The organism is Devosia sp. MC1541, from assembly GCF_012847305.1.
Taxonomy (GTDB): Bacteria; Pseudomonadota; Alphaproteobacteria; order Rhizobiales; family Devosiaceae; genus Devosia.
Genome location: NZ_JABBDZ010000003.1, coordinates 228,601 through 285,667, shown reverse-complemented (window position 1 = coordinate 285,667; position 57,067 = coordinate 228,601). Strand labels below are relative to the sequence as shown.

Here is a 57,067-nt window from a genome sequence, read left to right as displayed (position 1 = left end):
AGCGACGTAGGCGCTGAGTTCAAGAAGATGGCTGAAGACCAGCTGGGCATTCACATCATCGGCCCAACCTATTTCGGCGCACGTCACGTGGGTCTGATCAGCGAAAAGAAGATCAACACTCCTGCCGACCTCGCTGGCGTCAAGCTGCGCATGCCGGGTGGTGACGCTTGGCAGTTCCTCGGTTCGTCCATCGGTGCCAATCCAACGCCAATGGCTTATGCCGAGGTGTACACCGGACTTCAGACCGGCGCGATTGACGGGCAGGACAACCCGCTTCCGAACGTCGAGAACATGAAGTTCTACGAAGTGATGAAGCAGATCGCCCTCACTTCGCATCTGGTCGGCTTTGACCTTCTCGTCATCTCCAAGTCGTCTTGGGATGCGATGAGCCCCGAGCAGCAGGCCAAGTTTGAACAAGCAGCCAAGGCAGCCATCGACTTCAGCCAGAATGAGCACGTTGCCCGCGAGGCCGAACTGGCCGAGCGCTTCCGCAGCGCAGGTCTTGATGTCTATGAGCCTGATCTTGCTGCCTTCCGCAGCTTTGCGCAGCAGAAGTACCTTGAGTCTGATCTTGCCAAGGATTGGCCAGAAGGCGTGGTTGAGCGCATCAACGCCCTCTAATTTGCTCCAAATTTGAGGCGGCGCAATCGCGTCGCCTCTTCCGTCTTGCCGCTGGCCTCGTGCTAGCTCCCGAGGAGAGTGGACGGATGTCTCCCAAGATTTCCGCAATTGGCCGCTGGCTGCATGCCCGGGCAGAGAACCTGCTTGCCGCTATGCTGGCAATCATGTTCATCGTTTTCATCCTGCAGATCGTGTTCCGCTATGTGCTGAACCTGCCGATTGGCTGGACACATGAAATTAGCGTCATCATGTGGCTCTGGATGGTGCTGTTCGGCACGGCCTTTGTCGTGCGCGACAACGAAGAAATTCGTTTTGATCTGTTTTATGGCGCGGCTAGGCCCGGGGTGAAGCGTGTGATGGTGTTGATCACCTCGCTCACGTTGGTGGTGCTCTTTACCTTCTCGCTGCCAGCGGTGATCGACTACATCTTGTTTATGAAGGTGGAAAAGACCGCCTATCTCAAGATCCGCTTTGACTATCTCTATTCCATCTACGGGATTTTTGCCGTCGCGATGATCGTACGCCAGCTCTATGTAGCGTGGCAGGCTGCCTTTGGGCGCCTCGCGGGTGACGCTGATCCAACCAAGGTGAGCTCGGGCATATGACCACGATTTCTCTGGCCTTTGGCATTGCGCTGGGCCTGATCACGCTCCTCGCCTTTCTCGGCCTGCCGATGGGTGTGTCGATGATCTGCGGCTCACTGGTCTATCTCTTCATGCGCGGCCAGGATCCCGGCATTGTCGCTGAGCAATTCCTCAACGGCATGTACTCCAACTACATCATGTTGGCGGTGCCGCTGTTCATTCTTGCCGCCGAGATTATGAATTCAGGCACGCTGTCTGACCGCTTGCTCAAGTGGTGTGACGCGCTCGTCGGTCGCTTCCGAGGCGGTCTGGCGCAGGTGAACGTGCTGCAATCGATTGTCTTTGCGGGCATGTCAGGCTCGGCCGTGGCCGATGCTGCAGGCTCTGGCAAGATGATGCAGCACATGATGACCAAGGACAATAAATACACCCCGTCCTATGCTGCAGCGCTGACCGCTGTCACTGCGGTTATTGGACCGATCATTCCCCCGTCCATTCCTATGGTTCTCTATGCCTTGGTGGCAGATACCTCCATTGGCTATCTGTTCCTGGGCGGCGTGGTGCCGGGCCTGATCATGGCTGGCTTTATGATGGTGCTTATCGCCATCACCGCGCGGATGAAGAACTTCCCTGTTGAGCCGCCAGTGCCCTTGCGCCAACTGCCGAAGATGACATGGGAAGCACTGCCGGTGCTGATGATGCCCGTAGTTCTGATGTACGGCATTTATGGTGGCGTAACGACGCCAACCGAGGCTGCAGCAGTGGCCGCGGCCTATGCGCTGCTTGTCTCCGTGGTCTTTTATCGCGCCGTCAAAATGCCGGAGCTTTACCAATCGCTGCTGACGAGCGCCAAAACCACAGCCTCCATAGGCATGCTGATCGCTGGGGCGCTGGTGTTCAATTATGTTGTTACCATCGAGAATATCCCCCGCACCATCAGCGCCATTTTGCTGTCTTGGGATATGGACCCGATCACCTTCCTGATCGTCGTCAACATCCTCCTGCTGCTGTTGGGCTGTGTTCTTGAAGGCACGACCATTCTTCTGGTGATCGTTCCAGTTCTGATCCCCGCAGCGCAGGCACTGGGCATCGACATGGTCCACTTTGGCGTCGTTGCCGTGGTCAATATCATGCTCGGACTAATCACCCCGCCCTACGGCCTTTTACTGTTCATCATGACGCGAATAGCCAAAACCCCGATGCGGGCTTTGATCAGCGATGTCATGCCCTTCCTTTGGGTTTTGATTGGCGCGCTGATCCTCTTCACATTCGTGCCGGATACGGTGCTGTGGTTGCCGAAGATGTTCGGATACCAAGGGGTCTCGCTATGAAGCCGCTCTATATTCTGAACGGTCCCAACCTTAATCGCCTCGGGAAGCGCGAGCCGCATATTTATGGCACGACGACGCTCGCCGAAGTCGAGGAGATGTGTCGGCAGGCGGCAGGTCAGCGCCCTGTTGTCTTTCACCAGACCAATAGTGAAGAACAGCTGATCAACTGGGTGCATGAGGCCATCGACGAAGGGGCCGGGATTCTTATCAATCCCGCCGCCTTCACCTTCACCTCACTGGCGCTGCTTGATGCGCTCAAGATGTTTGAAGGCCCGGTGATCGAACTCCATATCTCCAACATTCACAAGCGCGAACCGATCTACCACCGCTCCTATGTTTCCATGCGGGCCGACGCGGTGATCGCCGGACTTGGAGCACGGGGCTACGCCGTGGCGACAGCAGCCATCCTCGACATTTTGGATGAGCGCGCGAGCTAGGACTAATCCTATATCAGGGCCTTGAGGGAAAATTCTCTCTGGCCAAAGTCGTCAGTGTGGCACCTTCTTTGGGGGCGGGGATAAGTCCTCGCCCCTGCCCTATTTTGCGTCAGCCCAAGTCTGCCGAATGAAGCTGGCGCTTTCGGCAAAGAGTGTTTCGTGATCAGGGAAGAGCGGGCGCCAGACGCGGGTGGCGGCGGCTATGCCAGGCAGACCGGCACCAAAGGCTTCAAGGGTGAGCCAGCCGTCATAGCCCGATGCGCGTATCGTGTTGAAAATATGAGCAAAGTCGATGTGACCGCGACCGGGAATGCCACGATCATTTTCTGAAACATGGACGATGCCGACATGGGGCGCGACGGTTTGAAAGGCAGCAACTTGGTTGCCGTCTTCGATATTGGCGTGGAAGGTGTCGTACATGATCCTGAAGGCGGGATGGTCCACACGAAGCGCGTAATCGCGGCACTGGGTGGTGGTGTTGAGGAAATAGGTCTCGAAGCGATTAAGCGGCTCAAGACTTATGAAAAGACCATTATTTTCAGCGCGTTGCGCGAGATCGCGATGCGCTTCAACGCCGTAGTTGAGTTCGCTTTCGGTGGGACCGGAGCCGGTGAAGTGACCGATGGGCGCGTGCATGGGCCCACCTAGGCTTTGCGCGCCCAGAGCAATGGCGCAATCGAGCGCCCAATTGAGGTGAGCGCGGCCTTTGGCGCGGGTTTCTGGGTCTGCCGCAATGGGGCTGACATCGGGCGTTGGCACGATAGCTGTGGCGCAACGCTCTAAGCCAATGGCGTCAAGCTGGCGACCGAGCCACGCGTAATGGTCGGGCTCGCCGGAGAGGATGGGGATTTCGACGCCGTCATAACCCAGAGCCTTCAGGCGGCGCAGAATGGGCAGGTGATCCTCTGTCACGAAATCGGTTAGACAGAGCAGGTTAATGCCGAGCTTCATAAGTCCTCCAAAACCGTCCTCCAACGGTTTGGGCACTATGCGACCAAGAAATTGGTTCGGCTAGTCGCCTGTGATGGATATGGGGATTTTGCCATGGACGCCTGGGGCGGGCATGAACAACGGAAAAGGGACTGTGACGTAAGGGCTTAGCGCGTTTGTGCTGGCGCATTTCGAGGGGAAATGCGGGAGACTACAGGCGTGAAATTGCTGGGGCGTTTGAGTGGCCTCAATGGGCCAATTATTGGCTTTTGGCCAGCCTTTATGGGCTCCCGGCGCGGCATGGTCACCGCGCCGAGGGGTTTTTGGCAGAAATGTGCCTCTTAGCGTGCGTCGAGAATATTGCCTTCGGCTTTGCCGAGGGTTTCCATCATCTTTTCGGCAAAGCTGGCGTCGTAAACGTCGCTGGCCGGGATTTCCTTCACTTCGGCAAAATCAGCGGTCGAGTAGGCATAGGCGACGGTCTTGTCGAGGCTCTCTGGGTTCATACAGCCATTGACGCACCAACGGCGGACGTTGATCTCGGCAGTCGACTTGATCGCTTCTGGGGTCAGGTCTTCGCGGGCTGCGGAGATCGCATCGATCCAGATTTGCGGATCCTGCTGCATGGTGCGCGATGCATCGGCGAGAGCATTGGTGAAGCGCTGAAGGGCTTCACGCTTGCCTTCAAGGGTCGGCTCCAGAGCGGCGACGAATTTGGACTGGCCAGGCGAGCGCTTGGCGAACTCGTCGGCATCGACCAGAACGTGGACGCCTTCAGTGCCAGCGATGGACTGATAGGTGCCGAAGGAGACGGTGGTCGCATCGACACGGCCGACGGCCAGGGCCTGAACGCGAATGTCTGGCGCGCCAATGGCGACGAAATCTGGACCGTCAATGTCGACGCCGAAGCTGTCGATCACAGCACGCGAGAGGTTGTAGTCCAAGCTGCCGTTATCGGCGACGGCGTAGCTACGGCCAACGAGCTGTTCAACGGAGGTGATGTCGGTCTTGGTGGCGATGAGGAAGGGGTTGCCGAGGGCAACGGAGGTGAAGCCCTTGATGGCGACATCATTTTCCGCGCGGAGGCGAACCGCTGCGTCGATGGAGATGTCGGCGATGTCGACTGCGCCCGAGTTCAGTGCTGCAACCGCCTGTGGCGTGCCATCAAGCGCGACGATCTCAACCTTTACGCCGTGCTTTTCGTAAAAGCCCAGAGTGTCGGCAAGACGATAGACCGATGCCGTGGTGGGGTTGAAGTTGACGTCGGCAGTGCCGAGCGCCAGCTTGAGCTCGAGCATGTCGGCAGGCTGGGCGAAGGCACCAGTCATGGCAGTGGCACTGGCAAGGGTGAAGGCAGCAGCGGCTAGAATAGAACGGCGGGTAAGAGACATCGGATTTTCTCTGCTTCTCGTTGGTTCAATGATTTCGGGCAAACAAGTCGATTGGGGCGAAGTCGGATTTCAGGATTTCTGAGGTGTTTTCGTAGCCCATCCACCCATTGATCAGGGTCGAGTAGATGCGCCGGAAGTCGGTGGTGTATTTGAGGTTGCCGTCGTCGAGATCGGTCAGGCTCGGCATGGCGCCGTATTGACCGCCCTTAACACCCTTGCCGATGACGAAGGCAGGACCGGCGGTGCCATGATCGGTGCCGAGGCTGGTGTTTTCACCGACGCGACGGCCGAATTCAGAAAAGACCATGACGACAACATCGTCGCCGCGGCCAATGCGCTCCATGTCTTCAACGAAACCGGCAATGTGATCTGAGGTGTAGGACCACAGACGCGCATGCAGATCGGACTGATAGACGTGGGTATCAAAGGCGTTGTTCCGATAGGGAACGTAGTAGACCTTGGTCGGGAAATCGGCAGCGATGAGAGCGGCAACGCGCTCTAGGCCGAAGGGGATGAGGCCGTAATCCACCGGGGTCTCATAAGACGAGCAAGCGTCGCGGACCAATTGCTCGGATGAGTTGGCGCTGGCAGCAATGTCGAGCAGGAATTGCTCGGAGGCATTGGTCGAGCCATTGCCATAGTTGCGGTCGAGCGCGGCAATGGCAGCGTGTTCTTCGTCGAGCAGGCGACGAGTGAAATTGTCCGGATTGTTGAAGACCAGCGGCACGTGATGCATGGAGCGCACGGCGAGCGACTGGCTGTCGTCGATGTTGACGAGGAAATTGGTCGAGTGACCCTGCGGGTCGATGGCATCTGCCATGCGGCCAAGCCAGCCATAAGCTTCGCCAGAGTTCGGTGCGCCGGTCTGCCAGAAGGCCATGGACGAGAAGTGCGAGAACGAGGGCTGGTCATAACCAACGCCGTTCACAATGCTCATATTGCCGTCTTTGTAGAGACGCTCAAAGCCGGTCATGGTGCGCTGGAAGCCGATGTGATCGTCGATCTTGAGCAACTTTTCTTTGCGAATGCCGAGATTGGGGCGCGCGCGATAATAGGCGTCGTCGGCATAGGGCACGACGGTGTTGAGACCGTCATTTCCGCCGGAGAGTTCGACGATCACCAGAATACGATCATTGGCCTGAGCGTCGGCGACTTTGGAGAACACGGGCGAGGTGGTGATGCCCCCTGCCCCGTTCATGACCATAGAGGAATAGCCCTGCTCGATCAGGTTGAGCTTTTCGGTATTGGAGAGTTTTGGAGTTTTGGCCATGGTCAAAAATTCCTCACGCCAGCTGATATTGGGGCGCGCTCATAATCATGTGCGCGACAAGGCGGAGGCCGTATTCCATATAGGTCTGGGCTTCGAGAAGAGAGGTGGTGCCAAGCTCGGCGTCGAGCGTGTCGATAAGGGCTTGGCGGGCCGGCGGGGCGATCGGCACACGCAGGAGGCGCACAAGCAGATGATCGACTGCCGCTTCGGTGGTTTCAGCGCCGGCTGCGAGAACCAGCTGCGACAGCGAGAAGTTTGCGGCAAAGCGGGGCGTTGGTTTTAAGCGGCGGAGCGCTTCGTTATAGCCCTGAAGGCTGGCGTAACGCGTGTTGAAGGCTTCCTGAATGCCAGCGGTCGCGCTGGGGGATGCCCCCTCTTCCAAAGTGGCTTTGGTGATTTCCATGCCAGCATTGATATTGGCGTTGACGCGGCGCACTTCAGCGCCGGGATTGTAGAGCGGATCACGGAATTCGATGATGTTGGGGAACATCACTTCCTTGGCAAAATTACCGCGCTCGAAGAGCAGGCCCGGGGTCATCCAAGAGCGACCGGAACCCCAACCCGCAACGGTGGGCGGATAGAGCGGCACCTGGCCCAAGGACTTGGTGACGGACACAGGATCGGGAATGGTGGGCAGTTCAGCCAGACCGAGCTTGCGATAAGTCGAGACAAGAAGCTCGACGGGCGATTTGATGTGGGTGCCAACGGAAGGCTGGCTATAAAAATCTTCGGAGAGGAACAGCTCTTCGAGGAAGGCCGAGATGTCGTAATTGAGCGCTTGCATCAGTGCGCCAAGCTCTTCGGCAAAGGCGGGGCTGAGGTCTTCGCGCACGAAGAAGCGGTAGAGCTTGGAGGCGATATAGATGCCGGTTTGGCGCTGGGTGAGAATGATGCGCAGGATATCGTCGCCGTTGAAAGCGCCGGTGTAGCCAAGGAAGTTCTTTTCGCCACCGTCATGCTTGGCGCGATCGAAGACGAATTTCAGATCGTCATTGCCCCAGCCAGTGAAGGCACGGGCGGCTTCGCGGATATCGTCTTCCGAGTAATGGCCGACGCCCATGGTGAAGAGCTCCATGACCTCACGGCCAAAGTTCTCATTGGGGGCGCCTTTGACGTTTTGCGCAGCATCGAGAAACACCAGCATGGCTGGATCTTTGGAGATGGCGTTGAGCAGATCGCCGAAATTGCCAGCGGCATGGGTGCGCAGGGTTTCGAGATAGAGCGCGATTTTGCGGACGTCGCGGAGCTTTTCCTCGGAGACGGCGAAATGGCCGTGCCAGAACAGGGTGAGCTTTTCTTCGAGCGGCGCGGAAGTGCGCACCATGCGATCAAGCCACCACATGGAGAGACGGCGCGTTTCGAGCGTCGTGGCGCGGAGCCAATAGAAGAACCGGTTGGTGACGGGTTGAAGCGGACGGGACCCTGCGGGCTTGACCTTAACGCCCATAGCCTCGCCGGTGCGCTCAGCCCCTTCGGTGGCGGCAGGACGGCTGACCGGGAACTGGACGAGACTATCGTCCCAGATGTCGGAGGCTTCGAAAGTGGGCAGAGCCACATTCACCGAATAGGAGTGGTAACCCACCAGACTACGGACGGCACAGACAGGGTCTAAGGCGGCGAGGCGATCGATTTCTGCCGGAGTGCCACCGAAACCCGCGCGTTCAAGCAGATGGGCTGCAGTTTCCCGCGTCCAATGCGCTGGACTAATGGGGGCAAGGCGTTCCGTACAAGGCGTAGTCATGGCAGTTCCTAAGCCGCCGGAACACGCTTTCGCGCAAAGAAATCTCCGACGTGGAAATTACTCACCATCAATCGCCGCCCGCTTCACTCTATGCGTGCTATTGGAAAAGCTTATGCCGCTAAGCTATGGCAGTTCCTTGGGAAAAGCGCCGGACAATTCCTCAAGCTTTGTGCCCTCTTTGGCCATGTCCTGAATGCGCTGCCAAATGCTGGAGCGATAGGCGGCGAACTGGGGATAAGTGCGAGGGTCTTGCGCGAAACGCGGCTCGGGCAGATCGACATTAATGACGCTATCGACGCGACCGGGGCGCGGCTTCAGCAGCACAATGCGCTGGGAGAGCAGAATGGCTTCTTCGATGTCGTGGGTGACAAAGACGATGGTCGTCTTGCGACGGGCCCACATTTCGTAAAGCTCGCGGCGGAGAACTTCACGGGTGATGGCATCGAGCGCGGCGAAGGGTTCGTCCATAAGAAGAACTTTTGGCTCAACCGCCAAAGCGCGGGCGAGACCAACGCGCTGCTGCATGCCGCCGGAGAGTTCGTGAGCAAAGGCCTGAGCGAAATCGCGGAGGCCGACGGCCCCGAGCAAGGCATCGGCGCGCTGGCGACGTTCGGTTTTGCCCATGCCCCGCAGCTCGAGCACGAACTCGATATTGCCGCTGACAGTGAGCCACGGCAGGAGGCGCGCGGATTGGAACACCATGGCCAGATCGGGACCGGGCTCTGGCGCTTGGCCAAGCGAGATGACCTCGCCATGGTCAACATCAATCAGGCCATTGATGACGCGCAGAAGCGTGGTCTTGCCGCAACCGGAGGGGCCGACAAGGGACAGAAACTCGCCCTCAGCAACGTCGAAGGAGACGTCCTGCAGCGCGGTCACTTCGCCGTTTTTGAATGTCTTGGTGATTTTTTTGACGGAAATAATCGGGGCGCGGCTCATGAGGCTTCTCCCTGCGCAACGCGCCAGCGGCCAAGGCGGCGCTCGATATAGCGCAAGAGCGCAGTCAGCGCTGTGCCCAGCGCCATGAGCACCAGAACAACAGCAAAATAACGATCCATCTGGAAGCGATTGCCGGCTTGCGCCAAGAGACCGCCGAGGCCGGACTGGGCCATGGTCAGCTCGGCGATGACCGTGCCGACCGTGGAGATAGCCGCGCCAATGCGCAGGCCGCTGAGAATAGAGGGCAGCGCATCGGGGACCATGACGCGCCAGAACAGGGTCGCCTTTTTGGCACCGAAGGCGCGGCCCATTTCCACCAGATCCTTGTTGGCATTGGAAATGCCAGCGGCGGTGTTGATGAGAATGGGGAAGAGCGCAGCGTTCCACACCACCACAATCTTGGCTTCGGTGTAGAGGCCGAACCAAACGATGATCAGCGGGATGAAGGCTGCGCCGGGGGTGGAGTTCAGCGCGTTGACGAAAGGATCGAAAACGCGGGCCAGAATCCGGTTACCACCCAGCAGCACGCCGAGCAGAATGCCGCTGACCGCAGAGAGCAGAAAGCCCAAACCAATCACCGTGACCGACTCGCCCAGAGCCTTGAGCATGGTGCCATCGGACCACAGGCGAATGCTCTGATTGAGCACATCGGTGGGCTTGGGCATGACCAGTTTGCCAGCGACAGCATTGAGGGCGAACATGCCCAGAATAATCGCCAAACCCACCAGAATCTGGAGGCCGAAGACGGCCGAACCGGAGAGCTGGCCCGGCTTTCGCGGGGTGGTTTTGGAGGGTGTAGTAGGCCTAAGGCTCATCCGACTAGTGCCGATCAGACTGAAAGTTTGCGCATCTGTCGCATGAGAGCTATCGACGCGGGGACCCTTTGCGCTTTAACGGAAAGCCAGCAAAGATGCTACACGCTGCTTCGGCGCTGTCCGAAGTCAATTCGAGGAGAGTGACCCTGAGCACGCGCGATCTAACGCTACACCAGCTAAAAATATTCTGGGCTGTCGCGCAATCGAAGACGCTGACGAAGGCGGCAAAACAGCTTGGCCTGACCCAGCCCTCGCTCTCCCAGCAGCTGGCAAAGCTCGAAACAAATACAGGCACTTTGCTGTTTGAACGGCGCGCTAGCGAAATGGCGCTGACGGAGGCTGGTGGCTATCTATTGCCTAAGGTGGAGCATCTGTTGCGCACCCTAGGCGAGGTCGAAGACGGGCTGCAGCAGTTTCAAGACGGCAAGCGCATGACCGTCGGCATTGCCGGGGTGAACTCGCTGTTGCGGGTGTTGCTGCCGCAGGCCTTAGCCGACATGCAGGACAGCGGCCATGCGCTGGATTTTGATATTTTGGAAGCCGCGCCCAATGAAGTGCTCGAATATCTTTATGCGCGCCGGGTGAAAATCGGGCTGTTGGCGGCGAACTCGGTGGCGGAAGCCGGGGTGGGCTTTGTGCAGGTGCCGCTTCTGGAAGACCCCTATGTGCTGGCGGTGCCGAGCAGCCTCAAGCTGGAGGCAACGCGGTCCATCGATGACCTCAGCGCTGAGCAGCAGGCACAGCTCAACCGGGCCATTCAATTTTCCTTTGGCACGCAGCACACCAACCAAAGCATTGATTGGTATGATCGGGTTTTGCCGGACCACCACATCACTGCTCGGTGCCGGAGCTTTGAGACAGCCATGGCGCTGGTGAGCGCGGGCAATGGCGTGTGCCTGACCCCGCTGATGGTGGCGCATGGATTGGATCGAAGCGGGGTGACGTTCTATCGGTTCCCCAACCAGATCCGCCGCATCGTAGCGCTGGTGCCGACGCAATATATGCGCGCCGAACCCTATGCGAGCCTAATTGGGGCGCTGGAAACAACGGCGAAGGGGTATCAGGCACCTGAGACAGTGGGCGCGCCGGAATGGCTGGTGGCGCGGGCGCTGGGATGAGATGGGGGGGCAATGCCCCCTCTCCCCATTCCCGCCGTTCCCTGCTAAACGGCCTCGAAGCAAAACTCTCTTCTTCTACGAGGCACTGATGATTGAACCTGGCGCGGATTTTAAAGAGAATTTGGGCCTGCTCCCGGCTATCGACGGGGTGACGCGGATTGAGTTGGTGGATGGTGCGGGCGCAGTTGTGGCGACCATTGAAAATGCGCCGGGTAAGCAAGGCTCGCTCAAGGTTTATCAGTATCTGCAGCAGGAATTTGGTGCGCTGAACGTGGCTGCCGCCGAGCATGGCTTGCTGGTTTTTGGTGAACACACCGAAGACGCCTGCAACAATCCGGGCGCGCACCCCAATATCGACCGCCTGATCGACGTAGTCTCTTCGGGCGACGCGCTCACAATCAATGTGATTGCTGCCTGAGTTTTAACGGCAAAAGCAATTGGGACGCCCCGAGTTATGCTTGGGGCGTTTTTGTTTGAGCCGGATTGCGCAAGCCATTCACAATGCTCAGATTTAGCATTGAACCCGGGTGTTGCAGGAGCAGTTGTCACCAAAAACTGCGCAGCTGCGTTACAGCTTGGCTTTGACCTCGCTGCGGAAACGTGGCAACGCCCGGACAAGTAACAAAGAGATAAGGCCCATTTCCATGACGGCCAATGCTGTGACTGTGGACCATGTCGTTGCCCGCTATGGCGACCACACAGTGCTCAAAGACGTCAGCCTGACCATTCCGCGCGGCGCCAGCTATGCGTTGCTCGGGCCCAATGGCGCGGGCAAGACCACGCTGGTGAGCATTTTGTGCACGCTGCGCCGCCCCGAGGCGGGCTCGGCGAGCATTGCCGGGTTCGACGTGGTCAAGCAATCGGCCAAGGCGAGACGCTCGCTGGGCGTGGTGTTTCAGGATTCGAGCCTCGACGACCGGTTGAGCGCTTGGGAGAACCTTGATTTCCACGGACGCGTGTATGGGCTCTCGCCCAAGGAGCGCAAGCAACGCAGCGCTGAAGTGCTGGCGCTGGTCGAACTGACCGAATGGGAAGACGACATTGTGCGCAATTTCTCGGGCGGGATGCGGCGGCGGCTCGAGATCGCGCGGGCGCTGATGCACAATCCGGAAATTCTGTTTTTGGATGAGCCGACGGTTGGGCTCGACGCGCAGACGCGCAATCGAATTTGGCTCTATTTGGACAAGCTGCGCGCCGAGCGCGGGCTGACCGTGCTGACCACGACCCACTATATCGAGGAAGTGGAAAGCGCTGACCTCGTGTGTGTCATCGACCATGGCGAGATTATCGCCAAGGGCACACCGGGCGAATTGAAGGCCCAATATGGCCGGCGCTGGTTGCAGGTGATGCCCAAGAGCGAGGCCGTTGGGCAAGCGATTTTGGGCAGCTATGCCGGTGGGCAGACCATGGCCGATGGGCGGATAATGCTGCCGGCCGACGACAAGGGCGCGGTTGACGCGTTCCTGGCGCAGTATCAGGGCGATCTCGCCAGCATCCACTTCCAGGACCCATCGCTGGAAAGCGTGTTCCTGTCGCTGACCGGGCGCGCGTTGCGCGACACAGCCGAGGGCAAGCGTGACGCAGAAAAGGCCGCTGGCCGCCGAGGGGGCAGACGATGAGTTCAACGGCAATGATCTGGCTGCGCGGCGTGCATGGCGTGTGGCTGCGCGAAATTTTGCGGGCAACGCGTGACCGGGGGCAGATGATCGGGGGCGTGAGCCGACCCCTCATTTGGCTGCTTATTCTTGGCGTGGGGCTGAACCCCTATTTCCGCGGCGAGGTCTATGGGGAGGTGCGCTATGTCATCCCCTATACCTATCTGCAGTTCCTGTTCCCGGCCGTGATCGTGCTGAACATCATGTACACCTCGATCCAGTTCGCGGTGTCGGTGATCTGGGATCGAGAGTTTGGGTTTCTGCGCGAGGTGCTGGTCTCGCCCCTGCCCCGGCCGCTGATCCTCTTGGGCAAGGTTTTGGGCGGGGCGACGATTGCCACCCTGCATGGCGCGATCGTGCTTATTCTGGCGCGATTTGCCGATGTGACGCTGGGCGTCGATCAGGTGCTGCTGGCGCTGTTTTTGATGTTCTCGCTATCGTTCGGGCTGACGTGCTTTGGCGTGGTGCTTGCGGGCAAGGTGCGCAGCTTTGAAGGCTTTGGGGTGTTCTCCAACACCATCATCCTGCCGCTCTACTTCACCTCATCCTCGGTGTTCCCGCTTGATCCGGCGCTGACGCGCACGCAGACGGCGGTGATGTATCCGGAATGGCTGGTGTTTCTGGTGCAGATCAACCCCGTGACCTATGCGGTTGATATGTTGCGCGGCGTGTTGATCAACTTCAATCAGTTCCCCGCCTATATCGGGCCGACGATGACGGCATGTATGGCCGTGGGCTTCTTCCTGCTCGCGCTTTGGGACTTTGGCCGCAAATGAGGCGCAAGGGCCGAAACCGCTGGCTGAGCACGGCCATCAATATTGGCATTATCGTTGTCGGGCTGACGGCGGTGAGCTTTCTGCCAGCGGACACCTCGCTCAAGGAGCGGCGCGACGCGGGCTTTATCAAGCTGTGCGTGCCACCAGCCTTCCCGCCGCTGGTGACGGGCAATCCGGAAGCGCCGGGCTATGACATCGAGCTGATGCAGATGATCGCCGACCGCATGGGATTGCGGCTGGTGGTGAATACGCTCGCCTCGATCGGCGCGGATTTTAACCCACGCAATTGGCTGCTGACCCGCGCGCAATGCGACGTGATCGCAGGAGGCGTTGCCGATAGCGAACACACCCGCGGCTATTTGCAGACGATTCCAACCGACGCTGTGACGGGCTGGGTGCTGGTCGCGCGCGATGGAACCACACCTGTCGCAGGCGACTCGGTTGCGGTTTTGCCGGGCACATCTGGGCTAAATCGCCTCGCCGTCTCGGGTTGGCTGCGTGAGAGTGGATTTAAGGCAAAACCCGCGCGAAATAGTGAACAGTTTAAGGCGGAACTCCTTTCAGGTGCTGTCAGTTTTGGTGTCACGGAGCGGTTTATAGCCGCATCCGCAAACCTCGAAGATGCTGACTTCTCACTGTTCTGGCTTCCCGAACAGTCCGTTCAACTCACCGTGACAGCCATTGGCATGTGGAAAGGCGACCAAACCCTAAAGTCCGAAATTATTCACTCATTATCGGAAGTTAAGGCCTCAAAAGCCTACGAACTCCTAAGGGAAAGATATCAGATTGATGGGGAAATCGGTCGACTTGGATCATAAGTTTCTATTGATCTTACCGATAGGAGAAACCTATACCTCCTTAGGCCTTTAAACGTTCAAACGACCGGATGTTTGCTGGCTTCACGCTCCCACGGCTGTACGACGCTCTGCCGCACGACCGTATCAAATAACCAAAGCAACTTTGGTTGCTCCACCTCACCTTGTTGGGAGGGTAATCGTGACTCGAACCTCTAAGCGGCTCACTGCCGCTATGGTGGCATTCACCGCCTTTGCAGGCGTAGCGAATGCTGCTGGCTTCACCGCAGAACAAGCAGCCGCTGGTAAGATCGTTTATGACCAGCAGTGCGCTGCATGTCATGGCCGTCAGCTTGAAGGCCCGGACGCTCCAGGCCTTTTCGGCATGGACGTTATGCAGAACTGGGATTCTGCAGGCGGTCTTTATGACTTCATCGCTGTTGCTATGCCGCCATCTGGCGCTGGCACCCTCGGCGACGAAGCCTATCTGAACATCGTTGCATACATCATGGAATTCAACGGCGCAGAGCCGGGCGATGAACCGATGGTTGCCGACGAAGATCTGCTCTACGCGATCTCGCTTCAGGCAGAAGTTGAAGCTGGCTTGGCTAACCGCCCTGCAGCAGCAGCTAGCGAAGTTGCCGCGCCGGCAACGGGTCCAGCCGTTCCGCAGGCTTACACTTGGGGCAAGCAGCTCCCGGGTGGTGCTGAACCAGCTGCACCGGCCGCTCCAGCAGCGCCGTCCGTGCCGCAGGCATTCACTTTCGGCAAAACCCTGCCGGTTGCTAACTGATCTAAGAATTCCGGGCACACAGACTATGTGCCACGTGAAGGAGCATCTTATGAAATCGAACGTCCTCAAGAGCATGCTGATCGCCTCGACGGCTTTCGTTGCTGTTGCTAGCCCGAGCTTTGCTCAGAACGTGATCGAAGGCTACGAGCCGGTCACTGCTGAAATGCTGCTCAACCCACCAGCTGAAGAATGGCTGATGTGGCGCGGTAACTACGAAAACCACGGTCACTCCAAGCTCGACAAGATCAACAAGGACACCGTTGGTGATCTGGAACTCGCTTGGGCATGGCCAATGGCTGTTGCTGGCATCCAGGAAACTGCACCGTTGATCCACGACGGCATCATGTTCCTCCAGACCAACAACGCTATCGTTGAAGCGCTCGACGCGAAGACCGGCGAACTGATCTGGAAGTACACCCACGCTGCTGCGGAAATCCCAGCAACTTGGTCGTACCAGGCCAACCAAGCACGTCGTCAGAAGAACTCGATCGCCCTCTACGGCGACAAGGTTATCCTGACCACTCCAGACGCGAAGATCGTTGTGCTGAACGCAGCAGACGGTAAGGTCGCATGGGAAAAGCAGGTTCTCGATTACAACCTCGGCTATTCCTACACCATCGGTCCAGTCATCGCTGACGGCAAGATCATCTCGGCTATCTCGGGTTGCTCGATCGCCGGCACCGCTGGCGGCTGCTACATCATGGCTCACGACGTTGAGACCGGTGATGAGCTGTGGCGCTTCAACACCATCAACGATCCAAACAACCCAGAGCAGCAGGCTTCTTGGGGCGACGTTCCACCAGAAAACCGTTGGGGCGGTACGCCTTGGGCAACTGGCGCATACGACGCTGAAACCAACACCACCTACTGGGGTGTCGGTATGCCTGGCCCATACGCAGAACTCATCCGTGGTTCGGGCGATGGCGACGTGCTCTACACCAACTCGACCCTCGCTATCGATGCTTCGACCGGCGAACTGAAGTGGTACTACTCGCACCTGCCACGCGATAACTGGGACCTTGACGCTCCGTTCGAACGTATCCTGGTTGACCAGGAAGTCGACGGCGTAACGCACAAGATGGTTGTCTCCGTACCAGGCAAGATCGGTATCGCATGGGGTCTCGACCGCGACACCGGTAAGTACCTCTGGTCCAAGGAAACCGTTGTTCAGAACGTTGTTTCCTCGATCGACGCAGACGGCAAGGTCAACATCAACGAAGACCTCGTGTTCTCGTCCGTTGGCGAAACCCACATGATCTGTACCTCGGTTTCCGGTGGTAAGCTGTGGCAGGCTGCTTCGTACAACCCAGACAACGCATCGTTCTTCATTCCGCTGAACGAAGCTTGCAACACCGTTGCTCCGACCCAGACTGAATTCACCGCGGGTAACGCTGTTGGCGCAGTTAAGTTCGGCCCACGCGTTCTGCCAGAAGGCATCACCGAAGCTGGTCTGGTTCAGGCTCTGACCGTTTCGCCAACTGCTGGCGAAGACAAGTGGAAGGTCCGTTCGCGTCCATCCATCACCTCGTCGGTTCTCTCGACCGCAGGTGGCCTCGTGTTCGGTGGTGACGCTGGTCGTTACCTCAAGGCATGGGATCAGGAAACCGGTGAAGAAGTTTGGTCGCAGCGTCTGAACGCTCCGATCGGCGGCTACCCAGCTACCTATGAAATCGACGGCGAACAGTACCTCGTTATCCCAACCGGTTACTCGAACTCGGCTTCGTCGATCTCGTCGGCTCACCCGGAAGTTTCGCTTCCAACCGGTACCGGCAACTCGATCTTCGTTTACAAGCTGGCAAAGAAGTAATTTGCTGACTGTGCGATTTGGAAAAGGGGCTTCGGCCCCTTTTCTCGTTTATAGGAGAGCCAAATGATCCGCATGACCGCCGCAGCCCTCGCCACCGCCTTGCTGGCAGGCACAGCATTTGCTCAGACAGGCATTCCGCAGGAGCTGTACGACAATACCCGCCGCGTTGCAGGCGATAGCCTGACCGCATGTTTCGACATGACCAGCCAGGCCCGTCAGTTCGATGATGCCATCGCCCGTGCCATTGGCGACGCCCTGTTCCTCGAGGTCAAAACTCTCGAAGGCTTTGGCGGCTTCCCCCTCAATGGTGAAGGCTTTATCGACGAGCTGTCGCTGGCGATGAACAATGACTGCGATATTTTCATGGGCATTTCGGTTTCGGTGAACTCGCCGATATCGGAAGCTTTTGCGATCACCCGTCCCTACGCTTCAGTACCCTTCGTACTCGCCGTCAAAGACACCGACTATCAGAGCCTTGCGGACATTCCCAAGGACGTGCGCCTTGGCACAGCTATGGCCAGCCTTGGTGAACTCAATCTGATCAACTGGAACTTGCAGCAGGCAGAAGATCAGCGTTGGCGCCGCCTGCCCTATGCCGACCCGAATTTGATGGCCACACGCGTTCTCGATGACACCATTGGTGGCATGATCCTGTGGCAACCCGTTTTGGCCAAAATGCAGCGTGAGCGCGAAGACACCAAGGCCCTGCGGATTATCGGCTCAACGCCTTTGCCAGAAAGCGTGGTGCATATTGGCGCGCTGGTCAGCAGCCGCAATACGTTCCTACGGGATCAGGTCGATCAGGCAATTGACGCTCTCGTCGCCGATGGCACGATCGCCGCGATTATGGACGAGTTCGGATATACCGGCCACGCCGGGGAATAGTTCCTAGAGCCGCGACAGGAAGGGCAAGGTGTAGCTGGCAAGATTGGGCACAATCCCCACCACCAAGGCGATGATCACCAAGCCCACGCCCAGCGGCTCATGACGCAGGAGGCGCTTTTCGCGCTCCGGCCAGAGTGCCGTCCAGATAGAGCCCATCGCGAGACCCGGGATGGGCAGCAGGTTCAAGAGAATTGAACCGGCGGCAAGCAGCTGGAATTGCTGCAGGATGAGAATTACAGCGTAGCCACCCGTGCGCGGCAGCATCAGCGCCACGCTGCGCAGCCAATCGGCAATCGGAATAAAGAGCGCAACAGCCACAAGGCTCAGCACGACCGCCGCGATTACCCCACCAAGGCCGAAGCGATTGGCGGAGGCGCGCATGCGCATAGAGCGCGGCCATGTCAGCGCAAAGAGCGCGCCAATAACGGCACCCCAGACAGAGAGCTGCGCAAAGGGATTGGGCGTCAGGCGGCCTTCATTCTGCGGACGACGATCACCCATAAGGCGCGCAAAGAGGGCGAGGAAGAACCCCTGCAGGGCGACGAAAATCAGCACGCCCGCAACGCGCGAGAGCAGAGTTTCAAGACTGAGTTCGCGTAACAAGGCCATTGATCGCACTCCCATGTTACCGCCGAACCATAAGATCAGCGCTGCCCATATCCACCCATAGGTGTTCGCATAAGTCAGTGCCGAGCGACAAGCAAAGCGCGCGTGAAATAGCCGATTTATGGGGAGTTAGAGGATCGGAGCCATGCTCAACGATCAAAACGCTTGCGAGCAAGCGAAGAGGGCGCGGGCGACGAAACGCCGCCCGAACCCAACAACAGTTTACTTAACCATTGCTGCCATTGCTGCGAAGGCGTCTGCCGACTTCTTCGGCATCTTTGCAGCAGTGATGTCAGCAAGGTTTGCTGGTGCGTCGCCAACGACGATCAGACCAACCATGCCCATGCCCAGGTGCGGAAGGCACTTGTAAGCATATGCGCCTTCAACGTCGAAGGTTACGGTGATTTCTTCGTTCAGCTTGCCCTTGAATGGGGTAGCGCCTTCAGGAATCAGATCCTTGATCGATTCAGCGTTGTGCGACTTGTCGGTTGGGATGAAGGTTACCGAGTCACCAACTTCGATCTGCAGGAAAGCAGGCTCGAAAACCATTGGAGTGCCGTCAGTGCCCTTGTTGAGCATCTTAACTTCGTAGTTAGCGGCAGAAGCTGCTGCGATGGTCATAGCAGTTGCCAAACCAGCGAAAGCGATCGTGCGGAGAAGGTTCATTTGTCTCACCAAAAAAGCGCGTAATCCGGCAGGGGGCGCCAGTACGCAGTTGAACGCGGAGTATTCCCCGCGCTGGTTTCACCCTGCGGGTGTATGTAGTCGCATCGCCCCCAGTCCGCCAGAGGATGAAACCATTGTGACTGGGATGGCAAATCGCCGCAGCCAAATTAATCCCAAACACCAGCGGATTACAGTGGGTAACGCAGGAAATTGTGCCCGCGTTCCACCGCCAATACCATCGACCGTTTGGCGTAATTAAGGCGCGGTGTGCGGTTCGCCATTTAGCACGCTGAACAGATTACGCATGATGGACGTTTTGACACTTGCCAATGGCCCTTACCGAAGGAAGCGGATAACGCTCAAATCCTGGTACGGACACGTAAGAGAGTTTCGATATTCCTATGTCGCCTGCGCAAGTGAACACGGACGCCAAGTCGCAAAACACCACCGCCGCAACCCGTCTGGCGCTGCGCTATGGCGTCGACGCTCCACAGACCGGAGCGGTTTGGTCTGACACCATTGGTCTGATGCTCGACCATAAGTCGGCGCGCGCCTATTTGCCGAAGCCCGTTGAGCCTGGTGTCATTGAGGCTTTGGTAGCGGCAGCGCAATCAGCACCGACGTCATCCAATGTGCAGGCCTGGACCGTGGTGATGGTGCGCGACGCTGAGCGCAAAGGGCGGCTGGCGGAATTGAGCGGGGGCAATCCCCATATCGTCACCGCACCCGTGTTTCTCGTCTGGATCGCGGATCTGGCGCGGTTGCGGACACTGGCGCAACGCGAAGAGCTGCCCGGAGACGGTCTCGACTATATGGAGAGCTTTCTCATTGGCGTTATCGACTCCACTCTAGCGGCACAGAATGCAGTTGTGGCGGCGAGCTCGCTGGGGCTCGGCAGTTGCTACATTGGGGGCATGCGCAACAAGCCAGCAGAAGTGGCCGCAGAACTCGGGCTGCCAAAAGAATGCGTGGCCGTTTTTGGGCTGACGCTGGGCTATCCGGACGAGGAACGCGCCTCGGAGGTGAAGCCGCGCCTGCCGCAAAGCCTCGTGTTGCATGAGGAGACTTATGGCGATGCCGCTGATGCTGAGACGCTGGCGCGTTACGATCAAACCATGCGCGGCTTTCAGGAGAAGCAGGGCATGACTGTGATCGACTGGACCAAAATGATCGCCAAACGCGTGGGCACGGTTAAGGCTTTGCGCGGCCGCGAGGCGCTGAGTGGTGTGGTGAAGGGCTTGGGGTTTGGGTTGAAGTAGGGGAGTTTTGGGGGCCGGGTGTGGGGAAGGTTCGGGCTGCGCGCTTTCGGTAGATCGATCATCGTGTTAGGTCAAAATTGAACGCTGGCAGCCCGGCAGATGGATTCTACGATGACCGATTTCCCAAATGACCTCCTCATCAATGCGCGCGACGAAGTGGCGATCCGCAAGCATTTGGCACTGGTGGCGCTGGGCAAGAAGCCTGCCAACACAGCTATTCGCGTTGGTCGGCTTTTGGACGTCTATGGACGCAATTGGTATGAGGACCAAGAGATCGTCATCTCGGGGCGCCGCATCGCTTGGGTTGGACCAGCTGGCGCATATCCGGGCGAAGTGGGCGAGCGGATCGACCGCAGCCATCTCTCGGTCGTGCCGGGCTTTGGCGAAGTGCATAAGCATATTGAATCAAGCCACCTCACCCCGGAATGGGAAGCCGCTCTCGTTTTGCCCTTTGGCTGCACCTGGACGTGCGAAGCCAGCCACGAATTTTCCAATGTTGATGGGCCGCACAATCTCGATTTCTGGATGACCGCGCGCGCCGCAGGTTCGCCAGCAAAAATCTTCCCCCTGCCCGGCTCCGCTGTGCCGCCGACTGCCTATGAGCATGGTGGCGGGCATTTCGGCTATGGCGAGCAGCTCAAGTTCATGACCACCAATCTGGCTGTTTCGGGCCTTGATGAGGTGATGGATTGGCCAGCGGTGTGGAACCCAGAGAACCCGTCGCACGAGCGCCTTTGGGGCATGATCGAAGCGACGTTTGAAGCGCGCGGTGTGGTCGAAGGCCATGCGGCGGGCATGCGGGCGATTGACGATATCAACGCCTTTGCCGGTGCGGGCATGGCTTCGGATCACGAAGCGTGGACCGCCGAGGAAGTGGCAGACAAGCTGCGTCGTGGGCTCTTTATGGAGCTGCGCCCACATTCGCTGACCGACATGATCAAAGGCTTGCTCGAGCGCGGCCAGCAGGATTGGTCGAATTTTGCGCTCTGCACTGATGACCGTTCGTGCTCGGACACGATGAAGCTTGGGGCAACGGACCATAATGTGCGCCTCGCCATTCAAGCCGGGCTGCCGATGGAAGTGGCCGTGCAGATGGTGACGATCAACCCCGCGCGCCATATGCGCCTCACCCCTTGGATAGGTTCGATCTCGCCGGGACGGTATGCCGATCTCGTGTTCCTTGACGACGAAGCGACACTGTCGATTTCGGAAGTTTGGGCCGACGGGATGCAGGTTTCGAAGGGCCGTGAATATATCGCTGATGTCCCAACGATCGACTGGCCGCAATGGGCGCGCCAAACGGTCAATATCGGCCGCGACCTGACTGCCGCCGATTTTGCCATCGCTGCGCCAGAGGGAGCGACAGACAGCTGCAAGGCGGCGCTGCTACGTCCCTTCCATTGGCATGACGAGTTCATCACCACCGATCTGTCGATTGTCGACGGCTTGGTGCAGCGCGACGACAGCCGCAACATCACGAAGTTCGCTATTGTCGACCGGTTCTGGGGTACGGCGAGCGTTTCAAAAATGTTCTGGCTGGGGACAGGCCCCAAGACGCCGAACACGGCGCTGGCCTGTTCGATGGGCCACGACAAGCACAATATCTGGGCGGTCGGCTCGTCGGACGAGGCTATGGCGCTGGCGGTCAATGCGCTGCAAGAGCAGCAAGGCGGGTGGGCGCTGGTGCGCGACGGTAAAGTGCTGGCCCGGGTAAACTATGAAATCGGCGGGCTGATGACCTGCCGCCCTGCCCCAGAGCTCGACAAGGAAATGCTTGAGCTTTACGCGCAGGGCGAAACCATCGAATGGATGTATGAGCCAACCTATTCGCCGCGTTGGTGGGCTGGCTTCCCTGAGCGTCTAGCTTTTGCGACTCTGACCTGCGCGCCATGGCGCTGGGTGCTCGTTGCCCCCTCTCCCTTGGCGCCGGAAGGCTTTGTAAACGTGCAGAACGGCCAGATTCACCCGATTGTGTGGTGCGGCAAATTGTAAACAAGAGGTAAATCTTGTGAGGTCCGTACCACACGCCTAAATATGCAACTTGCACCGGCATAGCCGAAAAAATAGCCTTATTCCCAAGATACCCACGTCTGCGAGACAAGTATCTAAAGGGAACAAGGATTTTCGGTATGCACAAGAACCTAGCGCGTACGCTGGCATTGGCAATTTCGGTCGGCACCCTCGCGAGCGCAGCGCCCGCTATGGCACAGACCAAGACACTCACCATTTCCTGGTGGGGCTTCAACGGTGAAAAGCTCGAAAGCCTCGTGCTCGCGCCGTTCCGCGAACAGTGCGGCTGTGAAATCGTTTTTGAAACCGGCAACAACGGTGAGCGTCTGAACAAGATCCAGATCCGTAACGGCGGCGGCGTCGACGTTGCGTATTTCTCGGATAGCTTCTCGCAGCAGGGTATCGAGCTGGGCCTGTTCCAGCAGATCGACCAGAGCAAGCTCCCGAACCTGGCCAATATCTATGAAATGGCTAAGGACCCTCAGGACGGCTTCGGCCCAGCTTACACCATCGGTCGCGTTGGCATCGTTTATGACAGCGAAGCTGTGACCACCCCGGTAACTTCGTGGAACGATTTGTGGCGCGAAGACTTCAAGTCCTCGCTCTCGCTGCCAGGCATCACCACCACCGCAGGCCCAATGGTTGTTCTCAAGGCCGGTCTCTACAAGGGCACCGACGCGTTTGACGACGATACCGCAGCTTTCGAAGCTCTCGCAGAACTCAAGCCAAACGTAGTCAAGAACTACAACACTGGCTCGGAAATGATTAACCTGTTCTCGACCGGCGAAATCACCGCGTCGATCGCACAGGACTTCACCCTCGCACAGATCCAGGCTGCTAAGCCATCGGTCGTCTGGGCTGATCTTGAAGAAGGCTCCATTGCGACCCTCAACACCGTCAACATCCCAGTTGGCGCTGCTGAACCAGAACTCGCATACGAATTCATCAACTTCATCCTCTCCGATGAAATCCAGCAGAAGCTGGCTGAAGAAGGCGTCGACGCTCCAGTCAACACCAACGTCAAGCTGACCCCGGAACAGGCTTCGATCTGGACCTATGGCGCGGACGTTATCGGTTCGCTCGAACGCATCCACTACGGCAAGATGAACGCAGCCAAGGGTGGCTGGGTTGACCGTTGGAACGAAAACTTCGGCATGTAATGCATAGCGCTGCGCGGGTTCCCTTTACCCGCGCAGCACCCTTTTATTCCTCTCTCGAAATGCCAGGCTCATGAAACGCTTTGCCGGCTGGACCCTAGCCTCACCTGCGACACTGCTGATCCTCCTCGGCCTCGTCGCTCCTGTGGCCGCGACCATCTACGCTACCTTCGGAACGCCCGGTGGCCCCTTCGCCACCTATCAGGCCTTTTTCAGCAGCGGTTTCCGCCGCACCGTTCTGATGCGCACCATCACCATCTCGCTGGCTGTGACTGTCATCGCTTTGGCGGTAGGCTTCATCACCGCCTTTGTGGTGTCGCGCGCGCCGGGCTGGTTGAAGTCTGTGCTGATTATCGCCGCTGTGTTCCCGCTGCTCACCGGTGTGGTGGTCCGCTCGTTCGCTTGGCTGATCATTCTGGGCAAGAATGGCATCGTCAATTCGACGCTGATGAACCTTGGCATTATCTCTGAACCCTTCCAGATGCTCTACACGCAGGGCTCTGTGATCGTGGCGATGGTCTATCTGTTTGTGCCGCTGATGATCCTGACGCTTGTTGGCGTGCTGGAAGGCATTCCGGACGATCTGATCCAAGCCTCGTCTTCGCTCGGCGCAAAGCCATTCGCGACCTTCATGCAGGTTATTTTCCCGCTGGCCGTACCCGGCCTGATCGTTGGCGCGGTGCTCGTGTTCACCGGCTCGTTCACCTCCTATGCAACTCCCCAGCTTTTGGGTGGCGAGCAGGTGATGGTGATGGGCACGCTGATGCACCAGCAGGCCATGGTCACATTTGACTGGGTAAGCGCCTCCACCATCGCTGCCATTATGGTGGTGATCACTATCGCAATCGTGCTGGCAATGACCAAAATTGCTCGCAAACTGAACCCAATGGCCGTCTGATGCCCACCAAGCTCCATCCGGCCCTTATCGGCTTTACCGTTCTCGTCTTTATCTTCCTTGTCGGTCCGCTGGTGATCATTCTGGGGTCGTCGATTTCCGACACCACCTATCTCACCTTCCCGCCACAGGGACTGTCGCTGCGCTGGTTTGAAAACATCTTTGCGATGGAAGCTTTCCGTCGGACGATGATGACCTCGCTGCAGGTGGCTGTGATTTCAACCTTTGTGGCGCTGCTCATTGGCATTCCGGCGGCGTATGCGCTCAACCGCCATCGCATTCACCTGCCCGGTTGGCTATCGAGCTTCTTCGTGCTGCCGGTGCTGGTGCCAGAACTGGTGCTCGGTTTCTCGCTGCTCAAGAATGTCGCCTATACGTTCAACGCGCCGCTGATGGTGTCGCTGATCGTCGGGCACACGATCCTGATCCTGCCCTATGTGATCCGCGTGATTTCGGCATCGCTGGCCTCGTTTGACTTCTCGATCGAAGAAGCAGCGGTCAGCCTTGGCTCGCCACCGCTGAAGACCTTCTTCACCGTGCTGCTACCGAACGTGCAGTCGGGCGTGATCGCGGCCTTCATTCTGGCCTTCATCACCTCGATCAATGACGTATCGATTTCGATCTTCATGACGGGTCCTGGTCTCTCGACCCTCCCCATCCAGCTGCTCGCTCACATGGAGCAGTTCTTTGACCCCACCGTGGCCTCGGTCTCGGTGCTGCTCATGCTGCTCACCGTCGGCGTTATGGCCGTGGTGGAACGGACCTTGGGCCTCACCTTCCTTGCCAAATAGAGATCAGCTGTGACCAAACCTCTTTCTATTCGCAACATCACCGCCCACTACGGCAAGACCAAGGTTTTGGAAGACCTCAATCTCGAGATCGGGGAAGGTGAACTCGTTTCGCTCCTCGGTGCTTCGGGCTGCGGCAAGACCACCACGCTGCGCCTTGTCGCTGGCTTCTTGCAGCCGACATCGGGTTCGATCTCTCTGGGCGGTCGCGATCTGACCACCCTGCCAGCGCATGAGCGCGACATTGGTCTGGTGTTTCAGAACTATGCGCTGTTCCCGCACTTGAGCGTTGCCGACAACGTAGGCTTTGGCCTGAAGCAGCGTGGCGTTGCCACTGCGGCCAAGAACAAGCGCGTGGCGGATATGCTTGAGCGCGTGGGCCTTGCGCACCTTGCTGAACGCTTGCCAGCAGCGCTTTCGGGCGGGCAGAAGCAGCGTGTGGCTCTGGCCCGTGCGCTGGTTATCGAGCCGCCGCTCCTGATGTTCGATGAGCCGCTTTCCAACCTTGATGCGAAGCTGCGTATCGACATGCGTGTCGAAATCCGCAAGCTGCAGCGCGCCAATGGCACGACTTCGGTTTACGTGACGCACGATCAGGAAGAAGCCTTCTCGATCTCTGACCGCGTGGCGATTATGCACGCCGGTCGCATCATGCAGCTCGATACGCCAGAAAACCTCTACCAGCGTCCGGCCAATGCGTTCGTCGCGCGCTTTGTGGGCTTTGAAAACCTCATCTCGATGAAGGTTGTGGCGCGCAATGGCGAGACGGTGACGGCAGAAGCGCTCGGTGGCGTGCGGCTTGATCTCAACCAGAACCTGTTCGGCCCGATCCAAGACGAGTTCATTCTCGCTTGCCGCGCCGATGGGTTGAATGTGACCAATGACCCAGCGGCTACGGGCTTCCCGGCTGATCTGGGCCTGCGCACCTATCTTGGTCGCGCGTATCAGTATCAGGCGGAAACCACTGCGGGTTCGCTGCTGGCCAATGGTTCGCTGACCAATATCTTGGAGCCGGGTTCGCAGGCTAAGCTGGTTCCAGTGCCAGAGCAGTGCACGATTTTGGCGCACGAGTAGTCGGTTAAGGCCCCCACCTGACCTCCCCCGCGAGCGAGGGAGGGACGAAGGGGCACCCGATTTTGTCGTCGACCTTGGGATAGGCCCCCTCACCCGATGCTGCGCATCGACCTCTCCCCAAAGGGAGAGGTGAAGAGAGGCACCGAAGTACTCCTTCCCCTTACGAGGGGCGGTGAAAAAGGACCAAAAGAATGACCACGCTGCTCACCAATGCTTTGATCGTCACGATGGACGATGCTCTTACGGTTCATGAGAGCGGCTGGGTGCGTGTGGATGGCGACACCATTACCGCGATTGGCTCGGGGCCAGCGCCAAAAGTGGATGGCGCCGAGGTGATCGATTGCAATGGCGATATCGTCATGCCGGGCATGGTCAATACGCACTGCCATATGGGCATGAGTGTTTTCCGTGGGCTGGGCGAAGATGTCGATGATCGGCTTTATCGCTATATTTTGCCGCTGGAGCGCACATTCGTTTCGCCCGAAATGGTCCGCATTGGGTCGGCCATGTCGGCGCTGGAGATGATTGCGGGCGGCGTTACCACCGTCGCCGACATGTATTATTTTGAGACCGAAGTGGGCGATGTTTGCGACCAAGCTGGGTTGCGCGCCATTGTCGGGCAGACACTGGCGGACTTTGATCCGCCGGACCACAAGACCTTTGATGAAGGTTTTGCGCGGGTTGAAGAGCTGGTCGAGCGCTTTGCGGGGCATAAGCTCGTCACCCCATCTATTGCGCCGCACGCTCCCTATTCCACGGGTTTGAAGACCATGGAGCGCATTGCGGAGTGGTCGGCAGCGCATCCCGATGTGCCGGTGCAGATGCATTTGGCGGAAAGCACTTTGGAAGTGAATTGGGCGCGCGACACCCACGGCAAGTCGACCGTTGCAGTAACCGCTGACGCTGGGCTGTTGAAGCCAAACCTGATCGCCGCGCATTGCTTGCAGCTGGATGATGCGGACATCGCGATGATGGCTGAGCATCAGGTTTGTGCGGTGACCAATCCGCGCTCGAACGGCAAGGCGGGGCGCGGAATTGCGCCGGTCGAAAAGATGCGCAATGCGGGCATTCCGGTCGGCATCGGCTCGGATGGAGCGATGAGCGGGAATACGCTCGATCTGTTTTCCCAGTTCGCCCCAGTTTCCATGTTCGCCAAGCTGCTCGCTGGCTCGCGAAAACCGCTCCCCGCGCTCGAAATCATCAGAATGGCGACGATTGAGGGGGCGCGGGCGTTGAGCCTCAACCTCAAGACAGGCTCGCTTGAAGTGGGCAAGCAGGCGGATCTTATTCGGATTTCGCTGGCCGCGCCGCGCATGCACCCAATGTACGATCCCTACTCCGCGCTGGTCTTTGCCGCCATGCCGACCGATGTGACCGACACCATGGTCGCGGGCCGCTGGCTGATGAGGGATCGAAAAATTCTCACCCTCGACACGGCGAAAACCGTGGCCGATGCCAACCAAATCGCCCGCCAGTTCAAAACGGAAATGGCGCGGCTGGATAGTCTCGCACAATGACCCAACTCGACGCTGTTCTTGCCCATGCCGATGCACACCTTGAGAACAGCCTCGAGCGGCTGTTTGAGCTGATCCGTATTCCTTCGGTTTCGACTGAGCCGGAATATAAGGACGACGTGCGCCGTGCGGCGGAGTGGCTGCGGGACCAACTCGCAGAACTCGATTTTGACGCCAGCGTGCGGGACACGACGGGCCACCCGATGGTGGTGGGGCATGGGCCGAAAACGCCCGGCCCGCATGTGCTGTTCTACGGGCACTATGACGTGCAGCCGGTCGACCCGATTGAGCTTTGGAATACCGATCCGTTTGAGCCGTCGCTCTCGCCCCAACCAGATGGCGAAACCCATATCCTGGGGCGTGGCGCATCGGACGATAAGGGGCAGCTGCTCACCTTCGTTGAAGCCTGCCGCGCCTGGAAGGCCGTGACAAGGAGCCTCCCCATTCAGGTGTCGATGCTGTTTGAGGGCGAGGAAGAAGCAGGCTCGCCATCGCTTGGGCCATTCCTTGAAGCCAATGCGGACGATCTTAAGGCGGATACGATCCTCGTCTGTGACACCGATATGTGGGATCACGAAACCCCGGCGATCACCACCATGTTCCGAGGCTTTGTTTCGGAAGAGTTCGAGATTACGACGGCAGATCGCGATCTGCATTCTGGCATGTTCGGCTCGGCGGCGCGGAACGCGACCCAAGTATTGGGCACGATTATTGGCAAGCTGCGTACGGATGATGGCGCGGTTGGCATTCCCGGGTTCTACGATGGCGTCAAAGAGCTTCCCGAGGCCAATAGACGCGAATGGGAACGGCTGCCGTTCGACCCAAAAAAGTTCTTGGGCGATATCGGTCTTTCCATCCCGGCTGGCGAACAGGGCCGCTCGGTGTTGGAGCAAGTCTGGGCGCGTCCGACGGCGGAAATCCACGGCGTCTGGGGCGGATATTCGGGCGACGGTTTTAAAACCGTTATTCCGGCAAAGGCTGGCGCAAAGATTTCGTTCCGGCTTGTTGCAGGGCAAGACCCGCATCGCATTCGTGAGCTGTTCCGCGACTTCGTGCGCAGCATGATCCCAGCCGATTGCTCGGTGAAGTTCAAGAGCTATGCGGCGGCCGAAGCGCAATCCATGTCGCTGGATGGCGCGCTGCTCCGCAAAGCGCAGGCAGCGCTGACGACGGAGTGGAACCGCGAGACCGCGCTGGCGGGTACAGGCGGCTCCATCCCTATTCTGGGCGAATTCAAGAACCGCCTCGGCATGGAATCCCTGCTCATCGGGTTTGCGCGGTTCGATAACCGCATTCATAGCCCGAACGAAAAATACGACCTCTCCAGCTTCCACAAGGGCATCCGCTCTTGGGTGCGCATCCTCCACGCTTTCTCGGAGCAATAACCTATGGCGATGATCACGCGCTTTTCTGTAAGCCCGCTCTATACGCAAATTACCCAGCTCGCGGCTGTCGCCGGGGGCCGTGCTGCAGCCGATGTGGTCATTACGGGTGCACGCGTGCTCTCGACCTATTCCGAGCGCATTCTCGACAATAAGGAAATCTGGCTCTCAGGCGGTCGTATCGCTGCGATCAAGCCAGCGGGCGCTTATAAGTCGGCGCCTACTCCCAAGCAGGTTTATGACGCTAAGGGCGGCATTATCGCGCCGGGTCTGGTGGACCCGCATATTCACATCGAAAGCTCGATGGTGACGGCCTGCGCTTATGCGGAAGGCGCGCTGCTCAACGGCACGACCACCATTTTCTGCGACAGCCACGAAATCGGTAACGTCATGGACGTTGCAGGCGTTGAGGCCATGCTCGAAGACGCGCGTTTGGCGCCGCTCTCGATCTTCCTCACAGTGCCGTCCACGGTTCCGGCGACCTCGCCAGAACTCGAAACCGCTGGTGGCGATCTGACGCCTGAAAAGATCGGCGCGATCTTTGACAAATGGCCAGAAGCCGTGGCGCTCGGCGAGAAGATGGACTTTGTGCCGGTCGCTATGGGCGACCCGCGCTCGCACGCCATTATCGCGGAAAGCCTCAAGCGCGGCCGTCCGGTTTCGGGCCACGTCTATGGCCGTGAGTTTGTTGCCCCCTATGCGGCAGCAGGCGTGACCGACACGCATGAAGCGGTCGACAAGGACATTTCGGAAGATTTCCTTGAAGCTGGGATCTGGGTGTTCCTGCGTGGCGGCAACCCAGCGACGCCTTGGAACTCGATTGTTGAAGCGATCAAGCCGATCACGGAAATGGGTGCGAGCCACAAGCGTTATGCGGTGTGCACCGACGACCGTGATGCGGACGACCTTCTTACATTCGGTCTCGACTGGGTGGTGCGTGAAGCCATCCGTTGCGGCGTGAAGCCTGAACAGGCTTGGGCCATGGGCTCGCTACACGGCGCGACACGCTTTGGCATGGGCGATGAAATCGGTGGTCTGGGCGGCGGTCGTCGAGCTGACCTCGTGCTGCTCAATGACGATCTTAAGCCAGTCAACACCTGGTACGGTGGCGAGCTGATGGTCGAGGGTGGCAAGATCACATCGCTGCTCGATGAAACGCTGGAGCAGCGCTACGTCTATCCACGCGCGGCGTATAATACGGTCCATTTGCCAAAGGGCCTAAAGCTCACCCCAGAACTGCCAGCAGGTCCGGTGACGGCCAATGCTATTGGCATTGAAATGCCAGGCATCACCTTGCCCCATCGCAAGGTTGAAATCACCCCAACGGGCGACTGGGCGACAACACTCAAGAACCACGACCTCTGCTTCGTTACCGTGGTTGAGCGTCACGGCAAGACCAATGGCGGCATCGCGCATGGGTTCTTGCATGAGTTCAATCTCAAGGGCGGCGCGGTTGCGTCTTCGGTTGGGCACGACAGCCACAACATCATCATCGCCGGCACCAATGAGGCCGACATGCAGCTGGCGCTCAAGACCATTGAAGACGCCAATGGCGGTATCGTTGTGGTCAAGGACGGCGCGGTGCTGTCCTTTGTAGCGCTGCCTGTCGCGGGTCTTATCTCCGACAAGCGCGTTCATGAGGTGGCGGAAGAAACCAAGGTTCTCAAGAAGGTCTGGGACGAGATGGGCTGCGCCATTCCGTATATGGGCTTCAACCTCATCCCGCTCTCGGTGATCCCGGAAATCCGCATCACGGACAAGGGTCTGGTAAAAGTTCCTGAAATGGTGATTCAGCCGCTCTATGACTAATCGCTCGGTTATTATCGACACCGATCCCGGTCTCGACGACGCAATCGCTGTGCTTTTTGCCTTTGGCATTGAGCGTTTCAATGTTCTCGGCCTCGCTACTGTGGCCGGGAATATTGGGATTGAGCGGACCACAGCGAATGCTGCAAGCCTTGCGACCCTGATGGGTCGCGGGGATGTGGCGATTGCCCGGGGCGCAAACGCGCCGCTGGTGCGAAACGCTATTGATGAAGTGGCGATCCACGGCAATGACGGGCTCGGCGGGGTCACTTTAGCGCCCGGTCAGAATCCGGTTACTGCCCCGGCGCATCTGTGGATGGCTGAACAGCTGCGGGCAGCACCCGCTGGCTCCATCGATACTCTGGCTCTTGGGCCCCTGACCAATCTGGCTTTGCTCATTCAGCACGATCCGGAAGCGGCGCGTCGGATTGGCCGTGTGATCGCTATGGGCGGGGCTATCGTTGAGAAGGGCAATGTCGGCCCGCGTTCGGAATTCAACTTTGCCGTTGATCCGGAAGCGGCGGAGATGGTGTTCGGCTTTGGGTTTGACCTGACGCTGATCCCGCTCGATGTGACGCGAAAAGTGCGGGCAGATGAGGGATACGTCGCATCCTTTAATGGCACGCTGCATGGCGACGTCGCCGCGAAATTGTTGGAAGCCTATTTCCTTGATGGCCGCCAGAGCCGCCCGCTGCACGACCCTTGCGTCATGCTCTACGCGCTTGAGCCGGAGATTTTCGGGATTGAAGAGCTGACCATTGCTCTTGATCTGACCGACGATCCGGGTGCGCTGGTGGTCTCGAACGCAGGCGTGCCGTTAAAAGTCGCCATGACGGTGGATGTGCAGAAGACGCTCGATCTCCTGCACTCCGGTTTCGTTTCTTAAGCCGACAGATCCTGCTCGACGAGCGTTGCCCAATAGCGCGCGCCGGTCAGGATCGCGTCGTCGTTAAAATCGTAGCGGGAATTGTGGTGCAGCGCGCCGTCTTGCGCAGGGCCATTGCCCAGCCAGACATAGCACCCAGGCACGCGATTGCCGAATTCAGCAAAATCATCGCCAGCCGTGGACGGCGGGAAATCCGTCACCACGGCGCGGCCTGTCGCGGCTGTTGCCGCCTTGTGTGCGCGGGCGGTGACCTCGGCATTGTTGACGACAGGCGGAATGCGGCGATTGAAGGTGTAGCTCACCTCAATGCCGAAGCTCGCGGCGACGCCATGGGCGAGACGGCCGATTTCTGCTTCCAGCTGATCGCGCACCGCAGGGGTGTAAGCACGCGCAGTGCCGCCGATGCGAACGACATCTGGAATGACGTTGAGCGCCTTAAAATCACCTGCCGATAGCGCGCAGGCGCTGACCACGGCGGGCTGAAGCGGATCGACCACGCGCGCCACAATGGTGTGGAGCATGGTGAGGAAATGGGCGGCAGCCGTAACGGCATCCTTGCCCAAATGCGGCTTGGCGCCGTGGGTACCAACACCAGTGAAGGCGACTTCCCAGCTGTCGGATGAGGCCAGTTGCGGGCCGGTCACGACAGCCATTTCATCGGTGGCAAGACCGGGCATGTTGTGGAGGCCATAGACGGCGTCGCAGGGGAAGAGGTCGAAGAACCCATCTTCGATCATCGCCTTCGCCCCACCGCGACCTTCTTCAGCGGGCTGGAAGATGAAGTGGACAGTGCCGTCGAAATTCTTGGTGCGAGCGAGGTAGCGCGCGGCAGCGAGCAGCATGACGGTATGCCCGTCATGGCCGCAGGCGTGCATGGTGTTGGGTGTGGTGGATTTGTACTCGCGGTCGGCAAGCTCGGGCATAGCGAGCGCATCCATATCGGCACGGAGGCCGATGGAGCGGGCGCCGTTGCCGACTTTGAGCGTGCCAACGACGCCGGTTTTGCCCAAGCCGCGATGAACGGTTATGCCGACGTCCGCGAGTTTTTCGGCGACGATGCCGCTGGTGCGCACTTCCTCAAAGCCAAGTTCGGGGTGGGTGTGCAGATCGCGCCGCAGGGCGATCATGTCATCAAGTTCGAACGGGGCGTTATCGAGGTGTTCCATTGGCTCAAGAGTCTGGGTAAAGGTGCTGGCACATTGCGTTATTCGGAACGCAGCGACAAGAAAAGAGACGCGCTTTGCCCCTAGAACCGCATCACTTCTGGCAGGAGGTTTTCCCAGCTGGCACGCACGCTAAGGGGGACAGCTATACCGGCTTTTATCCGGCGGAGTTTGCGGATGGGCGTCAGCTCGCCCTGCCCTTGCGCGTGCTGCCCGGCGACGGGACGCGGGCGGTGTCGTCGCTGATCGTCAATCAGGCGAGTTTTGTGGTGGAGGATGCGCTCGCACAAGGCATGGCGGACCTGATCGCGCCGTATAATGTCGATGCGGTGATTGGTGTGCCGACGCTGGGCTTGCCGTTGGCCAATAACGTGGCGCGACGGCTGGGGCACGCCAGAATGGTGCCACTGGGGACGTCGCGAAAATTTTGGTATGTCGATGAGCTGTCGGAGCCGCTGAGCTCGATTACCAGCCCGACCCATGCCAAGACCATTTTTATCGATCCGCGTATGGTGCCACTGGTTGAGGGCAAGCGCGTGTGTCTGATCGACGACGTGATCAGCTCGGGCTCTTCGATGGTGGCGGTGCTGCGCCTGCTGGAAAAGGCGGGTATTGAGCCCGTGGTGATTGCAGCGGCAATGCTGCAATCGAACCGGTGGAAAGACGGGCTGGCGCGATATCAAGACCGCATCGTCGCCCCGCTCAAGTCTCCTCTGTTTGAGAAAACCAGCGAGGACCGCTGGAAGCCAATTGCTTAGTTGTCTGGCGTGTCCAGGTAGACCATTTCTACGGCACCGACACTGCGCTTGAGCAGTTTGCAGTGATACTGCTCTGTCGAGCCTTTAATGCGCAGATCAAAGTGATCGGGCAGCACTGTGGTCAGGGCCAGTGTCGCTTCAGCGCCGTCATCCCATAGGCTGCGGATCGTGCAATCATAGGTTGAGCGACCATCATTAAAGATGATCTGGCCGGCCTTGAGCACGCGACGCCGATTAACCTTGGGTTCTTCATCGGGCTTTGGCGCAAGGTGGACACGATCTCGTCCTGAGCGCTTGGCATTGTAGAGCGCCGCATCGCTGCGCGCGATGAGCGCCTCAATGTCGTCGCCAGGAACCAGCGATGCGACACCAAAAGACGAGGTTACTGAGATGGGCGGACGGCTGTGAGGGAACCGCAGCTGTTTGACAACTTGGCGCAGCTTTTCCGCGACATCCATAGCTGTCGCTTCTTCAGTCTGCGGCAGAAGCACGGCAAACTCTTCGCCGCCCAGGCGACCGACGATATCGCTCTGGCGCAGCGTGTCTTTTAACGCCTTCACGACCCCAGCGAGGACTTGATCGCCTGCGGCATGACCGTAGGTGTCGTTGATCTGCTTAAAGTGGTCGATGTCGAGCGAGATGCAGCTCAGCGGCGAGTTGTTACGGTTCGACAGCGAAATATGCTTCTTCGCTTCTTCCTTGAAGGAACGACGGCTGCTGGCGCCAGTCAGAACGTCGGTGATCGCTTCCTGCCGCAGTTCCAGGCCCTGCATGACCAAGGCTGCGAGGTGACGGAGGATTTCCATCTCGCGTGGGCCGAAGGTACGTTTTTTCGTGTCGACAGCGCAGATGGTTCCGACCATCAGCCCCTTCGATGTGACGATCGGAGTGCCCGCGTAAAAGCGGATATAGGGCGCGCCGACGACTTTTTCGTGGTCGGCAAAACGAGCGTCTTCGGTCGCATCATTGACGATGACGGTATCACCCGCTTCGAGCGTGAACCGGCAAAAGGCGCTATCCAAGTCCTGCTCGGTATTGGTCATGCCGACCGAGGCTTTGTACCACTGACGATGCGAGTCGATCAGGGTTACAAGCCCGATGTCGACGTCGAAAACCAAGCGGATCAGGTCTGAAATTCGGTCGAAAGCCGGTTCGCGCGGACTGTCCAAGATATCCAAGGCATGAAGCGCCGCGAGGCGACTATTGTCACCGCTGACATCCTGCCAGCACTGTGTAGGCGACGACATGCGACCTCCATGCCCTAAAGACCACAAACGGACCAATCGCTTGCTCTATGCGCAAGCCGCTAGCACAGTTGGCGCAGCGTCAAAAGTTTAATTGAGAATGCTTTCGGGTCCGTGAAGGCATTTGCGCAGATGATCCACACCCAATTAAGCGCAGTAAATCTCATAGAGCGTGGTGAGAAGACGCGTGACGTTCTCGGAAGAGAGCCGATAGTAGATAGTCTGGCCATCGCGCCGGGTTTTCACGAGGCCTGAGGCGCGCAGCTTTGAGAGATGTTGGGACAGCGGCGACTGCTCCAGGCCCACGAGCTTGGCCAGATCGCTGACGCTGCGCTCTTGATGCAAGAGGTTACACAGGACCAGCAGGCGCTTTGGATTTGCCATGGCGGTGAGCAGTTGCGCGGCTTCTTCAGCGCGTGGCTCAAGAGCCGCCATGTCCATTGGCTTTTCGGATGCGTTAGGGATAGCGCTTTCCTGAGTTGACATATTAGGACATTCGAATATATTGATCCACTGAACATTAGCGGTTTCGCATAGACGCCGCGCTTTTGCAACTTTGGATGGCCGATGATCACCCAGTTCACCCCTATTGAGGCTCTATTGGGCGGCAGCCTGATTGGCCTTAGCGCTGTGCTTCTCATGGCATTTCATGGCCGTATCGCTGGCATGACCGGCATTTTGGCAGGAGCGATCATGCCAAAAGGAGACGCCGGCTGGCGTGTTGCCTTCCTGCTCGGCGCCATCGCTGCCCCTGTGCTGTTGACGCTCGTTACAGGCAGCCCCTTACCGTTCGCGGCCGAGTTCCCGGCCTGGGCGATAGTTCTGAGCGGTTTGCTCGTTGGCGTAGGCGTGACCTTTGGCGGCGGCTGCACCTCGGGGCATGGCGTTTGCGGCATAGCGCGGCTGTCGACCCGTTCGATCGTTGCAACGGTGACATTCATGGCGACAACGCTGATCACCGTCTTTGTTATTCGCCACGTGCTCGGAGGCTTCTAATATGATCCGCATTCTGTCTGCTGGTCTTATCGGCCTCGTTTTCGGCGCTGGAATTGTAATTTCGGGCATGGGTAATCCAGCCAAAGTGCTCAATTTCTTCGACGTATTCGGCACGTGGGACCCGAGTTTGATGCTGGTGATGGGATCTGCCCTCGCCGTCACATTCATTGGCTATCGCTTTGTGCTCAAGCGCCCGATGCCCGTGTTTGACAAAGTGTTTCACCTGCCGACGAAAACCACCATCGATAAGCCGCTGGTGATTGGCTCGGCGGTGTTCGGCATAGGTTGGGGGATCGCGGGATTTTGTCCGGGCGGAGCCATTCCGGCGCTCGGCTCAGGCAACATCCAGCCGTTTATCTTCGTTATGGCCATGATCGCCGGTATCGTCGCGACTACCGTCTTACGCACACGCGCCCCCAAGGCAGCGTAAAGTTAGATTGAGAGACTAAAATGACTGTTGCCCCGATCCCGTTCACGCCGGACCTCAGGGTGAAACCAGACGTCGTCGCCTTCTTCGATGATGACTCCAACACCATCAGTTACGTGGTCAAAGACCCAAATTCGAACGCCTGCGCTGTGATCGACAGTGTGATGGACTTTGACTACGCATCGGGTGCCATTTCCTATGAAAGCGCAGATGAGATCATCGCGTTCATCACGGAAAAGGGTTGGACCGTTGAGTGGCTGATCGAAACCCATGTCCACGCCGACCATTTGTCCGCCGCACCCTATATTCAGGGCAAGCTCGGCGGCCAGCTTGGTATTGGCGACCAGATTTCGGTGGTGCAGGACACGTTTGGGAAGATCTTCAACGAAGGGACGGAGTTCCAACGTGATGGCTCGCAGTTTGACCGTCTGTTCAAGGATGGCGACAGCTATCAGATCGGGACTCTGACGGCTTACACCCTGTTCACTCCCGGCCATACGCCTGCGGATATGGTGCATGTGATTGGCAATTCTGCCTTTGTCGGCGACACGCTGTTTATGCCGGATGGAGGCTCGGCGCGTGCGGATTTTCCGGGCGGAGACGCGCGCACTCTCTATCGCTCGATCCAGCGGCTGTTGCAGCTTCCGGACGAGTTGCGCCTGTTTATGTGCCACGACTATGGACCGAATGGGCGCGACATCCGTTGGGAAACCACTATTGGCGAACAGCGGGAGTTCAACATTCACGTCAGTAAGGGCACGACGGAAGATGAGTTTGTGGCGATGCGTGAAGCGCGCGACGCCACACTCTCGATGCCGCGCCTGATCATCCCTTCGCTACAGATCAATATGCGCGCCGGTCATCTGCCCAAAGCCGAAGACAATGGCACGAGCTATCTAAAAGTGCCCCTCAACGGGCTCAATAAGAAGAAGGATTAAGTTTGATGAACATCAACATTGTTGACGAACGCTTTGGCCAGACCGGGCAGATCCAGACTTCCGACATCCCCGAAATCGTCGCAGCAGGCTATAAGGGTATCGTGTGCGCGCGTCCGGACGATGAAGACCCAAACCAGCCAAGCTTTGACGACATCGCCGCAGCAGCGAGCGCAGCCGGACTGCAGGCCTTTCATGTTCCGGTGTCGGGCCCACTCGGCGAAGGTCAGCTGATCAAGTTCACCCAGGCCCTTGAGGCCATTGATGGCCCAGTGCTCGGTTATTGCCGCTCTGGCGGCCGTGCCGGCAGTCTATACGCTGCAACGCGCTAAAGCTTAGCGAGACAAAGCAAAACGGCGGCCCGGTTTCCCGAGCCGCCGTTTTACATTTACAGCAGAAGCGACTTAGCGCGCTGCGATCTTTTCGTTGATCAGAGCGTAGAGCTTCTTGGTGTCGGCGTTGAAGTTGCGGATGCCTTCCGAAAGCTTTTCGGTGGCCATTGCATCTTCGTTGAGCGCCCAGCGGAACTTGGCTTCCGTCAGGTCGATCTTGGCAGGCGAGCCCTTTGCGCCGTCGAGCGCACGTGGCAGTTCACCGGTGTCGGCAGCAAGCTGTTCGAGCAGCGCTGGCGCGATGGTGAGGCGATCGCAACCGGCAAGGGCTTCGATCTGGCCGGTATGGCGGAAGGAAGCACCCATCACGATGGTCGGGATGTTGTGCGCCTTGAAATATTCATAGATGCCGCGAACCGAAATGACGCCCGGATCCTGATCTGGGGTGTAGGTCTGGCCCGTCGACTTGGAGAACCAGTCGGTGATACGGCCAACGAATGGCGAGATCAGGAACGAGCCAGCGTCCGCGCATGCAATAGCCTGAGCCTGCGAGAAGACGAGGGTCAGGTTACAATCAATGCCAGCCTTCTGCAGAGCGCGGGCGGCAGTGATGCCTTCCCAGGTCGCAGCGAGTTTGATGAGGATGCGGTCCTTGGAAATGCCACGGGCAGCATAGGCGTCGATGATCGCCTTGGCCTTGGCTTCCGATGCGACAGCATCAAAGGACAGGTCAGCGTCAACTTCGGTGGAAACGCGACCGGGAACGAGTTCGGCAAGAGCTGCGCCGACGTCGATGGTCAGGCGGTCAGCAATCTTGGTGACGGCATTGGCTTCGCCAGCGAGCGCGCCAACAGCTTCGTCGAAATGCGAGGCAAAAGCTGGGCTCTGCAGCGCCTTCAGCACGATAGAGGGATTGGTGGTGCAATCCTGAGGTACAAATTTGCGCACCGCTTCCAGATCGCCTGTATCGGCGACAACCACCGACATTGACTTCAACTGTTCAAGCTTACTTGTCACCATCAACTCCGGGACTCTTTGCGTTCACTGCTCTGGCCATATGGCCAAGCTCCGAGGAGAGCAATATCTCAACCGCTTCACTGTGCAAGTCGGTCATTCGCCGCCTCGTCCACTTGCAACGCGTTTGCGCGCGCATTGTAGCGACAAGCGGGGGATGTTGCACCCCTTAAAGAGAGGAAAGTGTTTGTCGAATTAGCAGCCAGATTAGCCAAATTTGGCGCGGTTGTCGCCAGAGCTTGGCCCATTGGAGCCCCACACACTCACCATACCGCGCGGCGCGGTGATCTTACCGAGGGCCCGTTTTGGTTACACCGACGACAGCCCGAAATTCACGCGAGATGCGGACAGGCGCTCAGTCAGGCTACTGGCTCACGCCAAATCCTTGAATCCACGAAATTCCTGCCATGAAAGCAGTGTTTCGATCGAACTCGGTTTCTATGCCCTCGAGGACGAGAACACCGCCAAAGGCGCGCAGATCTTGCGCGACGCCGCGCAACTCAATGGCCGCAGGTTCACCCTGTCGCGCATTCCGCGTGTAGTGCCCGTTGATCTTAACAATGTCAGGCCGGATTTGCGTCAAGCGCTCTTGCGTGCTGTGGCCGACGCCATAGTCATCCAGCGCGATCTTGATGCCGCGCGAGCGCAAAGCTTCGATGAAACTTCCATAGCCTACCGGTAGAGCCGCCGTCTCTGTAACTTCGACCACATGGCGCGGGGCAACTCCGGCATGCGCGTCAACGAGCGTAAAAAACTCGCCCCATTGATCGTCGAGCAAAGCGCTGTTTGCCGAGATATTGACGCCAAGGCGCGCCTCCGGCTGGTCAATCAGCCACTGCGCCACTGTGAGTGCCACGAAACGGTCTATCGGGCGGATACGACCAAGTCGCTCTGCGGCCGCAATCCCTATGAATAGCGATGGACCGTTCAATGCACCAGCACAACGGCGCAAGAGACATTCATGATAGAGCGTGTGTTGCGGGTCATCTCGCAAATGAATGCCCTGTTGCACAAGCGTCAGACGGCCAGCCGACAAATCGGCCAAGAGGCGATCCGCCGCTACCGATTCACTTACATCTGCCTCTGAGACCGTCGCCGGAATGACTGTGTTGTGATGACAATCCGAAACGGCTCCATTGCCGTTTTTCATCGACAACTCGTCCTCCACTGAGGAGGCGCAGACTATGCGCCTCAAAACTCTTAAAACTATATTCGGGCCGCAATATCTCGACACTTCGGTGATTAGACATCGGTGGCGACGCATTGCGACAAGCGTGGTCACACTAACGATTTACATCTATTTTTCGCGCCACACCAGAACCCTATTCAATATATCTCAGAGTATATCAGCATGAATACCTACTAGCGACGAAAAGTCCACTTGCAGAAATAGTTGAAACAAACACAGAGAGAAAAAATACAGTCGAATTCGCGCCGGGTTACCGCTCGCCTGCAGCTACGCAACTATCCAATGGAGCCGCAGATGACGAGGCAAAGATGGCACTATCAGGCTTTGCGAGCGATTTTCATCCAGACGGATCGGCGTTCTTTTCGCCGTTCAGGCAAAGTTCTCACAAGGCCATAAGGACGGCATATGGCTATCAAAAACAACCCGCTAACCCGATCCAAATCACACGAAATGCGCTAGTATACATGCAGGGAGACTCTGGCGAATGCGCATACTGCTGGTCGAAGATAATGAGGATCTTGGGGAAGCTATCGAACAGCGCCTCCGCAATGCGGGCCATTCGGTGGAATGGGTCAAGGACGGAGCGGACGTGGTGGCCACGGCCGAAAGCGATGCCTTTGATGTGGTCGCGCTCGATTTGATGCTGCCCAATAAGGACGGCATTACCGTGATCGCTGAGTTGCGGAAACGGCGGTTTAGCGCGCCAGTTTTGGTCATGACCGCGCGGTCTGAGATCGACGACAAGGTCTCGATCCTTGACCTTGGCGCGGATGATTACATCGTCAAACCCTTCGATTTGCGAGAGCTGGAAGCGCGCCTGAGGGCCTTGCTGCGTCGCTCCGGCGGGCAAACCTCAAGCCTGGTGGAAGTGGGCAATCTCACTCTAGATGTCGCGGGCATGCATGCCCTGATCGGCGGCACGCCAGTTGAACTCGGGCGCCGCGAATTTCGCTTGCTGGAAATTCTGATCATCAACATCGGTAAGGTGGTGGCGAAAGAACGGCTGATGAACCAGCTGTTTAGCTTCGATGAGGGCGTGTCCATCAATGCGCTGGAATTGCACATTTCGCGCCTGCGCAAGAAGCTGGCGGAAGCGTGTATCGAAATCGGCACTGTCCGCGGCGTTGGCTATATCGCGCGAGTTGTATCTTGAGCACAGACTTGCCTGCACGACGGTTTTCCATCCGCAAGCGCATCTTCATTCTGGCGATATGCCTCTTATTGGTTTCGTCGCTGAGCCTGATCGTCTTCATTCGGGACTATTCCGAACGCGCAGCGGACCGCGCCTTTGATCGGCTTCTGGCGGCCTCTGCCCTGACAATCGCGGGCGCTGTTCAGGTGGAAAATGACGATGTTATCGTCGAACTGCCGTTCGCGGCTTTTGCCATGTTCTCCGGTCAAGACCGGGTATTCTACGCTGTAGAGGACCCCGATGGGCGCACCGTGACGGGCTATGACGATCTCGCCCAGTCCATGCGCGAGACGACAGAGGCAGTGCCGCTATTCCATGACGTTTCCTATCGCGGCGAGTTGGTGCGTGTCGCCAGTGTGGGGCGGTTGATTTCCACCCCAACGGACACGGGTTGGGTGACAATCCATGTGGCAGAGACCCAGCGACAGCGAGAGGCCTTGGCGGCGGAAATTCTCTCCAATGCCGTGCTGCCGGTGGTGGCGCTAACGCTCCTCGCAATCGGTCTCGTTTGGTTCGGCATTTCGCGCATGTTTGCGCCACTGACCCAGCTGGAACACAATTTGCGCGCGCGTCGTCCGGAGGATTTGGATCCGGTGGATGTGCCTGTGCCGGTGGAAGTCGATCATCTGGTGGTGGCGCTGAACGGGTTTATGGCCCGTCTGCGCAATGCCATGGAACGTGTGTCGGGCCTTGTTGCGGAAGCGGCACATGAAGTGCGCACGCCTCTCGCCTCCATCCGCGCCCAAGCAGAGGTGGCGCTGGAAGAACAAGACCCGAAAAAGCTTCGACAGCGCGTCGCACGTATTCACGGTAGTGCGGTGCAGGCCAGCCAATTGGTCAATCAGCTGCTGATGGAAGCGACCGTTTCCCATCGGCTGGATAATCATGAGGGCAGCACAACGTCGATTGCTGCTCTGGTCGACGAAGTGGTGACCCGATTGGATGAAAAGCAGAGCGCGCGTGTGGGCGTGAGCATTTCCCCTGCCGCTGCGCTGGCGACGATACCGGGCGACCGCGTGGCATTGCGCGAGATGCTGCGCAATGTGGTCGACAATGCACTGACCTATTCCGACGGTCCCATCGACATCGCCGTAACCAACTCAGAGAGCGATGTCGTGCTGCGCGTGCTTGATCGCGGACCGGGGCTGGAAGCGCATGAGAAAAACGAAGTCATGGGCCGCTTTAAGCGGGGTAAGGCCAGTGCGGGCAAGGTCGGATCGGGACTCGGATTGTCCATCGTCGCGCGCGTGGTCGAAGCGCATAAGGGGCAGCTGACACTGAAAGACCGCTCGGAAGGTGGATTGAACGTCGAGATGAAGTTTCCCATGCCAAAGAACCATTTGACGCAATGGTCTTGGGTTGTCGGCGTCGCTTTAGCAGTCAGCCTCATCCCCATGGTGTCGCCATTGGCGGCGTCGACCCGGTATCCTGCACTCGATGAAACCAGCCCTACGGTTCTGACCATTGTAGGGGTAACCGATACCCCGCTCTTTGCGCATTTTATACAACGGTTCCAGCAGCTGCATCCGCAGGTCGAGGTGCACTATGAGGAAATGGCATCCCTGCCCCTTTATGAGGCCTTCCTCGATGGTACGATCATTGAAGGGACCGACCTCATCATCAGCTCGGCTTCGGACTTGCAGGTCAAGCTGGCCAATGACGGATATGCGCTGGCCTATGACAGCCCCTATCTCGGCGCGCTGCCGGATTGGGCGCATTGGCGCAATGAGGTTTTCGGGTTCACGTTTGAGCCCGCGGTGACGATCTATAATCCCGATTTGGTCGCTGCAGAGGAAGTGCCACGCACCCATCTCACTCTGGCAGAACTGCTCGAAGCGCAGGCCGAGAGATTTTCCGGGCGCATCTCGACCTATGACATCGCCCTATCAGGTGTGGGTTATTTGTTGGCTGCGCAGGACCAGATGATATCATCGACCTTCTGGCGATTAGCTACCGCTTTTGGACGGGTTGGCGCGGAGTTTTCGGGATCGAGCCCGGCCATCTTGAACGGCGTTGCTGAGGGACGCCTGGCGCTGGGGTTCAATGTCCTCGGGTCCTATGCCTTTGCTCGCAAAGCGGAGGGAGCCAATATCGAAATCGTGGTGCCGGACGACTATGTATTGGTCCTGACACGCTCGATGTTCATCCCGCAGACGGCGGACCACACCGATCTCGCCAAGGCGTTTGTCGACTTCGCGCTATCGCCCGACGGGCAAGCTGTGGCAGCGGGCCCGACCGCACTTGGCTCGGTTATTCCCAATACTGACGGCGAATGGTCGAGCGAGACGATTGCCGCGCTGGGGCGCGGCGTGATCCAGCCTATTCCGCTGGGACCGGGGCTGCTCGTTTCGCTCGATACGTTGCGGCGCCAAAGGTTTTTGGAAACCTGGCAGGAGATCGTATCGCCAAAGAACTAAGCATGGCCAAGCGCTCAGTGCATAGCTGTTTTGAGCAAAGGCCCGGTACTCTTGGGCGGAAAGCTACCTATCTTAAGGGCATGCAACGTCCCGTGACTGTCACGGGCCCAGAAAGGATAGACCGATGAGCACCGCCCGCAAGAACAAGTTCTTTGCGACCCTCGACACCTTTGTGACCGTATTCGGCAGCGCTGCTGCAGTTTCGGCAGCTGTTGAAGGCGGACGCGCACCGAAGGCTAAGCACCTCAACGCATTGGGCATTGACCCAGCGCAATTCGAGAGCATCCGCCGCTAAGGCTAAAGAGCCCTTCCTCGCATAAGAATTAGGCCCGGCTGATCACTCAGCCGGGCTTTTGTTTTTAGTCTTCGTCGCTGGCGAGGCTTCCGAGCACTTGTCCCTTGCCTTTGAGGCGGAAGTACATGGGCACCGCCACCGCGATAAAGGCCGCCACATAGAGCACGATGGCTATTGGCGAAGCGAAGAGATAGCCAATGTCGCCCTGGCTGATCGCCAACGCCCGGCGCAATTGCTGCTCGGCCATGGGGCCGAGAATAAGCCCGACCACCACCGGCGCGATTGGATAGCCAAAGCGGCGCAGGATGTAACCCAAGACGCCAAAGACCAGCAGCAATACCAGCTCGAACGAGATGCGAACTGGGCCAATACCCATGGACATAGCGCCATTGGCACCGAGTGTGCCCAGTGTCGCGAACACCAGAATGCCGCCGTAGAGCCACGGCTTTGGCACGGTGAGGAGTTTCACCCAGAGACCAATCAGCGGCAGGTTGAGAACCAGCAACATGAAGTTGGCGACCAGAAGCGAAGCAATCAGCGCCCAGACGAGGCTGGAGTTGTTGGTGAATAGCAGCGGGCCCGGCTGCAAACCGAACTGCTGGAAGCCCGCCAACATAATCGCAGCGGTTGCTGTTGTCGGCAGGCCGAGCGTCAGCAGCGGTACAAGCGTGCCAGCGGCGGACGCATTATTGGCAGCTTCCGGGCCGGCAACACCCTCAATTGCGCCATGGCCGAACTCTTCCGGCTTTTTGGCAAAGGACTTTTCGGTGCTGTAGGAGAGGAAGCTCGCGACGTCCGCGCCACCTGCGGGCATGGCCCCGATTGGAAAACCGATGGCCGTGCCGCGTAGCCACGGCGCCCAAGACCGTTTCCAATCCTCAATCGTCATCCAGACAGAGCCTTTGACGGCCATCACCTGAGCGTTGACCTGATCGCGATCCGATGCGGTTTTGAGTGTTTCCCCGATGGCAAAGAGCGCAACTGCAAGGGTGGTGACCTCGATGCCGTCGAGCAAATCCATGACGCCAAAGGCGAGACGGGTCTGACCCGATTGGAGATCGATACCGATCAGACCCAAGCCGAGACCAATGAACAGCGCGGTTAGCCCGCGCAGCGCACTATCGCCAAAGGCGGCCGAGACGGTGACGAAGGCCAGAACCATCAGTGCGAAATAGTCGGCAGGGCCAAAGGCGAGCGCGAATTTTACGACGAATGGGGCGATGAAGGCTAGGCCAAGGGTCGCCAAGAGACCGGCGACGAACGAGCCAATCGCGGCCGTGGCGAGAGCAGGACCACCCCTGCCCTTGCGGGCCATTTTATTCCCCTCAAGCGCGGTGACGATGGACGCACTCTCGCCGGGGGTATTGAGCAGGATGGAGGTGGTGGAGCCGCCATACATGCCGCCATAATAAATGCCCGCAAACATGATCAGCGAACCTGCCGGATCAAGCTTGTAGGTGACGGGCAAAAGCAGCGCGACGGTGAGCGCAGGGCCGATGCCGGGCAGAACACCAACGGCCGTGCCGAGGGTTACGCCGATGAGCGCGTAGATCAGGTTTTGCACCTGCATCGCGGCCAAAAGGCCTTGGGCGAGAAGTTCGAATGTATTCATCAGACGAAACTCCCCGTGGTTAGAAACCGCTCAAGCACGCCCATGGGGAGCGAGAGTTGCAGCCCCTTGGCGAAGATGAACCAGACAACAAAGGCAAAAACGATGCCGATAGGGATGGTTTGCCAAAGCGGACCGCGGCCGAATGCTTTTGCCGTAAAGGCAAAAAGAAGACCTGTAGCGATCGAGAAACCAGCCGTTGAGAGCAGGAGTATCTGTGCGACGAGACCGCCAACCACCCAAAGGATCGGACCGATGTCGTCTTTACTGCGTTCTGGGAAACCATTTCGTGCAGCGGAGATAAATGTCCCCACGGAGAGCAGCGCCAACCCGGTCGCGATGACATAGGGGAAGACGTGCGGACCCATTTTTTGCTGAATGGGCGGTATGCGCATCTGGCTGGTTTGCCAGAAGATCACAGCAGAAATGATGGCGAGGATGACGCCGATAATAAGCGCCGCCCCATCGGGGCGACGCGTCGGCTGTGGTGAGCCGTTGATCATTGGACGAGGCCAATGTCTTTCAGAATGGCTTCGGTGGCAGAAATATCTGCTTCGAGCTGAGCGGTGAAAGCATCGCCATCGAGATAGGTGTCGACCCAACCGCGGCTTTCAAGAGCGGCCTTCCATGTTGCGGATTCGGCCATCTTCTTGATGTCGGCAGTGATAGTAGCCTTCTGCTCATCGGTGATGCCGGGTGCAGCTGCAACCATGCGCCAGTTCTGAACAGCGGTATCAACGCCAGCTTCCTGAAGGGTTGGCGCATCAAAGCCTGGAACGCGGGTGTCGGTCGAAACAGCCAGGAGGCGGAGATCGCCAGTTGCGATTTGCGACGCAAATTCGCTGATACCGGAAACGCCAACAGTCACCTGATTGCCGAGGATAGCAGCGAGCGCTTCGCCACCGCCGGAATAGGCAATGTAGTTTACCTGGGTCGGATCAACGCCAACGGCCTTGGCGATGAGACCTGCTGTGATGTGGTCAGCGCCACCAGCAGAACCACCAGCCCAAGACACGCCGCCTGGGTTTTCCTTGAGCTTAGCGACGAGGCCAGCCATGTCCTGAATGTCGGACGCGCCGGGAACGACGATACCAACGGCTTCACCAGTGAGGCGCGCAATTGGGGTCACATCAGCAAGCGTAACGGGCGATGCGTTGGTGAGGATGGCGCCAACCATCACATAGCCACCGACGATCAGGGCATTGGCATTGCCAGATTCCTGCGTGGCGAACTGGGCAAGACCAATGGTGCCGCCTGCGCCCGGTACGTTGGTAACCTGCACGTTAGCCGAGATACCATCAGCAACGAGTGCTTCTTGCATGGTACGGGCCGTCTGGTCCCAACCACCGCCCGGCGCGGCCGGAGCGATGATAGAATAGTCAGCTGCGAATGCAGGTACGGCCATAGCGCTGGTGACCAGCGCTGCTAAAAATAGCTTGTTCATGGTTCCTCCCTAGAACAATAGCGAACGTTTTTCGTCCGTCCCTCAGCTTACGGCGCAGAGTCTGTCAGCGTCCTGTCATCCTCCCTCCCCGGCCGTAATCCGCAAACGGGGCGATCTCTTCGATCCAGATAGTTGTGGCGACAAATCGGATGCAATTGCAAGACCCGGCACTTTTGCGCGCGAGAATGGCTCCTAGAGCGCTGGATTAACGACCAGCTTGCCGTGCGTTTTTCCGGCAAGGATTTGCCGCGCCTTTTCCGGCAAGACCGCGAGGCCTATCTCTTCGACATTGCTGGCGTATTGGGCTTGATCAAAGATATCCCCCAAGCGCCCCCAAGCGCCCATCCGCGCCTCATGGGGCTGCATGACACTATCGATGCCGAGGATGTTTGCGCCGCGCAGCAGGAAGGGCAGCACATTGGTGTTCAGCTCAAGGCCCGCAGCATTGCCCAGGCTTGCGACAGAGCCATCATAAGCAAGCTGACGCAAAACCTTGCCCAAGATATTGCCACCCACACAGTCGACAACGCCTGCCCAGCGGGCGGTTTCGAGTGGTTTGTCGGGCTCTGCCAGAAAATCGTCTCGGCTGATGATGTGCTTCGCGCCAAGCGCTTTCAGCATTGGCGTATGTTCAGCGCGACCTGAGAGTGCGGTGACGGCATAACCCAAATTGGACAGAAGGCCGACCGCGATAGAGCCGACGCCCCCGGCAGCGCCTGTCACCAAAACATCGCCAGAAGTTCGGGTTAGGCCATGTCCCTCAAGACGATTGATGGCCAGCATGGCCGTAAGCCCGGCAGTACCGAGCACCATGGCGGCACGGGTATCGAGCTTGGTATGAAGGGGCACGAGCCAATCGGCGTTGACGCGCGCTCGTTGGGAGAAGCCGCCCCAATGGAGCTCGCCCACCCTCCAGCCGGTGAGCACAACGGCGTCTCCGGGAGCATAGCGCTCGTCCTTGCTGTCGCGAACAATGCCTGAGAAATCTATGCCAGCGATGTGCGGGAAGCTGCGAACCAGACCGCCTTTACCGAGCAGGCAAAGGCCATCTTTGTAATTGAAACCGGCAAAATCAATGTCAACGACGACATCACCGGGCGGCAGTTGCGCGTCGTCGAGGGTGACAAGTTGGGAGACGAGGCCAGCCTCTTCAGTCTTGCTCGTCAGCAGTGCTCGAAAACTCATGCTCGCTCTCCCTTGCGTCCACCCAGCTATGTGTGGCGCATATGGGGGCGATCCGAAAGAGGGTTTTGTGCCTTAGTCTTCTGGCCGCCAGACAGGCGAGGCTTCTCGTGGCAGTGGGGCGAGACGCGTGATGTCATCGCCGCGACGCATGAAGATATTCATGCGGAAGGAATTGCCAATACGCTCAGAGCGCTCAATGAACACGGCGGCAATATCGGGCGGACACAGCTCGGTTACGGTTTCGCGGAACAGACGGAGCCAACGCATGAAATGGGCGTCTGACAGTTCGGGGATGCCCATATGTTTGGGCATGGGGCGACCATCGTAGCGCCCGGATCCGAGCAGCATGGAGCTCCAGAAATCGGCGATCTTGCTGAGATGGTGAGGCCATTCGTCAGCGGCAATTTTGGAATTGAACACCGGGCCAACGACATCATCCCTGCGCGCCCGGGCATAGAACTCATCCACGACAGCGCGGATCAGTTCTTCGCTGAGGCCCTCGGGCGTATCCCAGCCTATGCGGTGCAGGCGCGTGCCAACGGGGCGGTCTGATTGGGTCATGATGAAATGGGCCTAATGGAGTAAGAGCAACGACGCCCGCCCGAGACGACGTGCTCGAGCCGCTCAACGGCAACATCGTCGCCCAATACAGATTGGAACACCGAAAGTTCTGATCGGCAAAAGCCTTGGCAGGACGTCGCGGCGGCGCAAATTGGGCAATGGTTTTCGATGAGCAGGATCGATCCGTCTTCGGCCTGCGACCAAGAACTCATATAGCCTTCGGTGCTGCGGGCCTGCGCCAAGGCGTCGACACGATCGGTGAGCGCTGTGAGGTCTGCGGTGGCGGCAGAATAGAGCTTGAGCGTATCGGCCTCGCGTTGCGCGACGATCTGGTCCAAGGCGGCTTCACCGAGAGTGGAACGCACGATGTCGAGGATTTGAACGGTCAGTGCGGCGTGCGTATCCGGGAAATGGGACTGTGCCGCCGGTGTGAGTGACCAAATCTGGGTCGGGCGGCCCGCTTTGGAGGGGACCGGGCAGGCTTCAACCAGACCGTCCGCCGCCAGGCGCAAAAGCTGCTGGCGAGCAGCCTCTCCGGTGATTCCGAGCTTATCGCCAACATCGGCAGACGACAGCTCGCCGTGCATTTTCAGGACCATCAACAGACGCTCCGACGGGCTGCGGGGCGACCACTGAGCGTCTTGACGATCAGAGCTTGACTTATCTTGCTGCACGGTTTTCAAAGGCATGACTTGGAAATACCGTTTCTGAGCTTCGCATGCAAGCGAGTAACATCTGAAAACCTCGGAGCAGCGTTGATCTGCTGCCTAACGGAACTCCGATGGGCACCAGAGCATCACCTGCCAAACGCTTTACCGAACGCGAGCCGCGTAGACATTTTGACCACGAAACGACCGACCCTGCCGATGATTGCTGAATTTGATTTGCCCGACACCATGCGGATGCGTCCGTTACGCAATTCTACGGTTGGCGAAGCAGAGTTTCGGCAGGCTATGGCGACTCTCGCCTCCAGTGTGCATGTTGTGACGGCGAGACGGGGCGATGAAATGGTTGGGCGTACGGTCACCTCGGTTATGTCGCTTTCGGCGCAGCCCCCGGCCATCCTGATTTCCATAGATATTGTCAGCCGGTTGGCGGATGTGATTGCCAAAACAGGCGGTTTTTCTCTGGCCCTGCTCAGAGATGATCAAAGGGATATTGCAGACGCTTTCGCCGGCAAGCTTGCACCAGAGCGGCGCTTCGATGTGGGGCGTTGGACACGCTGGCACTCGGGCCACCCCAAACTACTTGGCGCAGCTATGACGGTGGACTGCGAAGTGATCGGTTCAATGGAAACGGGAACGCATGTGCTGTTTGCCGGAGCGTTGATCGAGGCAGAAACCAACACAAAAGCGACACCATTGCTTTGGCATAATCGTAACTATGCCCTGCCCAAAAACAGCGGGTAACACAGGAGTGGCAACGGTTTTGCCCTCTGTCGCGTTATCTTTGGGTGATTGGAGATCGAGCGTGCCGCGTTTTTATTTCAACCTTCGCATAGACGACGAGTTGTTCCGCGATGACGTGGGCAGCGAACACAGTAATCTCGACGCCGCAGAGCAGAATGCTGCTGAGATGGGGCGAGCTATCATCGAGAGAATTGCAGGCGATCATGAACAGCTCGGCGTGCCGCGCTGTATCGAAATCACCGACGAGGATGGGCGCGATCTGCTCTACATCGTCTTCTGGCAAGGGCCGGAAATCGATACGCGAGATTTTGCGGCGCTACCGCAGCAGACCCTGCATTAGCCTAAAAGAATGGGCCAGCGTGGGTGGTGACGACGATGCCTAGGATCAGCGCGCCCGCGAGGGCTGCGTAAGAGACATAGCGTTGGAGTTGGCGCATGAGGGCCTCCGCACTTTACCCCCTAACACTACCACTCTGGTCGGCATTAACAAGCGTTTAACAATTCGTTCTCAGGCCGAATTGAGAAACAGTTTGCCCCAATGTGACATTCTGATGAAACAAGTGCCGTAGCATAATGGGCGTTTGAAACAGACGATAGAGACATATCGCCCGTTTCCGGCCTACTCTTGGCACGCGAGTCAGGGAGCAAGCGGCATGAATGACGAAGTCATTTCACGGATTTTAGAAACATCTCAGCAGTTTAATTCAGACGACAGCGGTGAAAATGACTTCCTCAAATCAGCACTTAGGACGATAGACGCTAGCGATCTTGAGCGCGCCGACAGCGCTGTATTGCTGGCAGACCTGCGGAACACTTACCAGCGTCTCCAAGAGATCGACACCACCAAGCTGAAATTGTGGGTCACCCCACCAGCAGGCGCGGGTGCGCCCCTGGTGCTCGATATTATCTCCCCAGACATGCCCTATATCGTCGACAGCGTGTTGGCGGCAGTGCGCAGCGGCGGCGGGAATGTCCGCCTGTTTGCCCATCCTATTGTCCGCCCGCAAAGCGCGGCCGAGCGGCAAGTGAGCGTTTTACATACCCAGACTGATCCGGTGGCCGATCAATCTGCATTGATCGAAGAGATCGCGCAAACCCTGCGCGATGTGCATAGCGCAGTGACCGACCTATCGCCGATGTTGTCTGCGGTGCGTGCTGCAACGCAGGCGATACCTGAGACAATGGCAGGGGCCGCTGAGGCAAAGGCGTTTGTCGAGTGGCTGACGCATTACAATTTCATTTTTGTGGGCGTGAAGGACTTCCGCCTTGTGGGCGATGAGTTGATCGAGGCCGATGGCCCTGGTCTTGGCCTTTTCCACGAGCCTAATTTTAAGGTGGTGCGCAGCGGGGCAGACTATGTCCACTCGACGCCGGAGCTGGTTGGCTTTGCAAAAAGCGACGAGCCTATCCTTGTGACGAAAGCCAATTTGCGCAGCCGCATCCATCGGCGTGCGCATCTCGATTACATCGGCATCAAGCGCTATGGGCCGAGCGGCGAGCCAATCGGGGAGCTGCGCGTCGTCGGGCTCTATACTGCGCAAGCGCAATCGGCGGCGCATACGGACGTCCCTATTATCCGGCAAAAAATCGCCGAGGTTATGCAGCGCTCAGCGATTGATCCGCTGGCTCACGCGGGGCGCATGCTGCTCAGCGCGCTCAATAGCTATCCACGCGATGAATTGTTTCAGGTTTCAACCGAGCAACTCACCGAGTTCGCGGAAGCTATTGCCGCGCTCTACGATCGGCCAAGGGTGCGCGTGTTACCACGGGTGGATCGGTTTGATAATTTCGTGTCGATCTTGGTCTATGTGCCCCGCGATCTCTATGACGGCGATTTGCGATCACAGATCACGCAATTCCTAGCGCAGGAATACGACGGACGCGTCTCTGCATTTTATCCGCATTTCCTCGAAAACGAGCTCGTCAGGCTGCATGTGATTATCGGGCGCAATGGTGGCCCGACGCCGCGCCCCGAGAGACAGCGTTTGGAACACGCTATCGAGGCGCTGACGCATAATTTCGGCGATCGTCTGGCCGACGCTGCGAGTGACCCGGCGCATATCAGCGATTGGCGTAATGCGTTCACTACCGCCTATCAGAGCCGCACGAGCGTGGAGGATGCGCTTGAGGATATCGGCGTGTTTAACCAGCTTGGCGAGGACATAGCGGTCCGGCTGCGGACACGGGCCGAGAGCGATGGTTCGCTGGGGTTGAAGTTCTACAAAAAGGGTCAGCCTATCCCGCTGAGCGACCGTGTGCCGATGCTGGAGCACTTTGGCTTCCGCGTGATTGATGAGCGCAGCTACACCATCACCCCCCGCGACGGCGAAGTGCGATACTTGCACGATATGCTGCTGGAAGTGGGAGACGATGCGCGCTCGGACATTGCGCAGGTGGCGCGGGACATCGAAGCGGGGATTTTAGCTGTCTGGCACAAGGATGCTGAAAGCGACCAACTCAATACGCTGATCACCACCACTCCCCTCACCTGGTCGCAAGTGGCGCTGCTGCGCGCCTTTTCGCGCTATTTGCGACAAGTCGGAACGCCGTTCTCACAGCGCTACATCGCGCAGGTACTGGTGACCCAGAAAGAAGCCGCCTGTGCCTTGATCGACCTGTTTGCGGCGCTTCACGATCCATCGCAGAACGATCCGACGCGCGCTGCTGAGGATGCACGAAGCCGTTTGTCGATCCTGCGCGGCCAGACAAGTTCGCTCGACGAAGACACGATCCTCGCGCGGTTCCAAAACCTTATGGAAGCGTCGCTGCGCACCAATGCCTATCAGGTGGACCGCCCGGCGCTGGCGATCAAGTTTGAGAGCGCCAAGATTGAGGGACTGGCTGAACCGAAACCCTATCGCGAAATCTCAGTGTATTCGCCGCGCGTTGAGGGCATTCACATGCGGTTTGGCGCGATTGCGCGCGGCGGCCTCCGCTGGTCGGATCGTCCTGAGGACTATCGGACTGAAGTGCTAGGTCTAGTCAAAGCCCAGCAGGTCAAGAATGCGGTGATTGTACCCGTCGGGGCCAAGGGCGGCTTTGTGCCTAAACATCTGACGGCGGGGATGGCGCGCGAAGATTTCCTGAAAGAGGGAACCGAGAGCTACAAGATCTTCATCGGCTCGCTGCTGGATGTGACCGACAATCTAATCGAGGGCGAAGTGGTGCCACCGCAAAGCCTAGTGCGGCGCGATGGTGATGATCCCTATCTCGTGGTTGCAGCGGATAAGGGGACAGCCAGCTTTTCGGACTTGGCCAACTCTATCGCGATATCGCGTGGCTTCTGGCTCGGCGATGCTTTCGCCTCTGGCGGCTCGGCCGGCTACGACCACAAGAAGATGGCGATTACAGCGCGCGGCGGTTGGGAAGCGGTGAAACGTCACTTCCGCGAAATGGGGCATGACACGCAGTCTGAGCCCTTCATCGTGGCTGGTGTTGGCGACATGAGTGGGGACGTTTTTGGCAATGGCATGCTGCTGAGCGAGCACATTCGCTTGGTCGCCGCTTTTGACCACCATGACATTTTCCTCGACCCAAACCCAGACGAAGTCACGAGCTTTGCCGAGCGCAAGCGGCTCTTTGCCCTGCCCCGCTCCAGTTGGCAGGACTACGACAAGGGCCTCATTTCGGATGGCGGTGGCGTTTATTCACGCGCGGCTAAAACGATCCCTCTGAGCCCGGCGATGCAGGAGCGGCTTGGACTGCTCAAGACCGAAGCGACGCCTGCCGAAGTTATGCGCGCGATCCTGCGGGCGCCGGTGGACCTGCTTTGGTTCGGCGGCATTGGCACCTACATCAAGGCGGCCAGTGAAGATGACGCGCAGGTCGGGGACCGCGCCAATGATGGTATTCGCGTTGCGGCCGAAACGGTCCGAGCCAAGGTGGTTGGCGAAGGGGCGAACCTAGGCGTGACGCAATTGGGCCGCATTGCTTTTGCGATGGGTGGCGGGCGGATCAACACCGACGCTATCGACAATTCCGCTGGCGTGAACTCGTCTGACCTTGAGGTGAATATCAAGATCGCGTTGTCGCCCGTTGTTGCACAAGGCGCGTTGGACGCGGAAAGTCGGGTGCAATTTCTCGCCAGCATGACCGATGAGGTCGCGCAGCTGTGTCTCGACAATAATTATCGGCAGACGCTGGCGCTGACCCAATCGGAGCAAGCAGGGATTGGCGAACTTGCGGCCCACCGCGGTCTCATTGCGTTTCTTGAAGCGGAGGGGCGGCTCAACCGCCCTGTTGAGTTCTTGCCCAGCGACGAAGCGCTCGATGCGCGGGCGCGCGACGGCAAAGGGCTGACGCGGCCAGAACTGGCGGTGCTTTTGGCCTATGCCAAGCTGTCGCTGTTCGATCATTTGATTGACGGCCCTGCCCCAGACCATGCTTACCTCGCCAAAGAACTAAACCGTTATTTCCCGACCGCGCTCAATGAGCGGTTTGGCGAAGCGGTGGAAAATCATCAGCTGAAGCGTGAAGTTGTGGCGACGGTTCTCGCCAATGAGATGATCAACTTCGGCGGCCCAAGTTTTGTTTCAGACTTGAGTGCTGCGACCAGTGCCACTGCAGCTGACGCCGCATTGGCCTATATTGCCGTCCGCGACAGTTTTGGCTTGGAGGCTTTGATCGCGGCAATCGACGGGCTTGATGGTCGTGTGTCGAGCGCGGTGCAGCTCACCCTTTATGATCAGATCCGCGATTTGTTGCGGCGCGAAACACTCTGGTTCATCCGTAACACGGAGCTGTCGGGTGATTTTGCGTCAATCGTCGAAACCTATCGCCAAGGCGTCGAAACGCTTCTTGCTGAGGGGCACCTTTTGACCAGCAGCCAGCGCGACGACCTCAACGCGCGAGTATCGGCATTGACGCAGAATGGGGTGCCCTCAGAGCTGGCCCAGCGGATAGCGGAGCTGCCGATTATGGCCCACGCAACCGATATTGCGCTGGTGGCGAACCGCTCAAACACAAGCATCACGAAGGCGGCGAAGGCCTATTTCAGTGTCGCTGGGCAGTTTGAGCTTTTTGGCCTTATGGCCGAGGGCAAGGCGATTGAGTTGAGCGATCCGTTTGAGCGCATGGCTCTGGATCGGGCGCAGGCAAATCTGATGCGGGCGCTGCGCGATCTGACCACAGATGCACTCGCTGCTGGTTCGTTTGAAACGCTGCTCGCGCTGCGCGGTGACAGTATATCGAAGGCGAGCCAAGCAATTTCTCGCCTCCGCGAGAGCGCGCTGAGTGTTTCAAAGCTCAGCGTCGCTGCGGGGCTACTCGCTGACCTCGCTCAAGAAGCGTAACGGCAAGCTGACAAACGGGATGGGGTCGACTAGGGCCTCATCCCAAAGTCGCGCTTGTATGCCAGGCCGCATTCCCCAATGTCGGTTTCAGCAAATCGAGGACACCCTATGACGACTCTCGCGCAATGGCTCGCCCTAGAAACACCTGACACAGCATTGGCGAGCGTAATCGCCTCCATGGCTTCAGCCGGAGCGGACATCGCCGCGACTTTGCGGATGGCGCCGATTACCGGAGATACCGGACTGGCAGGGGCGACCAATGTGCAGGGCGAAGCGCAGAAGGCGCTCGACATTATCTCCAATGACATCGTGCTGGCGCATCTTCGGGACAATCCCAAGGTGTCGCTGCTCGTCTCTGAGGAAATGGATGATGCCGTGGAGCTGTCTGTTGATGCACCGTTTATCGTCGCGACAGACCCCCTTGATGGTTCATCTAACCTCGACGTGAACGTTACCGTTGGGACGATCTTTTCCGTCCTTCCGACGCTCGGCGGTCCACTCCAGAAGGGCACAGCGCAGGTCGCTGCAGGCTATATTGCCTATGGCCACGCTACCACGATGGTATTGCGCATCAAGGGCAGAACCTCTGGCTTTGCGCTCGACACTTCGGGCGAATGGATCGAGATTATTGCCGAGGCAAAGATCCCCGACGCCACAGGTGAATTTGCCATCAATACGGCGCGAGAGCGCTTTTGGGATGCGGCAACCGCCGGCTATGTGCGCGAGAGCATTGCTGGGGAAACTGGCCCCGCCGGCAAGCGCTACAATATGCGTTGGGTCGGTTCGATGGTGGCGGACATGCATCGCATTCTCATGCGTGGCGGCATTTTCCTTTACCCACTCGACAGTGAAACAGTGAGCAAGGGCGGCCGTTTGCGGCTGCTCTATGAAGCAAACCCCATGGCATGGCTGGCGGAAGGCGCTGGCGGACGCGCCTCGACCGGCACCCAATCGCTTTTGAGCGTCCAGCCGACAAGCATTCACCAGCGTATTCCGGTTATTCTGGGCTCCGCCGAGGAAGTGCGCCGCGTTGAGGCTTGGTACGCTAAAAGCTAATCGCGCTTCCATACATCAAGCAAATTGCATCGACTCTGGGGCTTGGGTAGAACCATGCAAGCCCCGGAGGAGATTGCATTGACAGACGCACCTATTCACCTGCCCAAAACCAATGCTGGCGCTTGGCAGGACCGCCCGTTTCATCGTCAGTATCTGACGGCTCAGGCCAATCAGCTTTTTGATTTCTTTGAGGCGACATCGGTCAATCCCAAGGGTGGGTTCTTTGAGCTCAACGATGACGGCACGCCCGTTCAGCCCGACAATGCTACCCGTCAAATCCATGTCACCTGCCGCATGATCCACTGCGCGGTGATTGGAAGCCTGCTGGGCCGCCCTGGGTCCGCCGCGATCGTTGACCACGGCATGAACTATCTCTGGAACAAGCATCGCGACACCAAGAATGGGGGCTATGTCTGGTCGCTCAATGACGACGGCTATCAAGACGACACCAAGCAGGCCTATGGCCATGCGTTTGTGCTGTTGGCCGGGGCAAGCGCGAAGCTCGTTGGACACCCACTCGCCGATCAGGTGATCGCGGATGTCACCGAGGTGATCAACACCAAGTTCTGGGACGAGAGCATTGGTGCCGTGCGCGAAGAGTTCGGCAATGATTGGTCTGA

54 protein-coding genes (2 of these 54 running past the window's edge) are annotated in these 57,067 nt (G+C 58.4%); 35 read left to right on the top strand and 19 right to left on the bottom strand.

Annotated elements, in window-relative coordinates; genetic code table 11:
- The 4 genes from dctP to HKD40_RS05725 form a co-directional block, all read left to right on the top strand.
- Nucleotides 1–621, top strand: the 3' portion of a protein-coding gene (gene dctP, locus HKD40_RS05740; protein ID WP_169194767.1) for a TRAP transporter substrate-binding protein DctP. 360 nt of this gene lie to the left of the window's left edge; only the last 621 of its 981 coding nucleotides appear in the window; its start codon lies off the left edge, out of view; the stop codon is at nt 619–621.
- Between the two features lie 86 nt (nt 622–707).
- Complete coding sequence (locus HKD40_RS05735; protein WP_169194766.1) at nt 708–1,226, top strand: TRAP transporter small permease subunit; 519 nt, start codon at nt 708–710, stop codon at nt 1,224–1,226.
- Nucleotides 1,223–2,536, top strand: coding sequence for a TRAP transporter large permease (locus HKD40_RS05730; protein ID WP_169194765.1), 1,314 nt, complete (start codon nt 1,223–1,225; stop codon nt 2,534–2,536). Before HKD40_RS05735 ends, HKD40_RS05730 begins: the two co-directional genes overlap by 4 nt.
- Entirely contained in the window at nt 2,533–2,973 is a 441-nt protein-coding gene (locus tag HKD40_RS05725; RefSeq protein WP_169194764.1) for a type II 3-dehydroquinate dehydratase, read from the top strand. The genes HKD40_RS05730 and HKD40_RS05725 overlap by 4 nt, the downstream gene beginning before the upstream one ends.
- Before the next feature lie 99 nt (nt 2,974–3,072).
- Here HKD40_RS05725 and HKD40_RS05720 read toward each other — a convergent pair whose 3' ends face one another.
- The 6 genes from HKD40_RS05720 to HKD40_RS05695 all read right to left on the bottom strand — a co-directional run bounded on the left by HKD40_RS05720 (nt 3,073) and on the right by HKD40_RS05695 (nt 10,059).
- Nucleotides 3,073–3,924: a sugar phosphate isomerase/epimerase family protein gene (locus tag HKD40_RS05720; RefSeq protein ID WP_169194763.1), complete on the bottom strand. Its 852-nt coding sequence runs from the start codon at nt 3,922–3,924 to the stop codon at nt 3,073–3,075.
- A 320-nt stretch (nt 3,925–4,244) separates the two neighbouring features.
- Nucleotides 4,245–5,294, bottom strand: a complete 1,050-nt coding sequence (locus HKD40_RS05715) for an ABC transporter substrate-binding protein (RefSeq protein ID WP_169194762.1) — start codon at nt 5,292–5,294, stop codon at nt 4,245–4,247.
- Nucleotides 5,295–5,319: 25 nt separating this feature from the next.
- Complete coding sequence (locus HKD40_RS05710; protein WP_169194761.1) at nt 5,320–6,564, bottom strand: DUF1501 domain-containing protein; 1,245 nt, start codon at nt 6,562–6,564, stop codon at nt 5,320–5,322.
- A gap of 13 nt (nt 6,565–6,577) precedes the next feature.
- Nucleotides 6,578–8,305, bottom strand: a complete 1,728-nt coding sequence (locus HKD40_RS05705; RefSeq protein WP_169194760.1) for a DUF1800 domain-containing protein — start codon at nt 8,303–8,305, stop codon at nt 6,578–6,580.
- Between the two features lie 123 nt (nt 8,306–8,428).
- Complete coding sequence (locus HKD40_RS05700) at nt 8,429–9,244, bottom strand: ABC transporter ATP-binding protein (RefSeq protein ID WP_169194759.1); 816 nt, start codon at nt 9,242–9,244, stop codon at nt 8,429–8,431.
- Nucleotides 9,241–10,059 carry an ABC transporter permease gene (locus HKD40_RS05695; protein ID WP_169194758.1) on the bottom strand — a complete coding sequence of 273 codons (819 nt, stop codon included), beginning with the start codon at nt 10,057–10,059 and terminating at the stop codon, nt 9,241–9,243. Before HKD40_RS05695 ends, HKD40_RS05700 begins: the two co-directional genes overlap by 4 nt.
- A 140-nt stretch (nt 10,060–10,199) precedes the next feature.
- Between HKD40_RS05695 and HKD40_RS05690 the strand changes: the two genes are divergently transcribed.
- The 8 genes from HKD40_RS05690 (at nt 10,200) to HKD40_RS05655 (ending at nt 17,887) form a co-directional block, all read left to right on the top strand.
- On the top strand, nt 10,200–11,177 hold the full coding sequence (locus tag HKD40_RS05690) for a LysR family transcriptional regulator (RefSeq protein ID WP_169194757.1): 978 nt from the start codon (nt 10,200–10,202) through the stop codon (nt 11,175–11,177).
- A gap of 88 nt (nt 11,178–11,265) precedes the next feature.
- Complete coding sequence (locus HKD40_RS05685) at nt 11,266–11,595, top strand: DUF2322 family protein (RefSeq protein WP_169194756.1); 330 nt, start codon at nt 11,266–11,268, stop codon at nt 11,593–11,595.
- A 226-nt stretch (nt 11,596–11,821) separates the two neighbouring features.
- Entirely contained in the window at nt 11,822–12,796 is a 975-nt protein-coding gene (locus tag HKD40_RS05680; protein WP_169194755.1) for an ATP-binding cassette domain-containing protein, read from the top strand.
- Entirely contained in the window at nt 12,793–13,608 is an 816-nt protein-coding gene (locus HKD40_RS05675) for an ABC transporter permease (RefSeq protein ID WP_248305919.1), read from the top strand. The genes HKD40_RS05680 and HKD40_RS05675 overlap by 4 nt, the downstream gene beginning before the upstream one ends.
- Entirely contained in the window at nt 13,605–14,426 is an 822-nt protein-coding gene (locus tag HKD40_RS05670; protein WP_169194754.1) for a transporter substrate-binding domain-containing protein, read from the top strand. Before HKD40_RS05675 ends, HKD40_RS05670 begins: the two co-directional genes overlap by 4 nt.
- Before the next feature lie 178 nt (nt 14,427–14,604).
- Entirely contained in the window at nt 14,605–15,195 is a 591-nt protein-coding gene (locus tag HKD40_RS05665; protein WP_169194753.1) for a c-type cytochrome, read from the top strand.
- Between the two features lie 49 nt (nt 15,196–15,244).
- Nucleotides 15,245–17,002, top strand: a complete 1,758-nt coding sequence (locus HKD40_RS05660; RefSeq protein ID WP_169194752.1) for a PQQ-binding-like beta-propeller repeat protein — start codon at nt 15,245–15,247, stop codon at nt 17,000–17,002.
- A 63-nt stretch (nt 17,003–17,065) separates the two neighbouring features.
- Nucleotides 17,066–17,887: a transporter substrate-binding domain-containing protein gene (locus HKD40_RS05655; protein WP_169194751.1), complete on the top strand. Its 822-nt coding sequence runs from the start codon at nt 17,066–17,068 to the stop codon at nt 17,885–17,887.
- A 3-nt stretch (nt 17,888–17,890) separates the two neighbouring features.
- On the opposite strand, the gene HKD40_RS05650 is transcribed toward HKD40_RS05655, so the two are convergent.
- Nucleotides 17,891–18,496 (bottom strand): hypothetical protein, encoded by a 606-nt coding sequence (locus tag HKD40_RS05650; protein WP_169194750.1) that lies wholly within the window; start codon nt 18,494–18,496, stop codon nt 17,891–17,893.
- A 219-nt stretch (nt 18,497–18,715) separates the two neighbouring features.
- A complete protein-coding gene (locus HKD40_RS05645; RefSeq protein WP_169194749.1) occupies nt 18,716–19,159 on the bottom strand; it encodes a pseudoazurin in 444 nt (147 codons plus the stop codon).
- A 401-nt stretch (nt 19,160–19,560) separates the two neighbouring features.
- Here HKD40_RS05645 and HKD40_RS05640 point away from each other — a divergent pair, with 401 nt between their 5' ends.
- From HKD40_RS05640 to HKD40_RS05595, 10 genes are all read left to right on the top strand, one after another.
- A complete protein-coding gene (locus HKD40_RS05640; RefSeq protein ID WP_169194748.1) occupies nt 19,561–20,418 on the top strand; it encodes an NADPH-dependent oxidoreductase in 858 nt (285 codons plus the stop codon).
- Between the two features lie 99 nt (nt 20,419–20,517).
- Nucleotides 20,518–22,410, top strand: coding sequence for an adenine deaminase C-terminal domain-containing protein (locus tag HKD40_RS05635; RefSeq protein ID WP_210257029.1), 1,893 nt, complete (start codon nt 20,518–20,520; stop codon nt 22,408–22,410).
- A 137-nt stretch (nt 22,411–22,547) separates the two neighbouring features.
- Nucleotides 22,548–23,588, top strand: coding sequence for an ABC transporter substrate-binding protein (locus HKD40_RS05630; protein ID WP_169194746.1), 1,041 nt, complete (start codon nt 22,548–22,550; stop codon nt 23,586–23,588).
- A 70-nt stretch (nt 23,589–23,658) separates the two neighbouring features.
- On the top strand, nt 23,659–24,483 hold the full coding sequence (locus tag HKD40_RS05625; RefSeq protein WP_169194745.1) for an ABC transporter permease: 825 nt from the start codon (nt 23,659–23,661) through the stop codon (nt 24,481–24,483).
- The gene (locus tag HKD40_RS05620) at nt 24,480–25,271 is read left to right on the top strand and encodes an ABC transporter permease (RefSeq protein WP_169194825.1); all 792 of its coding nucleotides are present in this window, start codon (nt 24,480–24,482) and stop codon (nt 25,269–25,271) included. Before HKD40_RS05625 ends, HKD40_RS05620 begins: the two co-directional genes overlap by 4 nt.
- 9 nt (nt 25,272–25,280) lie before the next feature.
- Nucleotides 25,281–26,342 carry an ABC transporter ATP-binding protein gene (locus HKD40_RS05615; RefSeq protein ID WP_169194744.1) on the top strand — a complete coding sequence of 354 codons (1,062 nt, stop codon included), beginning with the start codon at nt 25,281–25,283 and terminating at the stop codon, nt 26,340–26,342.
- A 191-nt stretch (nt 26,343–26,533) separates the two neighbouring features.
- The gene (locus tag HKD40_RS05610) at nt 26,534–27,859 is read left to right on the top strand and encodes an amidohydrolase (protein WP_169194743.1); all 1,326 of its coding nucleotides are present in this window, start codon (nt 26,534–26,536) and stop codon (nt 27,857–27,859) included.
- The gene (locus HKD40_RS05605) at nt 27,856–29,241 is read left to right on the top strand and encodes a M20/M25/M40 family metallo-hydrolase (protein ID WP_169194742.1); all 1,386 of its coding nucleotides are present in this window, start codon (nt 27,856–27,858) and stop codon (nt 29,239–29,241) included. The genes HKD40_RS05610 and HKD40_RS05605 overlap by 4 nt, the downstream gene beginning before the upstream one ends.
- Before the next feature lie 3 nt (nt 29,242–29,244).
- Complete coding sequence (locus tag HKD40_RS05600; protein WP_169194741.1) at nt 29,245–31,047, top strand: adenine deaminase C-terminal domain-containing protein; 1,803 nt, start codon at nt 29,245–29,247, stop codon at nt 31,045–31,047.
- On the top strand, nt 31,040–31,930 hold the full coding sequence (locus HKD40_RS05595; RefSeq protein WP_169194740.1) for a nucleoside hydrolase: 891 nt from the start codon (nt 31,040–31,042) through the stop codon (nt 31,928–31,930). Before HKD40_RS05600 ends, HKD40_RS05595 begins: the two co-directional genes overlap by 8 nt.
- Here HKD40_RS05595 and HKD40_RS05590 read toward each other — a convergent pair.
- On the bottom strand, nt 31,927–33,096 hold the full coding sequence (locus tag HKD40_RS05590) for a M20 aminoacylase family protein (RefSeq protein WP_169194739.1): 1,170 nt from the start codon (nt 33,094–33,096) through the stop codon (nt 31,927–31,929). The genes HKD40_RS05595 and HKD40_RS05590 overlap by 4 nt on opposite strands.
- Nucleotides 33,097–33,170: 74 nt before the next feature.
- On the opposite strand from HKD40_RS05590, the gene HKD40_RS05585 reads away from it, so the two are divergent.
- Nucleotides 33,171–33,851, top strand: a complete 681-nt coding sequence (locus tag HKD40_RS05585; RefSeq protein ID WP_169194738.1) for a phosphoribosyltransferase — start codon at nt 33,171–33,173, stop codon at nt 33,849–33,851.
- Here the strand turns inward: HKD40_RS05585 and HKD40_RS05580 are convergent.
- Complete coding sequence (locus tag HKD40_RS05580) at nt 33,848–35,098, bottom strand: sensor domain-containing diguanylate cyclase (protein ID WP_169194737.1); 1,251 nt, start codon at nt 35,096–35,098, stop codon at nt 33,848–33,850. The genes HKD40_RS05585 and HKD40_RS05580 overlap by 4 nt on opposite strands.
- Nucleotides 35,099–35,242: 144 nt before the next feature.
- Nucleotides 35,243–35,581 (bottom strand): metalloregulator ArsR/SmtB family transcription factor, encoded by a 339-nt coding sequence (locus HKD40_RS05575; RefSeq protein ID WP_248305918.1) that lies wholly within the window; start codon nt 35,579–35,581, stop codon nt 35,243–35,245.
- A gap of 81 nt (nt 35,582–35,662) precedes the next feature.
- On the opposite strand from HKD40_RS05575, the gene HKD40_RS05570 reads away from it, so the two are divergent.
- The 4 genes from HKD40_RS05570 to HKD40_RS05555 are packed head-to-tail and all read left to right on the top strand — an operon-like array spanning nt 35,663 to nt 37,785.
- On the top strand, nt 35,663–36,091 hold the full coding sequence (locus HKD40_RS05570) for a YeeE/YedE thiosulfate transporter family protein (RefSeq protein ID WP_210257028.1): 429 nt from the start codon (nt 35,663–35,665) through the stop codon (nt 36,089–36,091).
- Nucleotide 36,092: 1 nt separating this feature from the next.
- Entirely contained in the window at nt 36,093–36,521 is a 429-nt protein-coding gene (locus tag HKD40_RS05565; protein WP_210257027.1) for a YeeE/YedE family protein, read from the top strand.
- A 20-nt stretch (nt 36,522–36,541) separates the two neighbouring features.
- Nucleotides 36,542–37,456 (top strand): MBL fold metallo-hydrolase, encoded by a 915-nt coding sequence (locus HKD40_RS05560; RefSeq protein WP_169194736.1) that lies wholly within the window; start codon nt 36,542–36,544, stop codon nt 37,454–37,456.
- A gap of 5 nt (nt 37,457–37,461) precedes the next feature.
- On the top strand, nt 37,462–37,785 hold the full coding sequence (locus tag HKD40_RS05555) for a TIGR01244 family sulfur transferase (RefSeq protein ID WP_169194735.1): 324 nt from the start codon (nt 37,462–37,464) through the stop codon (nt 37,783–37,785).
- A 72-nt stretch (nt 37,786–37,857) separates the two neighbouring features.
- Here the strand turns inward: HKD40_RS05555 and tal are convergent, their stop codons facing one another.
- Both tal and HKD40_RS05545 read right to left on the bottom strand, forming a co-directional pair.
- Nucleotides 37,858–38,802 (bottom strand): transaldolase, encoded by a 945-nt coding sequence (gene tal, locus HKD40_RS05550; protein ID WP_169194821.1) that lies wholly within the window; start codon nt 38,800–38,802, stop codon nt 37,858–37,860.
- A gap of 361 nt (nt 38,803–39,163) precedes the next feature.
- Nucleotides 39,164–39,949 (bottom strand): EAL domain-containing protein, encoded by a 786-nt coding sequence (locus tag HKD40_RS05545; RefSeq protein WP_248305934.1) that lies wholly within the window; start codon nt 39,947–39,949, stop codon nt 39,164–39,166.
- Nucleotides 39,950–40,472: 523 nt separating this feature from the next.
- Between HKD40_RS05545 and HKD40_RS05540 the strand changes: the two genes are divergently transcribed.
- The 3 genes from HKD40_RS05540 to HKD40_RS05530 all read left to right on the top strand — a co-directional run bounded on the left by HKD40_RS05540 (nt 40,473) and on the right by HKD40_RS05530 (nt 43,892).
- Nucleotides 40,473–41,141, top strand: coding sequence for a response regulator transcription factor (locus tag HKD40_RS05540; protein WP_169194733.1), 669 nt, complete (start codon nt 40,473–40,475; stop codon nt 41,139–41,141).
- The gene (locus HKD40_RS05535; RefSeq protein WP_210257025.1) at nt 41,138–43,597 is read left to right on the top strand and encodes an extracellular solute-binding protein; all 2,460 of its coding nucleotides are present in this window, start codon (nt 41,138–41,140) and stop codon (nt 43,595–43,597) included. The genes HKD40_RS05540 and HKD40_RS05535 overlap by 4 nt, the downstream gene beginning before the upstream one ends.
- A 124-nt stretch (nt 43,598–43,721) precedes the next feature.
- Nucleotides 43,722–43,892 carry a hypothetical protein gene (locus HKD40_RS05530; protein WP_169194732.1) on the top strand — a complete coding sequence of 57 codons (171 nt, stop codon included), beginning with the start codon at nt 43,722–43,724 and terminating at the stop codon, nt 43,890–43,892.
- Nucleotides 43,893–43,956: 64 nt separating this feature from the next.
- Here HKD40_RS05530 and HKD40_RS05525 read toward each other — a convergent pair whose 3' ends face one another.
- The 6 genes from HKD40_RS05525 to HKD40_RS05500 form a co-directional block, all read right to left on the bottom strand.
- On the bottom strand, nt 43,957–45,504 hold the full coding sequence (locus tag HKD40_RS05525) for a tripartite tricarboxylate transporter permease (protein WP_169194731.1): 1,548 nt from the start codon (nt 45,502–45,504) through the stop codon (nt 43,957–43,959).
- Nucleotides 45,504–46,004, bottom strand: coding sequence for a tripartite tricarboxylate transporter TctB family protein (locus HKD40_RS05520; RefSeq protein ID WP_169194730.1), 501 nt, complete (start codon nt 46,002–46,004; stop codon nt 45,504–45,506). Before HKD40_RS05520 ends, HKD40_RS05525 begins: the two co-directional genes overlap by 1 nt.
- On the bottom strand, nt 46,001–46,945 hold the full coding sequence (locus tag HKD40_RS05515; protein ID WP_169194729.1) for a tripartite tricarboxylate transporter substrate binding protein: 945 nt from the start codon (nt 46,943–46,945) through the stop codon (nt 46,001–46,003). The genes HKD40_RS05520 and HKD40_RS05515 overlap by 4 nt, the downstream gene beginning before the upstream one ends.
- Nucleotides 46,946–47,137: 192 nt before the next feature.
- Nucleotides 47,138–48,130, bottom strand: coding sequence for an acryloyl-CoA reductase (locus HKD40_RS05510; protein ID WP_169194728.1), 993 nt, complete (start codon nt 48,128–48,130; stop codon nt 47,138–47,140).
- Between the two features lie 72 nt (nt 48,131–48,202).
- Nucleotides 48,203–48,691 (bottom strand): group III truncated hemoglobin, encoded by a 489-nt coding sequence (locus HKD40_RS05505; protein ID WP_169194727.1) that lies wholly within the window; start codon nt 48,689–48,691, stop codon nt 48,203–48,205.
- Nucleotides 48,688–49,290, bottom strand: coding sequence for a metalloregulator ArsR/SmtB family transcription factor (locus HKD40_RS05500; RefSeq protein WP_199368521.1), 603 nt, complete (start codon nt 49,288–49,290; stop codon nt 48,688–48,690). Before HKD40_RS05500 ends, HKD40_RS05505 begins: the two co-directional genes overlap by 4 nt.
- Nucleotides 49,291–49,557: 267 nt before the next feature.
- On the opposite strand from HKD40_RS05500, the gene HKD40_RS05495 reads away from it, so the two are divergent.
- From HKD40_RS05495 to HKD40_RS05475, 5 genes are all read left to right on the top strand, one after another.
- Entirely contained in the window at nt 49,558–50,100 is a 543-nt protein-coding gene (locus HKD40_RS05495; protein WP_169194725.1) for a flavin reductase family protein, read from the top strand.
- Between the two features lie 61 nt (nt 50,101–50,161).
- A complete protein-coding gene (locus HKD40_RS05490; protein ID WP_169194724.1) occupies nt 50,162–50,440 on the top strand; it encodes a hypothetical protein in 279 nt (92 codons plus the stop codon).
- A gap of 313 nt (nt 50,441–50,753) precedes the next feature.
- Nucleotides 50,754–55,391 (top strand): NAD-glutamate dehydrogenase, encoded by a 4,638-nt coding sequence (locus tag HKD40_RS05485; protein ID WP_169194723.1) that lies wholly within the window; start codon nt 50,754–50,756, stop codon nt 55,389–55,391.
- Between the two features lie 108 nt (nt 55,392–55,499).
- The gene (locus HKD40_RS05480; RefSeq protein WP_169194722.1) at nt 55,500–56,447 is read left to right on the top strand and encodes a class 1 fructose-bisphosphatase; all 948 of its coding nucleotides are present in this window, start codon (nt 55,500–55,502) and stop codon (nt 56,445–56,447) included.
- Nucleotides 56,448–56,525: 78 nt separating this feature from the next.
- Nucleotides 56,526–57,067, top strand: the start of a protein-coding gene (locus HKD40_RS05475; RefSeq protein ID WP_248305917.1) for an AGE family epimerase/isomerase. Its footprint extends 718 nt past the window's final position; the window shows 542 of its 1,260 coding nt (coding positions 1–542); its start codon is at nt 56,526–56,528; the stop codon falls past the right edge of the window.

Excerpts from the sequence above, each read along its gene's own strand:
- HKD40_RS05495 (WP_169194725.1), top strand. The coding sequence starts at position 49,558 with ATGATTGCTGAATTTGATTTGCCCGACACCATGCGGATGCGTCCGTTA.
- HKD40_RS05685 (WP_169194756.1), top strand. The coding sequence starts at position 11,266 with ATGATTGAACCTGGCGCGGATTTTAAAGAGAATTTGGGCCTGCTCCCG.
- HKD40_RS05655 (WP_169194751.1), top strand. The coding sequence starts at position 17,066 with ATGATCCGCATGACCGCCGCAGCCCTCGCCACCGCCTTGCTGGCAGGC.
- HKD40_RS05555 (WP_169194735.1), top strand. The coding sequence starts at position 37,462 with ATGAACATCAACATTGTTGACGAACGCTTTGGCCAGACCGGGCAGATC.
- HKD40_RS05515 (WP_169194729.1), bottom strand. The coding sequence starts at position 46,945 with ATGAACAAGCTATTTTTAGCAGCGCTGGTCACCAGCGCTATGGCCGTA.
- HKD40_RS05675 (WP_248305919.1), top strand. The coding sequence starts at position 12,793 with ATGAGTTCAACGGCAATGATCTGGCTGCGCGGCGTGCATGGCGTGTGG.
- HKD40_RS05570 (WP_210257028.1), top strand. The coding sequence starts at position 35,663 with ATGATCACCCAGTTCACCCCTATTGAGGCTCTATTGGGCGGCAGCCTG.
- HKD40_RS05710 (WP_169194761.1), bottom strand. The coding sequence starts at position 6,564 with ATGGCCAAAACTCCAAAACTCTCCAATACCGAAAAGCTCAACCTGATC.
- HKD40_RS05575 (WP_248305918.1), bottom strand. The coding sequence starts at position 35,581 with ATGTCAACTCAGGAAAGCGCTATCCCTAACGCATCCGAAAAGCCAATG.
- HKD40_RS05660 (WP_169194752.1), top strand. The coding sequence starts at position 15,245 with ATGAAATCGAACGTCCTCAAGAGCATGCTGATCGCCTCGACGGCTTTC.
- HKD40_RS05680 (WP_169194755.1), top strand. The coding sequence starts at position 11,822 with ATGACGGCCAATGCTGTGACTGTGGACCATGTCGTTGCCCGCTATGGC.
- HKD40_RS05705 (WP_169194760.1), bottom strand. The coding sequence starts at position 8,305 with ATGACTACGCCTTGTACGGAACGCCTTGCCCCCATTAGTCCAGCGCAT.
- HKD40_RS05500 (WP_199368521.1), bottom strand. The coding sequence starts at position 49,290 with ATGGTCCTGAAAATGCACGGCGAGCTGTCGTCTGCCGATGTTGGCGAT.
- HKD40_RS05510 (WP_169194728.1), bottom strand. The coding sequence starts at position 48,130 with ATGAGTTTTCGAGCACTGCTGACGAGCAAGACTGAAGAGGCTGGCCTC.
- HKD40_RS05545 (WP_248305934.1), bottom strand. The coding sequence starts at position 39,949 with ATGAAAAACGGCAATGGAGCCGTTTCGGATTGTCATCACAACACAGTC.
- HKD40_RS05560 (WP_169194736.1), top strand. The coding sequence starts at position 36,542 with ATGACTGTTGCCCCGATCCCGTTCACGCCGGACCTCAGGGTGAAACCA.
- HKD40_RS05565 (WP_210257027.1), top strand. The coding sequence starts at position 36,093 with ATGATCCGCATTCTGTCTGCTGGTCTTATCGGCCTCGTTTTCGGCGCT.
- HKD40_RS05595 (WP_169194740.1), top strand. The coding sequence starts at position 31,040 with ATGACTAATCGCTCGGTTATTATCGACACCGATCCCGGTCTCGACGAC.
- HKD40_RS05580 (WP_169194737.1), bottom strand. The coding sequence starts at position 35,098 with ATGTCGTCGCCTACACAGTGCTGGCAGGATGTCAGCGGTGACAATAGT.
- HKD40_RS05725 (WP_169194764.1), top strand. The coding sequence starts at position 2,533 with ATGAAGCCGCTCTATATTCTGAACGGTCCCAACCTTAATCGCCTCGGG.
- HKD40_RS05630 (WP_169194746.1), top strand. The coding sequence starts at position 22,548 with ATGCACAAGAACCTAGCGCGTACGCTGGCATTGGCAATTTCGGTCGGC.
- HKD40_RS05635 (WP_210257029.1), top strand. The coding sequence starts at position 20,518 with ATGGATTCTACGATGACCGATTTCCCAAATGACCTCCTCATCAATGCG.
- HKD40_RS05590 (WP_169194739.1), bottom strand. The coding sequence starts at position 33,096 with ATGGAACACCTCGATAACGCCCCGTTCGAACTTGATGACATGATCGCC.
- HKD40_RS05645 (WP_169194749.1), bottom strand. The coding sequence starts at position 19,159 with ATGAACCTTCTCCGCACGATCGCTTTCGCTGGTTTGGCAACTGCTATG.
- HKD40_RS05650 (WP_169194750.1), bottom strand. The coding sequence starts at position 18,496 with ATGGCCTTGTTACGCGAACTCAGTCTTGAAACTCTGCTCTCGCGCGTT.
- HKD40_RS05525 (WP_169194731.1), bottom strand. The coding sequence starts at position 45,504 with ATGAATACATTCGAACTTCTCGCCCAAGGCCTTTTGGCCGCGATGCAG.
- HKD40_RS05730 (WP_169194765.1), top strand. The coding sequence starts at position 1,223 with ATGACCACGATTTCTCTGGCCTTTGGCATTGCGCTGGGCCTGATCACG.
- HKD40_RS05700 (WP_169194759.1), bottom strand. The coding sequence starts at position 9,244 with ATGAGCCGCGCCCCGATTATTTCCGTCAAAAAAATCACCAAGACATTC.
- HKD40_RS05605 (WP_169194742.1), top strand. The coding sequence starts at position 27,856 with ATGACCCAACTCGACGCTGTTCTTGCCCATGCCGATGCACACCTTGAG.
- HKD40_RS05530 (WP_169194732.1), top strand. The coding sequence starts at position 43,722 with ATGAGCACCGCCCGCAAGAACAAGTTCTTTGCGACCCTCGACACCTTT.
- HKD40_RS05735 (WP_169194766.1), top strand. The coding sequence starts at position 708 with ATGTCTCCCAAGATTTCCGCAATTGGCCGCTGGCTGCATGCCCGGGCA.
- HKD40_RS05695 (WP_169194758.1), bottom strand. The coding sequence starts at position 10,059 with ATGAGCCTTAGGCCTACTACACCCTCCAAAACCACCCCGCGAAAGCCG.
- HKD40_RS05610 (WP_169194743.1), top strand. The coding sequence starts at position 26,534 with ATGACCACGCTGCTCACCAATGCTTTGATCGTCACGATGGACGATGCT.
- HKD40_RS05640 (WP_169194748.1), top strand. The coding sequence starts at position 19,561 with ATGTCGCCTGCGCAAGTGAACACGGACGCCAAGTCGCAAAACACCACC.
- HKD40_RS05720 (WP_169194763.1), bottom strand. The coding sequence starts at position 3,924 with ATGAAGCTCGGCATTAACCTGCTCTGTCTAACCGATTTCGTGACAGAG.
- HKD40_RS05505 (WP_169194727.1), bottom strand. The coding sequence starts at position 48,691 with ATGACCCAATCAGACCGCCCCGTTGGCACGCGCCTGCACCGCATAGGC.
- HKD40_RS05670 (WP_169194754.1), top strand. The coding sequence starts at position 13,605 with ATGAGGCGCAAGGGCCGAAACCGCTGGCTGAGCACGGCCATCAATATT.
- HKD40_RS05715 (WP_169194762.1), bottom strand. The coding sequence starts at position 5,294 with ATGTCTCTTACCCGCCGTTCTATTCTAGCCGCTGCTGCCTTCACCCTT.
- HKD40_RS05485 (WP_169194723.1), top strand. The coding sequence starts at position 50,754 with ATGAATGACGAAGTCATTTCACGGATTTTAGAAACATCTCAGCAGTTT.
- HKD40_RS05625 (WP_169194745.1), top strand. The coding sequence starts at position 23,659 with ATGAAACGCTTTGCCGGCTGGACCCTAGCCTCACCTGCGACACTGCTG.
- HKD40_RS05540 (WP_169194733.1), top strand. The coding sequence starts at position 40,473 with ATGCGCATACTGCTGGTCGAAGATAATGAGGATCTTGGGGAAGCTATC.
- HKD40_RS05480 (WP_169194722.1), top strand. The coding sequence starts at position 55,500 with ATGACGACTCTCGCGCAATGGCTCGCCCTAGAAACACCTGACACAGCA.
- HKD40_RS05600 (WP_169194741.1), top strand. The coding sequence starts at position 29,245 with ATGGCGATGATCACGCGCTTTTCTGTAAGCCCGCTCTATACGCAAATT.
- HKD40_RS05520 (WP_169194730.1), bottom strand. The coding sequence starts at position 46,004 with ATGATCAACGGCTCACCACAGCCGACGCGTCGCCCCGATGGGGCGGCG.